The organism is Enterococcus sp. VV15 (genome assembly GCF_005236045.1).
Lineage (GTDB): Bacteria > Bacillota > Bacilli > Lactobacillales > Enterococcaceae > Enterococcus_B > Enterococcus_B durans.
This window is the reverse complement of the sequence record NZ_QPTY01000009.1, coordinates 1-57,671: the sequence shown is the minus strand read 5'-3', so window position 1 is coordinate 57,671 and position 57,671 is coordinate 1. Positions and strand designations below refer to the sequence as shown.

The following is a 57,671-nucleotide window of genomic DNA, read 5'->3' as shown; positions in this document are numbered from 1 at the left end:
ATGTGGATTTAGACGATGAAGGCAAGGGAACTTTGGACCGTTCAAAGAAAAAGTCATTTGATTGGTACAAAGAAGTTATCGCCTCAAATGGGGAAAAGCTGTAGAAGGAGCATGGGACAAAAGTAAGAAACACTTTTGTCTCATTCTTTAAAAACGAATAAACGGTGGGAGCAGAAGCAACTCCTTCTTAAATAAGCCGAAATTCACAAAAAAATTGAAAAGCAATTTTCGTTAATTTCTTCTTATTTCTCGGAGCTAAACACTTCTGTTCCAGCCTCGATTCGTTCTGATACGTAAAATGGAAGTTCCAAAAACTACTCTCTTTGTTTAAAACAAGTTTGCTTTATTCAAAAAAGTAGATAATCAAATGATGTGAGTAAAAAGAGGCCGAGATAAAAGTCGTTTAGGTTTGAGAAATTGGAGAGAAAAACGAGTAATACGCTTTTTGTATTGATCATTTTTCTCGAAATTTCCGAAAAAACTGGCTTTTGGCCACCGTTTATTCGGATTTAGAGTCTGTGGCAAAACTGATTTTTAGTTTTGTCCCACACTTTTTTTTATTTTTCATCCTTTACTATTGCTAAGGTAAAACCATGCTTTTCATAACCTTGATAAACGGTATTCAAAGAGCTGATCTTCGGCACTAAGTCAAAAAATTTCAAAACAAAAGAGCTGTTTCGAAATTTTCATCCTTACTGCTCAGATCAAAACGCTCTTTTCATAACCTTGATTCTCTTTTATATTCTTTTTTTATTTTATCTATGCTATTCTTTTAGTAACAGTAAAACGAAAGGTGACGCCATGAAAAGAACCCGTATATTATATTTAGAAGTTGCAGATAAGATTAAAGAGGATATTTTTTCAGGGAAATATCCAGTTGGCACGATGCTGCCTACTGAAAATGAGCTAGAGGAATTGTTTCAAGTGAGCAAAATAACTGTTCGTAAGGCAATTGAATTACTAGCGACAGACGAGTATGTTGAAAAGAAGAGTGGTAGAGGAACTACGGTCCTAAGTAATCGTCCGTATAATCGATTATCAAAAGCAGCAAGTTTTACGCAAATTCTCGAAAATTCACAATATGAAGTTCGAAAAGAAACGCTAGAATTAAAAAAAGTTGATTTAAAAAAAGATGATCCATTGTATGGTTACTTTGGCTCGTATGCTACCCGATTTAAGCGCTTATATTATTTGAATGATGAGCCCTATATTTACTTTATCCATTATTTGCCGAGTGAGATGATCAGAGTGAGACGCAAGGAATTTGATGAAGAATCCCTTTATCGATTGCTGACTCAAAAAGGAGAATACATCGATGTATTTTCAGATGATTTTTCTGCTATTTTTCTCAGCGAGAAAGAGCAAGAAATCTTAAAGACATCTGCACAAATTGGCATAAAGAGAATTCGTCGATCATCCAATCAACAAGGAGAAATCCTTGAATATTCAGAAGCAATCTATCATACAGATTTACATCCGTATCATATTGACTATGAAACATAATATCTGGCAATAAATACTTTGCTTAATAAGTGGACAGATCTGAGTAGTATTTCTTATCTCTCAGGAAAGTTCACTTGTTAGGCAGGGATATTTATTTCACTATAAGAAAATAATCTGGATAAACATCTAAGTGAAGGACTAGCTGGGTGGCCCATTTTGCAGGTGATGGGGCAGGAAGGCTATAGTCTAGTATCAACTTCTTTTTTTAAACATTATGAAAAACGTTTACATTTGAAGGCAGTTATGCTACTATCAATGCGTAAACATTATAATGTTATATAAGGAGAGAACGCACATGGATAAATTTGTAGGGATCATCGAGCGAAGAATCATGCCGATTGCCAATCGTATCGGCACTCAGCGACACATGACAGCAATTAGAAAAGGGATTATTGCCACTATGCCGCTAACGATCGTCGGTTCGTTTTTCACTATTCTACTGAACATACCCATCGAATCAGTGGCATCAGCCATTGAACCGTATCGTGAAATATTGGATATTCCTTTTCGTTATACAGTAGGAATCCTTGCATTGTATGCTACATTTGGCATTGCATCATCATTAGCCAAAAGTTATAAACTGGATTCTTTGACTGCAGGTATTTTAGCTTTGATGTCCTTTCTGATTGTAGCAGCACCACCGCTTCGAGTAGTCGAAGATTTGGAAGGGATTACTGCTGGCCGTTATATCAATATTGCGAATTTAGGTTCTGGATCATTATTTGGCGCTATCGTTACAGCAATTGTTTCTGTTGAAATCTATCGTTTTTTTATTGAGAAAAAAATTACAATCAAAATGCCTGATGGTGTACCACCAGAAGTGACGAATTCTTTTGTAGCATTGATTCCAGGTGCAGTTATCTTGATTTTTTTCTGGGTAGTGCGTCATATGTTGGGATTTGATTTAAACGGATTCCTAAGCCAATTATTGATGCCTCTAAAAGGTGTACTAGCTGGTAATAGCTTGTTTGGCGGCTTGTTGACTGTCTTTTTGATTTGTTTCTTTTGGGTTCTTGGGATTCACGGTCCTGCAATCATGGGACCAGTCATTCGACCATTTTGGGATATCTCGATTGCCGAAAATATCGATGCATTCAATGCTGGAACAAATGCCCAGAACATGCCCAATATTTTTACAGAGCAGTTCTTGCAATGGTTTGTCTGGATCGGAGGAGCTGGGACAACGCTAGCTTTAGTTGTACTATTTATGTTTTCTAAATCAAAATATCTGAAAAGTTTAGGGCGATTATCTATTTTACCTGGCCTTTTCAATATCAATGAGCCAATGATTTTTGGTGCACCGATTGTCATGAATCCTGTCTTAGGTATTCCTTTTATTGTTACTCCATTAGTGACAACCACCTTGTCTTATGTATTGACGGTAAGTGGAGTCGTACCGATGATGGTGGCACGATTACCTTTTGCGATGCCTGCACCGATTGCCGCATGGATGAGTACCAATTGGAGTGTGGCAGCAGGAGTTCTTGTTGTCGTGAATTTCTTGATCACTCTGGCAATTTATTATCCATTTTTCAAAGTGTTTGAAAAACAACAGTTGGCTCGTGAAGCAGAAGAACTAGCTAAGGAAGAAGCGGCTAAAATGATGGACGGCATCACACAGTAGCAAGCATAGTAAGTAAAGAAGAGGGGGAGAAAAATGAAGCGTTCATTAGGCGTGTCCCTTTATCCAGATCATAGTGATTTGGATGAGGACAAAGAATATTTAAAATTAGCACAAAAATATGGGTTTACGCGCATTTTTATGAGTATGTTAGAGGTAACAGAGGACCCTGAAATCGTAAAAGAAAAATTTCGTCAGCTGATTACTTTTGCTAAAAGTTCGGGATTTGAAACGATTTTAGATGTCGCACCGAATATTTTTGAACAGCTGGATATTTCTTACGACGATCTTGGCTTTTTCCATGAAACAGGTGCAGACGGAATCCGTTTAGATTTAGGTTTCGATGGCAAAAAAGAAGCATTGCTTACGTACAACCCCTATCAATTAGCAATCGAGTTGAATATGAGTAATGATGTGGCCTATCTGGAAAATATTTTAAGTCATCAAGCAAACCGGCCATTTTTATATGGATGTCATAACTTCTATCCCCAAGAAGGAACGGGATTACCCTATGCCTTTTTTCAATCTTGTAGTGAACGATTTAAGAAGTATGGAATTCGAACAGCGGCCTTTATTTCGTCACAGGTGGGAAAGATCGGACCATGGGATATCAATGATGGGTTACCGACATTGGAAATGCACCGACATTTAGCGGTAGAAACGGCGGCGAAGCATCTGTTTGCTACCAATTTGATCGATGATGTGATCATTGGGAATGCCTATGCTTCAGAAAAAGAATTACAAGCTTTAGGAAATCTGGATCGTTACCAAACAACGTTTACGGTCGAATTTGTATCTGAATTAAATGAAGTTGAGCGAGCAATCATGTTGAATGAACAGCATGTTAGACGAGGAGATATTACGGAACAAGTGATTCGTTCGACAGAAGTGCGCAAAAAATATGGTGGACAAAGCAATCCTGCCCATGATACAACCTTTGAATTTCAACGAGGAGACGTTGTTATCGGAAACGATAGCTTTGGCAAATATAAGAATGAATTGCAAATTGTTTTAGAACCACATAGTGATTCTAGAAAAAACAAAGTCGGTTCGATCATTCCGGAAGAAAAAATCTTACTTGATTCTATTCATCCGTGGTCAAAATTTAAATTTATAGAAAAGTAGGCGCGATGATGTTTGATTTAGTAATCAGAAAAGCTCATACAGTAACAGGAAAAATAATGGATATTGGAATTGAAGATGGGAAAATCAAAAAAATTGCTCCGATCATTCGTGAAAAAGGAAGAAGAGAAGAAGTCTTAGCTCCTGATCAGTATTTATCTGCAGGTTGGATCGATGATCATGTGCATTGTTATGAAGAAATGACACTTTACTATGATTATCCTGATCAAATTGGGATAATGAAGGGTGTGACAACAGTCATTGATGCAGGAACTACTGGTGCTGAAAATATCAGTCGATTTTATGAACATGCCCAACAAGCAAAAACCAATGTCTACGCACTATTGAATATTTCAAAATGGGGAATCATCAAACAAGACGAACTAGCGGATCTGACAAAGATCCAAAGTGACTTAGTGAAAGAAAAATTAACAGAACTACCTGATTTTATTGTAGGTATCAAAGCACGAATGAGTAAAACAGTTGTGGGAGAAAATGGGATCATCCCACTTCATATGGCAAAAAAAATCCAACAAGAAAATCAAAATTTGCCCTTGATGGTCCATATTGGTTCTGCTCCACCACATTTATCTGAAATTTTAGATGGACTGGACCGCGGAGATGTCTTGACGCATTGCTTTAACGGAAAAGCAAATGGGATCATGGATCAACAGACGAAAGAAATCAAGCCTTTTGTTAAAAAAGCAATAGAAAAGGGAATCATTTTTGATATTGGTCATGGGACAGATAGTTTTAATTTTGAGGTAGCTGAAAAAGCGTATGAACAAGGAGTCAAGGCAGATTCGATCAGCACTGACATCTATATCAAAAATCGTAAAAATGGTCCTGTTTATGATTTAGCAACGACAATGGAAAAGCTGCACTTGATTGGGTATACATGGCCTGAAATAATCGAAAAAGTGACGATTGCCCCTGCTGAAAATTTTCAGTTAAGAAAAAAAGGGAAGATCGAAGAAGGTTTTGATGCTGATTTCACAATATTCGAATGGCGACACCAAAAGAAAACAGTGACTGATTCAAACGGCAATCAACGAACGATAACGGAACAAATCAGACCAGTGTACACGATTATTGGAGGAAAGAAATATGAGTGTGAGTAATGAAAAATTCAATCTAAAAGAAGTCATCAACGCTTCAGGAAGAATGACAGTGCTGGGTGTGTCGAAAGTTTCAGAAGCTGTTCTTGAGGCCCAACGTTTTGGTGGTACACATTTTTTTGAAATGGCTGACCTTAGTGAAAAAACGGGAGGTTACTTAGCTCAACTCTTAGGCGTAGACGATGTCCAAATCGTCTCTTCTGCCTCAGCCGGCATTGCGCAATCCATTGCCGCAGTCATTGGGCAAGGTAGTTTGACTCATATATATCATCCTTATTCAGATACCATCAAGAAAAAAGAAATCATCTTGCCAAAAGGACACAATGTTGATTATGGTACTTCTGTGGAGTTGATGGTGAAACAAGGTGGTGGAAAAGTCGTTGAAGCAGGCTATGCAAATATGTGTACACCTGAACACCTCGAAATGATGATCACAGAACAAACAGTGGCAATCTTGTATATCAAGAGCCATCACACCGTACAAAAGAGTATGCTGACCATTTCGGAAGCAATCGAGGTGGCAAAGAAGAACGATTTGCCTTTGATCGTTGATGCTGCAGCGGAAGAAGATTTATTGAAATATACACAATTAGGCGCAGATCTAGTTATTTATTCAGGCGCAAAAGCAATCGAAGGACCTAGTGCTGGTATGGTCATTGGAAAAAATCCTTATGTGTCGTGGGTACGTATGCAATCAAAAGGGATTGGACGTTCGATGAAAATCGGGAAAGAAAACATCCTTGGTTTTACTCAAGCAGTCGAGGATTATTTGCAAAATGGGAGTGAATCAGGGGAATCAATGAAAAAACGATTGCAACCATTTATAGAAGAATTGAACAAGATCGAACATCTTGACGCAAAAATCGTGCAAGACCCAGCTGGAAGAGAAATCTATCGTGCAAGTGTGAAGACCACAGGGAAACCTGCAAAAACAGTTATCAGTGAGTTAAAAGAACAAAATCCAGCAATCTATACCCGAGAATATCAAGCAAATAATGGCATCATTGAATTTGATATCCGTTCGGTTGATCAAACAGAGATGAAAAAAATCATTCAACGGCTAAAGGAAATAGTGAAGGAGAGAGCATAAATGACACGAACACCCAATTATTTAAAAGATCAGATTTGCTTGAATGTCTTGGCAAATTCGCTCCAAAATGCAAAAGAATGCTACGAAGCAGCAGAAGGACACATTTTGTTAGGGGTGCTTTCAAAAAATTATCCGAATGATGAAGCAGCAATCAAAGAAATGAAGCAATATCAAGAAGCTATCAATAATGCTTTATCAATTGGTTTGGGGGCAGGAGACCCGAATCAAAGTCAGATGGTCACTCGATTAGCCAAAGTCTTGCAACCGCAACATGTCAATCAAGTGTTTACAGGTGTAGGGGCAACACGAGCTGTCTTAGGACAGTCGGAGACAGTAGTCAATGGACTAGTTTCTCCGACAGGAAAAGAAGGATATGTCAATATTGCCACAGGACCATTAAGTTCACAAGGAACAGCGGGGGTGGTAACGATCGAAACGGCGATTCGCCTCTTGCAAGACATGGGAGGAACATCGATCAAATATTTCCCTATGAAGGGATTAGAACATCAGAAAGAATATGAAGCAGTAGCCCAATCCTGTGCGCTTTATGATTTTGCTTTAGAACCAACTGGTGGCATCGATTTAGAGAATTTTGAAGAAATTGTTCAAATCGCAGTTGATGCAGGAGTAAAAAAAATCATTCCTCATATCTATAGTTCCATCATTGATCCGACTACTGGAAACACAAGACCTGAGGATGTTCGCAGATTATTGGAGATCACAAAAAAAATCGTAGAGTAAGGTGAAAAAATGAAAATTGGTGCATTTGGTGAAGTGATGCTGCGATTGACACCACCTGAATATTTGATGCTAGAGCAAACACATACACTTCGAATGTCTTATACAGGGACCGGCGTGAATCTTGTAGGAAATTTGGCGCATTTTGGCATTGAAAGTTATTTGCTGTCTGCATTACCTGCTAATCGGCTAGGTGACGCGGCGTTAGCCAGTTTAAAAGGATTAGGTGTCCATACCACATACATTATTCAAAAAGAACAGCATATCGGGACCTATTTTGCAGAAATGGGGTATGGCATTCGACCAACTGAGGTGACGTATCAAAATCGGAAGCACAGTTCTTTTGGACTAGCCGAAAAAAAGGATTATCAACTAGATGGATTTATTGAAACAGTTGATCTTGTGCATATCTGCGGTATCGGTTTAAGTTTGACTGATCTCTCAGCACAAACAGCAATTGCTTTGGCAAAAAAAGCAGATGAACAAGGGAAAAAAGTTTGTTTTGATTTTAATTTCCGTCCTAGTTTAAATCAAGAAAAAAATAAAAAAGCAGTGCTGAAACAACGGTATGAAGAGATTCTTCCCTACTGTACACTTTTACTAGGCTCGATTCGTGATTTGACGGAGTTGATGGAATGGCAGTCTGAATTTTCTGAGGTAGAAACGCCAAACGAATATATCCGTTCTTTCTTAGATTACTATGGGATTGAATGGTTTGCAGGAACCAAACGGACGGTGAGCGGGGGAAACAAACAATTAAGTGGTTATTTGATTACTTCACAAGAATCTGTAGAGACAGAATTGTATGATCTTTTTGTGCTAGATCGAATTGGTGCAGGCGATGCATTCGCAGCAGGGATTTTATTGGGGTATGCAGAAAAATGGACACTTTCACGAACTGTAGAGTTTGCCTTGGCAAATGCACGACTTGCACATGCTATCCAAGGTGATGTTCCTTTAACTACCAGAAAGCAAGTCCAACAATTGCTAGATGCACCAGATGTGGATCTGATCAGATAAAAGAAACAGTCGACGAACACAGACATCCATCAAGAGGGGCTATTCTGCCTTGTTCTGATGGATGTTTTTTGAATAATGGTAATGAATTATTTTTAATTATATAGATATTTTATTGTTCAGAAAAGTTGTCAAATTACTATTTTTCAGGATATATACTGAATAAAAAAATTTTTTCTACAAAAAGTTGGTGGAAAAACAGAACAGTTTTTTGTGATTTTTTGGATTCGCTTGACTACTGTTCAAGTGATCAGTATCATAAATGACAGATAGAAACAGCTAAATAAAAAAGGCGCCTCCATTTCTAGTGGCAGCTAGAAACAGAGGCCTTGAAAAGTCATACACAGTGACCAGTCAAGTTTGCCATAGTCAATGGAAACCATCGACTTCGTTTATTGTATCGAATCTTAGAGGAGAAATCTAGCCTTTTGGAGAGAAAAAATAAACAAAATGAATGCGTTTTATTTACTGTGTCAAAAAAGGATTGGGCAACGCGTGTCCAATTCTTTTTTTATCCAATAAATACACCTGAGGATAAGAGTATCTAGCAAGGATTAAATGGCGGCCAGAAGATAGATACGTTGATGCAGTTCATCTGGTTGTGTGTATGGATCTTTTCAGGATAATGAATGACCTCGTGTAAGTGGCATTCAGCCAATCATTATTTGGTTGTTTTCTATCGTTAATCAAAAAGAAAAATGCTCATGTATGCTAGGCGTTAAGGGGAAAACGACCAAACGTTCATAATTGCTTACCAAGGAAATAAAATAAAAAAAAGCAAGGGTTACCATCTTTTGTATGGTGGAAAGCCTTGCTTTTTTATTGCATGTTTATACATAAAAAGCTGTTTTATTTACGTAAGGTCTACTATAATAAGAAAAAAGTTACCTAAAGTAATTATTTTTGAGCGATAAAGGAGTGATAGAATGGATCGAGAACGATCAGAGGCTTATTTGGGTGCTTGTATGATTGCGAAACGAACGACCGAATTTTTGCCGACACCACCAAATGGATTGCAGCGAAGGCATATTTATATTTTGAAAACTTGTTATCATTTGAAAGAAACAAACGGTACTGTGAAAATCAGTGATATCGCTAAAGCAATCAAAGGAACTCTACCGAGTGTGACAAAAAATGTCGCAACCCTAGAAGAACTAGGGTATATGAAAAAACAAACAAATAAAAAAGATAGGCGCATCATCAATGTTGATTTAACCAATAAAGGCTTGGCTCTTTATCGTAAGGATGTTTCTGGATTCCATGAGCAAAATGCAGAAATTTTACAAGAAATTTCTATTGAAGATATGGATACGACGATTCGAACAATCAAACGAATCTATGAGTTGATGAACGATAGCATGGGTTATCAGAAAGGAGAGATGGAATGTATCGAACATTAGGAAAATCATTAAGACAATATAAAAAACCGGCTGTATTTACGATGATCTTCATGGTTTTGGAGGTATCTATGGAAGTCATGCTCCCTTTTTTGATGGCAAAGATACTTGATCGCGGGTTTGAAACAAAAGATATCAGTTACATTGTCAAGATAGGTCTGCTTATGTGCTTGGTTGCTAGTCTATCGATGTTATTTGGCGTATTGGGAGGGAAATTCTCCTCAGATGCTTCTGCTGGATTTGCAGGGAATTTGCGGGAAGATATTTATAAAAATATCCAAAGCTTTTCTTTTCAGAATATTGATCGGTTTTCAACCTCAAGCTTGATTACTCGTTTGACGACTGACATCATGAATATCCAAAATGCTTTTCAAATGGTTCTGAAAACAATTATTCGTGCCCCATTTACAATTGTTTTTGCCTATGGGATGGCTTCCTATACCAATACCAAATTAGCATTAGACATTTTAATCATCATCCCAGTAGTTGCGGTTATTTTGATTGGGATTGTTTATAAAGTCCATCCTTATTTTCTTCAGGTGTTTAAAAAATATGATCATTTGAATCAGACTGTTCAAGAAGATATCAATGGTGTTCGTGTCGTTAAATCATATGTCCGTGAAGAAAAAGAGATCGACAAGTTCAAACATGCTTCGGATGAGATCAAAAAGATTTTTATGAAAGCAGAGAAGATTATTGCACTGAATAGTCCAATCATGCAGATTGCCATTTACAGTACATTGCTTGTTGTCTATTGGTTCGGAGCTAAGTATGTTGTTGGAGATATGATGTCTGCTGGTGAGTTAACGAGTTTTATCATGTATATGATGCAGATCTTGAATAGTTTGATGATGATTTCGATGATTTTTGTCATGATCGTTATTTCCGAAGCTTCCGTTGAGCGTGTTTCAGAAGTGTTGACAGAAAAAAGCACATTAACTAGCCCAGAAAATGCACTGAAAGAACTTGAAAATGGAGCAATCGAATTTAAAGACGTCCAATTTAGTTATAATCCACAAGCAGAAGAACCCAACTTAAGCCAGATCAACTTACAAATTGCTTCAGGTGAGACGATTGGTATATTGGGGGGACAGGAAGTGGGAAAACTTCCTTGATCCAACTAATCCCACGCTTATATGATGCTTCTGCTGGAGAAGTATTAGTGGGTGGTAAAAATGTAAAGGAATATGATCTAGTGACCCTAAGAGATCAGATCTCAATGGTTCTTTAAAAGAATACATTGTTTTCAGGCACGATCATTGAAAATCTTCGCTGGGGCAATGAGCATACGAGTTTAGAAGAAGTAAGGCATGCCGCTAAATTAGCACAAGCGGATGGGTTTATCAATAAGTTTCCAGATGGCTATGAAACGGTCTTGGATCAAGGTGGGACCAATGTTTCAGGTGGTCAAAAACAACGGTTGACGATTGCGAGAGCTTTACTGAAAAATCCTAAGGTATTGATTCTGGATGATTCAACAAGTGCTGTAGATACGAAAACAGATCGTATGATACGCCAGTCTTTGATGGAAGAAATCCCCAACATTACGAAAATCATCGTGGCACGAAGAATCTCTTCGATCCAAGATGCAGATCGAATCGTCGTTTTAGATGAAGGAAAGATCAATGGGATCGGCACGCATGAAGAATTATTAGCGACGAACCAAATCTACCAAGAAGTGTATGAATCACAAGTGAAGGGAGGGCGAATCAGTGAGGAATAATCAATTACAAACAAGTCCAGTCAAATTGTTGAAATGAATTTTTTCCTATGCACTGAAATATCGTCTTCGTTTGATCGTTGTGTTCTTTAGTATCGTGATCAGTGCGGCAACGAATGCTATTGGGATCAGTTTTACAAAACAATTGATCGATCGGTTTATTGAACCATTGTCAAAACAAGAAAATCCAGATTTTGGTCCACTATTAAAAATCATTACTTTAATGGGCATCATGTATTTTACAGGGGCAATGTTTACCTACGTGTATAATCGAACGATGGTTACCGTGTCACAAGGGATCTTAAAAGATATTCGTGATGAGATGTTTACCCATATGGAAAAATTACCTGTTCGCTATTATGATTCGCATCCAACTGGTGATATCTGAGTCATTACACAAATGATATCGATACATTGAGACAGATGATCAGTCAATCGATTCCGCAAACAATCTCTGCACTGGTAACAGTGACCGCTATTATCATTGCCATGCTGATCATCAATATCCCAATGACGATTTTTGTATTAATCATGGTTTCTTTGATGGTTTTTATCATTCGGACTTTAGGAAGTAAGAGTAGCAAGTATTTTTCCTTACAACAAGGATCTTTAGGCGCTGTAAATGGTTATGTGGAAGAAATGATCGAAGGACAAAAAGTAGTCAAAGTTTTTAATCATGAACCGCAAGCAATCCAAGGGTTTGTTACATTGAACAATGAGTTAAAGCTGAATTCGACTAAGGCTAATACGTATGCCAATATTTTGATGCCCATCATGGGAAATATTGGAAACTTCACGTACCTTCTAACAGCTGTGATTGGAGCTATTTTTTCAATCACTGGCGTTACAGCATTAACACTAGGAAGTATTGCTTCATTTGTTCAATTCACGAAAAGTATCACGATGCCTATTTCACAGATCTCGCAACAATTCAATGCGATTATTTTATCTTTAGCAGGCGCACAACGGATTTTCGATTTATTGGATGAACAGCCAGAAGAAGATGATGGAACGATCGAGTTGGTCAACATTGAGAAAGATTCTGATGGACGAATCCACGAATCCGCAACTCGAACTGGGGTTTGGGCTTGGAAAGACGTACAACAAGGTACGATACATTATACTGAACTAAAAGGGGATGTTCGTTTCGATCAGGTGACTTTTGGTTACAATGCGAATAAAGTGATTCTCCATGATATCCAATTGTTTGCAAAGCCTGGACAGAAGATTGCTTTTGTTGGGGCGACTGGTGCGGGTAAAACGACGATCACGAACTTGATCAATCGGTTTTATGATATCCAAAAAGGAACGATTACCTATGATGGTATCAATGTCGAACAGATCAAAAAGTCATCTCTTCGTCGCTCATTAGGAATCGTTTTACAAGACACACACTTATTTACTGGAACGATCAAAGAAAATATCCGTTTCGGAAAACTTGATGCAACGGATGAAGAAATCTACGAGGCTGCTCAGTTAGTCAATGCAGATCATTTTATTCGTCAATTACCTAATGGCTACGATACAGAGTTGAGCGATGACGGAAGTTCTCTTTCTCAGGGACAACGACAATTACTTTTCATTGCTCGAGCAGCTATAGCTGATCCGCCAGTACTCATCCTTGATGAAGCAACATCTAGTATCGACACTCGCACGGAAACGATCGTCCAAAAAGGAATGGATTCCTTGATGAAAGATCGGACTGTTTTTGTCATTGCGCACCGTCTATCTACGGTACGAAATTCGGATGCGATCATGGTATTGGATCAAGGAAGAATCATTGAGCGAGGAACACATGATGAGTTGATTGCCCAACAAGGAGAATACTATCAATTATACACGGGGTCATTCAAACATAGTTGATCGTTAGAACGATAACAAAAAATAGGTTTCAAGAAAGAAGCCGAATTACTTGAAAATCGTTGGATTTTTGAGTGATTCGGCTTTTTTGGTAAAAAATTGAGCGATACTAACTCTACAGGTGACTCATTATTTTGGAAAAAGTAATAGTGTGTATAAAAAGGAGATTTTGTAAAAAAGGCAGCGAAACATTTTCTATTAGTGAAACATAACATCTGAAAAAAATAAGGAATCAACTATTTCGCAAAAATGAAAGAAAACATTAGAATGAGAAATGTTATTGACGCATGAAGTGAAAGCATAGTTTTCTCTAGAAGAAAGTCGTTTCATATTTTTTACATAGTTATTTATTTGTATTTAATCATAAAAACGAGTCGGAAAGCATGCCACCCTAAAACACTATATCTAGTGTTTTTCGTTCTATATACCATTAAAAAAGCACAAAATCTAGTCTTTTATTTTAAAAAAACAAGAGTAGAATAAAGATATACTTTTAAGTTAGGAAGTGTTTTTTTTTGAAACTGACAGTTTTTTGCGGCTCCCGTTTTGGCAATAAAGAAAGTTACAAATTTATTGCTCAAATGTTAGGAAAATATATGGCACAAGAAAATATTGAATTGGTTTATGGCGGCTCGGACTCCGGCATTATGGGTGTATTTAGCCAAACCGTTCTAGAAAATAATGGAAAAGTCACGGGGATCTATCCTACCGGACTTTTCGAATTAGAAACTCCTAAGGAAGAAGTTACAACGTTCATTCCGACAGATTCAATCGATGAACGGAAAGTATTGCTCTTTGAAAAAGGCGATGCTGTACTGATTTTTCCTGGGGGATTAGGCACTTTGGAAGAGTTCTCACAACTCCTTTCTTGGATAGCTATCGGTCTCACGCCAGATAAACCAATCGGGATTTTGGATATCGGTGGCTACTATAGCGGATTGCAAATATTGCTAGAGACATTTGCCAAAGAAGGCTTTATGGATGCAAAATGGTTAAATCGAATCTTTTTTTCAAATAATCCCTTAAAGTTAGTGGATCTATTACGAGAAGAAACAACTGGATTATCAACATTATTGAAGGAGGCAAAATAATGAGTCGAATCTATTTAGCAGGCCCATTTTTTTCAGAGAAACAAATCGAACGTGTAAGTAAAATCGAAAAGGCATTGGAAGAAAATAAAACGGTGAGCAGCTTTTATTCGCCACGACACCATCAAGAAAGCAATTATGAATTATTTACAGCAGGCTGGGCTCAAGAAGTATATGAAAAAGATATGGAAGAGTTAACTGCGGCTGACTTTGTCGTTGCTATTTTAGACTATGAACACCAATCAACTGATCCAGGGACAGCTTACGAACTAGGGGCTGCAACGATGATGGACAAACCAATGATCGTCTTTCAGGAAGAAACAGTTCCAACGAATTTGATGATCACGCAGAGCTTGCACACTTATTTGAAATCAGTAGATGAAATTCGCAACTATGATTTTGAAAAATTACCTGTAACAGCATATGTTGGCGAATACTTATAGAAAAGGAAGGATTGTATGTCAGTGATATTGATATCAGGAACAATTGGCGCAGGAAAAAGCAGTTTAACAGATATGCTTGCAAAAGAAATTGATTCAAAACCATTTTATGAAAGTGTAGAGGATAACGAAGTTTTACCGCTTTTTTATTCTAATCCGGAACAATACGCGTTTCTATTACAAATCTTTTTTTTGAATAAGCGATTTCTAGCCATGAAGAAGGCATTAGTGAATGATGACAATGTATTGGATCGTTCAATTTATGAAGATAGTTTACTCTTCCATTTGAATGCTGATTTAGGACGTGTAACAGATATCGAAGTCCAACAATACGACCATTTACTAGATACTATGTTGAATGAACTAGATGATGTGGCACCGAAAAAAAGACCAGATTTGATGGTCCATATCAAAGTATCATTAGATACGATGTTGGAACGGATCAAAAAACGTGGTCGTACGTATGAACAACTTGAAAGTGATGAAACGCTATATGGATATTATGAATCATTGAATCAGCGATATGATCAATGGTACGAAGATTTTGATGTATGTCCTAAGATCCAGATTGATGGAGATCGGTTTGATTTTGTAGAAAAACCGGAACATGCCCAAGAAGTGATCAAACAAATCCAACAAAAATTAGCTGAATTAGAAGGAGAGGCTTCTGGCAGTTACTTTACAGAAAACAATCATGCGAAAGGGCAAGGGCTTGGATTGTAAAGAGAGTATCCTTTAAAGCAATAGTGAAAAAGCCAAAGTACAGAAATTAAAAATGAGGGTAGGATAAAAGTAACACAAACTTTTATCCTACCCTCATTTTTAATTAATTATAGAAATCTCCGATGAAGCTTTCTTTTGTATAAGTTTCAAATGATTTAAATGAATCTTTGATTAATTTATGACAATGGTCACAAATACTTAGGCTTCCTTGATCGCTAAATTCAGTATGAATATTCTTGCTACTTGTACATGTACAGTAGTCGTGACTATCAAATGTACTCATTGTTTTCTCCTTTATTTCAAACTGCTTACTCAATATAACAGAAAAATATGAAATATCCATAAGAATTAAGCAAAATTAAAAAAATGTTCCACGAATCAACAGAAGAATACAAAAAATGAGGTCGGGACAAAAGTGTTTCTTACTTTTGTCCCAACATCTTTTTTTGAAATTTTCGAAAAAACTGACTTTTGGACGCCGTTTATTCGAGAGTTTGTAGCAAAACTGATTTTTTGATTTGTCCAACATTTGCTAAACAGATAAATTTATTTCGGAGTTGGCTCATTTTTGTATGGACAACTCGTGTAGCCTATGCAAAACGATTAGAGGCTATAGATATTTCCATCCTCGTCTTCTATGCGATAATTTCCGATTTTAGTGAATTGAATCGACACGTCTTTTCCTTTTTCTTTTCCTGTGATCGTATAATTATCTGATTTAGTTTTTATCTTGATATCGGTTAAAGTGATTGCTTTTTTTGTAGTATTGGAAGTATCCGTTTCATCTTCAACATACGTGCGTACCCAAGTCATCTTATTATCTGTGAAGGTGAGTTGACCACTGATTAGATCCATATCTTTGCGTACCTTCAAGGAATACTGGCTATTTGTAATGTCTGACTTATCTGCCATCAGAATAGATGAGTCAGTGGTTTGTTCGGATGATTGATCTGCCCCACCAAACAAACTACAGCCTGATAGAGTAGAACTTGCAAAAAGCAAAACAATCATTACGATTAATTTCTTCAAAATACTGCCCCCATTTTATAGTTATCAAAATTATACCATTAGACAGGAAAACATGAAACGGATGAGCGTGAAAATCCGTAGTTTCAGTGAGTCAACTTTTTAAACAAGAAGGAAAAAATTATTTTTTCGAATTGGTTCTTCAAGAAAAACGTCCTGTACTTTGCTAAGTATAGGGTTATTTAAAAAAATGTCAATTGGTCTAATCCTTTTTGGAAAACGTTTCATAAATAGGCTTGTAAGTTGAGAAAACGTTTGCTATATTGATGAGGAAGTAACGAGTGATGAGATTCACAAAAGTTATTGTAACTCTATAAAAGAAGGTGCGACTATGACAAATTATCAATTTCCTGCTCACTTTTGGTGGGGGTCAGCAGCAAGTGGTCCTCAAACGGAAGGCCGTGTATCTGGTGATGGCAAAGGAGAAAATATCTTTGATTATTGGTACAGTAAAGAACCAGAAAAATTTTTCGATCAAGTAGGACCGGGAAAAGCATCACAAGTTTATACAAAATACAAAGAAGATGTCCAATTAATGAAGCAGACAGGCCACAATTCATTTCGGACATCTATTCAGTGGAGTCGTTTGATTCCTGAAGGGATCGGCGAAGTCAATCCAAAAGCAGTTGAATTTTATAATAGCTATTTCGATGAATTGATCGAAAATGGCATCGAACCTTTTGTCAATTTATATCATTTCGATATGCCGATGGCACTCCAAGAAAAGGGTGGTTGGCTCAATCGGGAAACAGTGAAAGCATATGAACGTTACGCAAAAATCTGTTTTGAATTATTTGGAACAAAAGTCAAGAAATGGTTCACACATAATGAACCGATCGTACCTGTAGAAGCTGGCTATCTTTACCGCTGGCATTATCCGGAAGAGTCAGACATGAAACAAGCTGTTCAAGTAGGCTATCACGAAGCATTAGCATCTGCTTTAGCAGTTAAAGCGTATCATGAAATGGAACTAGAAGGTCAAATCGGTATCATTTTGAATTTGACACCAAGTTACCCTAGAGATGAAAAAAATCCAGAAGACGTGAAAGCAGCTGCAATCGCTGATGCCTTTTTCAATCGTTCTTTTCTAGATCCGGCGGTCAAAGGAGAATTTCCACAGGAATTAGTAGCAATCGTCAAAGAACTAGGGATCATGCCTGCAATCAATGAGGGCGACTTGACGATCATCAAAGAAAATACGATCGACTTGTTAGGGATCAATTACTACCAGCCTCGAAGAGTAAAGGCAAAAGAAACACCGATTGATCAAGAAAACGGTCCAATGCCAGAAGACTATTTTGATAATTATCAGATGCCTGGGCGTAAAATGAATCCTTATCGAGGATGGGAAATCTATGAAAAAGGCATCTATGATATTTTGGTCAATGTTCGTGAGAACTATGGCAATATCGACTGCTTTATTTCTGAAAATGGGATGGGTGTCGAAAATGAAGCTCGTTTCATCAAAGAAGACGGGATGATCCATGACGACTATCGAATCGAATTTGTTCAAGAACACTTGAAATATGTGCATCAGGCGATTCAAGAAGGTAGTAATTGTTTAGGCTATCATATGTGGACATGTATGGATAATTGGTCTTGGACGAATGCCTATAAAAACCGGTATGGGTTCATTTCTGTCGATTTATCAAACGATGGAAAACGGACGATCAAGAAATCCGGCTATTGGTTTAAAGAGTTATCTGATAAAAATGAAATGATTTTATAGCAATAAAGAGGAGATCGAGACAAAAGTCGTGTAGGTTTGAGAAATTGGAGAAAAAAACGAGCAATACGTTTTTTGTATTGCTCGTTTTTTTTTGGAAATTTCCGAAAAACCTGACTTTTGGACACCGTTTATTGGGAATTAGAGTCTGTAGCAAACCTGATTTTTACCTTTGTCCTATATTCTTTTTTAGTACAGACGGTAAAAAGGTGTCTGTTGTAATCATGTATAAGTTTGCAATAAGCGAATCTGTCATGGATATTTTCCTCAATAAAAGCATCAAACAAATGGAAGAGAAAAAAGTGGTTCGAATTAGGAGAAATAGGTACGTGCATCCTTTTTTTAGACGATAAAAAATAATTCTAGTTTTTTAAAGCTTTTTTTTATTTTTTCCTCTATAAGACCCTTTTTTTGTATATAATAGTATAGGTAAAATTAAATAGGAGTGAAGGAAGGCATGAGAAAAAAGAGACCTTTTCTTCTCTTTTGGTTACTTGGTTTTTTCCTACTGCTTATTTTGTCTGCTGCGGCTTCAGGAAAAATGACAGCTGATATTTCTCAAAAAAATACAGAAAAAATAGTTGCAAGTAAAGAATCAGTAGATAAATTTAAAAAAGAATTTTCGACGTATTGGTGGGAAGATTATAAATTAGTAGCCAACTACGATAAGGGAGAATTAGAGATCTATTTGCCAAAAGATAAGGAAAATAATCAGTTCATCAATATAGATGATGTGCTGAGTGCGATTTCATTTAGACAATATCAATTCAAGGACAAACACTTGACGGTGTTATTACTAACCAACAAAGGGGAACGCTTGGCCCGATTAAAAAATGGCAAAGTCAAAACCAGTTATTCGGATAAAATCAATGTAGATGTAGTCGATAAACGACTAAAAGAATGGATCAAAACAAACGAGCAAGTGAAAAAAATTTCAGAGTCTACCACTACGTCAGATTCTCCGACAGCACCTCCTTCGACTAGTGGGGAAACAGGCGTAAATGCGGTCAATAATCAAAGTGAGTTAAATCAAAATAATCAATAGAATTATCTAAAAAGAGTAGAAAAACAAATCAGTTGTTTCTATTCTTTTTTAGTTGTTGAGACAAAACGGCCAATCAGATGGGCATGTTTTTAGCTAATTTCTAAAAAAAGCTTAAAATAATTTTTTTTTTAGAGAATTTTCATTTTTGAAGAGCAGAATATACGAAAATGAATAGAGAGAAGTGATATGTGTGACACGTTTGAAAAAATTGTGCCAAAATCGTCTGATGATTGTTCTGATCGCCAGTTTTTTCTTTTGGTTAAAAACAATTTTTGCCTATTGTATTGATTTTTCATTGGGAGTAGAAGGAAGTATCCAATACTTTATTTTATGGATCAATCCGATTGCAACGACACTGCTTTTTTTTGGCTTATCTTTATATATAAAGAAGCTAAAACCAGCGTTGTTTGTCCTTTTGATCATTGATATTTTAAATACATTAGTTCTATATTTGAATATTATCTTTTACCGTGAATTCACTGATTTCATTACGGTGAAATCTGTATTAGGATTTTCAAAAGTATCACAAGGTCTTTCAGAAAGCTCTTTTTCTTTGATGGAACCCCATGATATTTTATATTGGGTGGATATTCTCATTTTTATCGGTCTACTTGGTTGGTTGGTCGTGAAAAAAGTTCCACTCAAGAGTCCGGCTGTGCCCAAACCAGTTGCGCTAGCCCTCACTTGTCTATCCGCTTTGATATTTTCTGGTAATTTAGCGCTCAGTGAAGCGAATCGCCCTCAGTTATTACAACGAACGTTCGATCGTTCTTACATCGTGAAATATTTAGGGATCGATGCTTATACGATTTTCGATGGCATCAAAACAGGAATGACGAGTAGCGTGCGCGCGCATGCAAGCAGTAATGGAATCGATGAAGTACTAGATTATACGAAACAACACTATGCTGAACCAAATCCCGATACATTTGGCATTGCCAAAGGAAAGAATATCATTGTATTACATTTAGAAAGTTTTCAGCAATTTTTGATCAATATGAAGGTGGATGGTCAAGAAGTCACTCCGTTCTTAAATAGTATTTTTCAAAATCAATCAACGATCAGTTTTGACAATTTCTTCCATGAAGTGGGTCAAGGGAAAACAAGTGATGCAGAAAATATGTTAGAAACTGGTACTTTTGGATTGCCTCAGGGTTCATTGTTTACAGAGCTTGGCTCAGATAATGTCTTCCAAGCAGCGCCCGCGATCCTTGGACAAAGCCAAGGATATACAAGTGCTGTCTTCCATGGGAATGTTGCTAGCTTCTGGAATCGGGATCACGTGTACAAAAACCTTGGGTACGAGAATTTCTTTGATCGTTCTTATTTCAAAGATTCAGACGAAACTCTTGGGTATGGCATTTTGGATAAAGATTTATTTAGTGAATCGACCCAATATTTGGAACATTTACAACAACCTTTCTATGCCAAATTCTTATCTGTCACGAACCATACTCCTTATTATACAGATGATAAGAATTTTGACTTTCCGTCATTGAATACAGGGAATAGTACGGTAGATAATTATGTACGAACTGCTCATTATCTTGATCAATCATTAGAACAGTTCTTTACGTATTTGAAAAAATCTGGTATTTATCAAAATTCGATGTTTGTGATCTACGGGGATCATTTTGGAATCTCTAACACAGACAATGCAGATCTCGCAACAGCGTTAGGGAAAGATGCTAAGACTTGGAATGAATTTGACGATGCTCAAATGCAAAGAGTGCCATTGATGATCCATATTCCAGGATATACGCAAGGAAAAGTGAATCACGAGTATGGTGGAGAGATCGATGTATTACCGACTCTGTTGCATCTAGTAGGTATCGATGATAAGAATTATATCCATTTTGGAACAGACCTATTGTCTGCCAAACACGATCAAGTAGTTGCATTTAGAAATGGAAACTTTGTTACGCCGGATTATACCGTCTTAGGTGGAAAAACCTATAATAATCAAACAGGTGAAGTTATCGATGAGAAAACAGCAGGAATCGAGGAAGAGATCAAACAAGATCAAGATAAAGTGAAAAAAGCGTTAAGTCTCTCCGATAAATTGAATCAGGAAAATCTTCTAAGATTCTATGTCCCAGAAGGATTTGAAACGATCGATCCTAAAAAATATGATTATAAAGATGAAGCACAAAAAAATGAAGCAATCGAAAAACAAAAAGGAAATAGTTCAACGAGTGTCTATTCAAAAAATGGCAATAAAACAACGACGAACCTTTATCCGATAGAACCAGTAACAAGCAAATGATCACACTAAAAAACTTCTAAAGAGACTGGATGCTCCATTTCTTTAGAAGTTTTTTTTATAATTCATGAATTTTTTATTTTTTGCGTATTTGATTAATGAATGAAACAAATTTTTAGTATTGAATGTTCTTGCTTCATCTTGTTCTTGGATAAGGGAAGAGCCAATACAAAAATCTGGATGTATTCAAACGATGGAGGAGGAATTTTATGTACGATGGGAAATTGATCAAACAACTTAGGGTGAACAGAAAACTGACACAATCACAATTAGCACAAGGAATCTGTTCTAAAACGTCTTTAGTAGGGATTGAAAGCAATTCAGTAAAAAAAATATCCTTTTTGACACTGAAAGCATTTTTAGAACGATTAAATATTTCTTTGGCTGAGTACGAATGGTTACGTAATCAAATGGATGAACCAAAGAAAATCAAGAAAAGTCGTCATCTTTTAAACAAAGTCCAAGAAGATAACTTCGATCCTTATAAGGAAATTGCAAATAATCGCAAACAATTCAAAAAAACGACGGATCTCTATTATCTGGTATTGAATCTACAGATGTTTTGGGAAACAGAAGGGGAGTTGCAATTAGAGTTTTTAAAATATGAATGTCGGACAATAGAAGAGTATTTTATGCAAATGAGAGAATATGGACTCTTCGAATTGGGTATATTAGCTGAATTTCCTTACATATTCAGTGATTCATTCATTGATAACCATTATTTAAAAATCAAGAAAAGAATGCGGCTGTTGTCAGATTCAAAACTATCAGATCAATATTTGTTTACTTTTTTAAAAAACTTAACCATTTACTATATTGATAAAAAACGTTTCAAAAAAGCCCGTAGTATCAATGAAGATATGTATCGCAGTTTAGCTCACAAAGAAAAGTCAACAATTATTTATGAGATGTTGATGCTTGAGTATTACCGGCGGATGATTGCTGCAGCTTTAGGTGAACCAATCATAGAAGGAACAAACATGCTCTTTTCTGTGATCGAATACACGTTGGGAAAGAAAGAACGCGTAGCGCTTGAAGAAAAATTAGCAGCCGTTGAACACCAGAAGAGCGAGGGAAGATAAAGAAACTTAGTACAAAAAAGCATGACGATAACTAGCTAGAGAGTTCTAAATGATAAACACAATTAGGACTCTCTGACTGAGTTATTCAGTGAAGATTTTGGTACCAACTTTAACGTAATCAGGCAGAAGTCGCCCATCCTCTATAGGTGGGTGATGAATGCCGTTCGGTATGAGGGTTACCGTTGGTAACTCGAAGACCGACAACTAAGATGTATTACCTTTTTATTTTGTCCTATGTTACAATCAGTCTATACAAGAAATGAGTTGATATAACATGGAATTAGATACAAATAACCATTCAGTATTTCTTCTTTATTACCACCTTGTTTTAGTAACGAAATATCGTAGACAAGTAATTGATAATGAAATCTCTAACTACGCTAAAGCGACTTTTGAAAGAATCTCAGAATCGTATCATATCACTCTAGTTGAGTGGAATCATGATAAAGACCACGTGCATATTATGTTCAAAGCTCAACCAAAAACAGAGTTGACAAAATTTATCAATGCCTATAAAAGTGCCAGCTCACGTTTGATAAAGCGTGATTATCCAAGAGTCAAAACATTTCTTTGGAAAGAAATGTTCTGGTCTAAAAGTTTTTGTCTTTTGACCATTGGTGATGCGCCAATTGATGTGATTAAGAAATATATTCAAAATCAAGGAAACAATCATAAATAGAGAGTAGGTGAGCCTTATGGAACGACTAAAAGCATACAAATTCAGAATCTATCCAACAGAAGAACAAGAAATCTTCTTTGTTAAGTCTTTTGGCTGTGTCCGTAAGGTCTACAATCTAATGCTTGATGACCGAATGAAAGCTTATGAAGAAATTAGGAAAGATTCCTCTAAAGAAATGAGTTTTCCAACGCCTGCAAAATACAAGCAAGATTTTCCGTTCTTGAAAGAAGTGGATAGTCTTGCTTTAGCGAATGCACAACTCAACCTAGATAAAGCATACAAGAACTTCTTTCGCGATAAATCCGTCGGATTTCCTCGTTTCAAAAGCAAGAAAAATCCAGTTCAAAGTTATACAACCAACAATCAAAATGGAACAATCGCTTTGATTGATAATAAATTCGTCAAAATTCCTAAGTTGAAGTCGTTAGTTAAAATTACGCTCCATAGACAACCTAAAGGCCTGATCAAATCCGCTACAATATCACGTCGTTCTAGCGGTAAATATTATATTTCTTTGTTATGCAAACAAGAAGTTAGTGAATTACCTCGATCTAATTCTGATGTTGGTATTGACCTAGGTATTACAGACTTTGCAATTCTTTCTGACGGTCAAAAATTTGATAATAATAAATTCACGTCCAAAATGGAAAAGAAACTCAAACGTGAACAACGTAAATTGTCAAGGCGTGCCTTATTAGCTAAACAAAAAGGTATCAATCTGTTTGAAGCTAAAAATTATCAAAAACAAAAACGTAAAGTAGCACGATTGCATGAAAAAGTAATGAATCAACGTGCTGATTTTCTGAATAAGTTGAGTACAAAAATTATCAAAAATCACGATATTATCTGCATTGAAGACTTAAACACAAAAGGTATGTTGCGTAATCATAAACTAGCAAAAAGTATTTCGGATGTTTCTTGGTCTAGTTTTGTGACTAAATTACAATACAAAGCTGACTGGTACGGTCGTAAAATCATCAAAGTGAATAAGTGGTTTCCTTTTGCGTATCAAATAAGGGAAAGAACCGGTTGATTTCATTGGTTGCTGAATCACGGGAATCAGAAGCATGAATAATATTTTCTGTTCCTGGTAAAGCATAATCACCACGGATCGTTCCTGGAACGGCATCAACAGCTTTTGTTGCACCAACCATCTTGCGGACGATGTCGATTACATCGTCACCAGCTAAGACTAGATAGACAACTGGCCCCGAAGTCATGTAGTCGATCAATTCAGAAAAAAAACTACGTCCAGATAAATGTTGGTAATGCTCTTTTGCTAATTCTTCTGTCATAGTAGCAAATTTCATTTCGGTGATTGCTAAACCCTTTTCCTCAAATCGTTGGATGATTCGGCCGATTAAATGACGTCTTACACCATCCGGTTTAATAATGACAAGCGTTCGTTCCATCTTAATCACTCCTGTTCAATTGTTATAGTCTTATTATACTTGTGTCTATAAAAAGGTACAAATATTAGTGAAGTCTAGAATAGGTAACTGACAATAAAAAAGCTAACGGTCGTTATTTAAAGATTTTCAAAAAAATAAGTTTGACATTCCTTCTATATGTTGTTATATTTACGGAGGAAAACTAAATAAGATTTGTTAGGTGAGGCTCCTATACAAACATAGGCTACTGCCCAAAAACGTCGAGAGACGCCAATGGGTAGAACAGGAATTGTCGAGACAAGGCTTTTCATAAGGTAGCTAAAAGCAAGAAGTTGCTTTTTACGTTGTACAGTGTCAAAACTCAACGATGAGATCAAAGAAGCTTTTTTCGTGTGCTTTTTCGACCTTTCGCTGGATTTTGGCGAAAGGTCTTTTTGCTTTTTTTACATTAGTCTTCCAAATTATGCGTAAAAGGGGTGATTTTGTTGGGAAATTGAAGCTGAAAATAGAAAAAAATATATTGGAAAGTAAACACATAAAGGAGATGAGAACAAATGGATGACAGTCCTGCGAAAAAACAAGAGCGAGAGAAACTGCTGGCTGAGACTATTATCTATCTGTTTTCAGCCCCTTTAGGAACAGCTTTTTCTTTCTCTCTCCAGTAAAATAACTGATCGGTAAAAAAGCTACCAGTACGTACTTTTTGGCTGACAAAAAGGAGAAGAATGAGATGGAAAAAAAGAAAGATACACAAAAAATCTATGCTGCATTTGCAGGTAAAACCAGAGAAGAATTACTACAATTTTTTCATTCAACAGATCATGGGATGGAAGAAGAACAAGTTGAACAAGCAAGAGAACAGTATGGTGAAAACTCAATTTCTTATGGAAAGAAAACACCGTTTATTGTAGAAGTTTTGAAAGCATATATCACGCCTTTTACATTAGTTTTGATTGCTTTAGGTGTTATTTCATTTATCACAGAATATGTCTTAGCCGCACCTGGCGACAAGGATCTTTTTGGTGTTGCAATCATTTTTACAATGGTCATCGTCAGTGGAACAATGACATTGATCCAGTCTGTTCGTTCGAATCAGGCAGCTGAAAAATTAAAATCATTAGTAAAAGTGACCGCTGCAGTCAAACGAAATGGCAAATATACTGAAATCTCGATGGAAGAAATCGTCTGTGGTGACCTAATGCGCTTATCAGCGGGGGATATGATCCCAGCAGACATGCGGTTATTATCCGCAAAAGATTTATTTATTTCTCAAGCGGCTTTGACAGGTGAAAGCTATCCAGTGGAAAAACAAGCACATGCTTATGAAGATGCGACGCTTAGCGAAACGAGCTACGATAATCTTGCATTCATGGGAAGTAATGTCATCAGCGGAAGTGCTGAGGGCATCATCATTTCTGTAGGAAATCAAACGTTGTTTGGACATGTTGCTCAGACCCTCTCTGAAAAACCGATCAAATCAAGTTTCGAGATAGGGATCCATAAGACATCGATGTTGTTGATCAAATTTATGGCGTTGATGGCACCAACGGTTATCGTTATCAACGGTTTTACTAAGGGGGACTGGTTAGAAGCCTTTCTATTTGGCCTATCGGTTGCCGTAGGATTGACGCCAGAAATGTTACCGATGATCGTCACTACTAACCTTGTCAAAGGTGCAAGTGTGATGGCGAACAAAGGAACAGTCATCAAAAATCTGAATGCGATCCAAAACTTTGGTGCAATTGATGTGTTATGTACAGATAAAACAGGAACGTTGACACAAGATAAAATCATTTTGGAATACCACATGGATTGTGAAGGAAAAGAAGATGACCGTGTGTTACGACATGCTTATTTGAATAGTTATTATCAAACGGGACTAAAAAATCTACTTGATGTCGCGATCATTGAAGAAGCAAAAGAAACATTGGCAACGGATAGCATCAATTATCGAAAAGTGGATGAGATTCCATTTGATTTTGAACGTCGCCGGATGAGTGTGGTAGTGGAAGATGTTGCGGGAAAAACGCAGATGATCACAAAAGGTGCAATTGAAGAAATGCTTAGCATCTCTAGCTACATTGATCTTGGTGGTATTGTTAGTCCGTTAACGAAAGAGTTAAGAGAATCTGTCTTAGCAAAAGTAAAAGATCTAAACGAAGACGGTCTTCGGGTCATTGGAGTCGCACAAAAGACGAACCCAAGTGTAGTGGGAGAATTTTCTGTCAAAGATGAATCCGAAATGGTCTTGATCGGGTACCTTGCTTTTCTTGATCCACCAAAAGAAACAACAAAACAAGCACTAAAAGCATTGAAAGATCATGGGGTGGCCGTAAAAGTTTTGACTGGTGACAATGAGTTGGTTACCCGTTCTGTTTGTCGACAAGTTGGATTAGAAATCAATGAACTGATTACTGGAGAAAAAATTTCAGAGATGAATGATCGTGAATTGGCACAAGTAGCTGAAGATCATGAAGTCTTCGTCAAATTAAATCCACAACAAAAAGCACGATTGACTACAGCTTTGCGACAAAATGGGCACACGGTAGGATTTTTGGGTGATGGAATCAATGATGCACCTGCGATGAAAGTAGCTGATATCGGTATTTCAGTGGATACAGCGGTGGATATTGCCAAAGAATCAGCAGACGTGATCCTTTTGGAAAAAGACTTGACGATTTTAGAAAAAGGTCTTTTGTCAGGTCGAGAAACTTTTGGGAATATCATGAAATATATCAAAACAACAGCAAGTTCGAATTTTGGTAACATGTTTTCTGTATTGATCGCTAGTACGTTTTTACCGTTTCTACCAATGTTACCGTTACAAATCTTGTTCTTGAATTTGATTTATGATGTTTCTTGTATTTCTCTTCCTTGGGATCAAATGGATAAGGAATATTTAACTGAACCTAAGAAATGGAAAGCATCTAGTATTGGAAAATTCATGGTCTATTTTGGTCCAACTAGCTCGATCTTTGATATCACCACATACTTATTGATGTATTTTGTGATTTGTCCAGCTGTTGTTGGGGGGAACTTCCACTCATTGGATGCGAAACAACAAGTCGTATTTATTGCATTGTTCCATGCCGGATGGTTTGTCGAATCCTTGTGGACACAAACGTTGGTACTGCATGCACTACGTACACCGAAGATTCCATTTCTACAAAGTAACGCAACATTTGCGATGTTCATCATTACCACTTTGGGAATAGTCGTAGGGTCCATTTTACCATTCACAGGCTTTGGTGCAGAATTAGGTTTGTTGCCTTTACCAGGAACGTATTGGATCTGGTTGATTGTGACGGTACTAGCTTACTTAGCTTTAGTCACGATGGTCAAAAAAGTCTATATCAAAAAATTTGGTGAATTGTTATAAAATGAATTGATCTTACAAATCAAGACAATATAGAAGAAAGAGAGTCCATCTTGGGTTTCCATCAAGCAGGAGAATGTGGGACAAAAGTAAGAGACACTTTTGTCTCGACCTCTTTCTGTGTTGAATCGAAAGGACAGTTTTGACACTGGTTATCCGATCTAACTGCTGTATAGTGATTTTGTCAGCATATTGACTAGGATAATTTTCATGAAATTTGCACTCATTTCTATACTTTCAACTGGTACTCATGCTAAACTAAAGGTATTGTTTTTTGAAAGGATTAGTGAAAGTATGAAAGGCGCAATATTTGATTTAGATGGTCTATTAGTCGACACTGAAAAAACTTATCGTGATGGGTGGCTATGGGGCTTTGAGCAATATGGAATAGAAATACCAAAAGAAATCGTAGATTCCTGGAGCGGTAAAAATTGGAAGCAGAGCTTTGATATTTTAGTTGAAGCTGCCGGCAGTCTAGAGAAAGTGCAAGAAGTTCGAGCAATACGGGAGGAATACTTTTACCAAAAACTACGTGATGGAGAAATCGCACTCAAACCTTACGCAAAAGAAATTTTGACTGAGTTAAAAAAACGCCAACTCAAATTAGGTTTAGCGACTACGACTGTTACAAAAAGAGCCACAGATATCTTAGAACAATTTGATCTGTCGCACTATTTCGATACGTTGACCTTTGGTGATGAGGTAGCGGAAAATAAGCCTTCACCGATCCCTTATTTGACGGCTCTAGAAAAGACAGGATTGCTTGCACATGAAGCCTTTGCGATAGAAGATTCGCTAGTGGGAGCTACTTCAGCTTCACGTGCTGGGCTAGGAGTTGTTTTGATTCCAGATGCTAGTTTTGATCGAAACTACTCCGCCAAAGAAAAAGCTGGATTAACATTATTGGTTGAAGGAAAAGATTTACGTATCGTTGTTGAAATGCTCGATAAAAAAACAATAAATTAAGTGAGATATAAATTTTTTTATTTTTATGCTTGACTTTTAAATTTTGTTAAGGTAAATTATGTCCAACAACAAAATAACTTTTCGTTGATGAGGAAAGTAAACTTGAAAGACTTCTCAGAGAGACTCTGTCCGGTGCAAAGAGTCAAGTTCGCAAAGTTGAAAAATGGCCTCGGAGAATAATCTGTCGATAGGTAGGCAGGTTCGGTTCACGTTCATCCGTTAAAATGAACACCAATCTCTTCAAATGAAGATGTTGGGCAGAGGGAAGGAAACTTCCGAATAAAGGTGGTACCACGATTGATCGTCCTTTTACTAACACAAACTGTGTTGGTAAAAGGATTTTTTTTTTAATATTTTTTGCGATGAGATAGTAAGTACAACTGGAAATCTTTTAACAGAGAGCTTCGACAGCTGAGAAGAAGCAAAGAGGAACAGTTAGAAAATGGCTATTGAGCATTTCACCCCGAGCAAAAATTGTAAGGCGGTGACGGTTGCGACCGATATCTTGCTAGAGTATGTATGTACTTGAAAAGGAGTTGAATGTGAGTTCAACTCGAAGATGAGGTGGTAACACGCAAAAGGCGTCCTCAAGAAAGTGATAGAGATCATTTTCTTGAGGATGCCTTTTTTAGTATAAGAAAAGGAGGAAATAAGATGATTGAATTACAAAATATAAGTGTCCGTTTTCACCAAAAAGATAAAGTGATCCAAGCTGTAGAAGATGTCGACTTGTTTATTGAAAAAGGGGACGTATACGGGATCGTTGGTTATTCCGGTGCAGGAAAGAGTACGTTGGTCCGAGTGATGAATCTGTTACAAAAACCTACAGAAGGAAAAGTCATTATCAATCAAACTGATTTAGGAAATCTTTCGGCAAAAGAGCTAAGAAAAGAACGAAAATCGATTGGGATGATTTTTCAACATTTCAATTTGATGGAGAACCGCACGATTTTTGACAACGTTGATTTTTCACTGAAGTATACGGGAAAGTCAAAACAGGAACGTCGTCAAAAAGTGAGCGAACTTCTAGAGTTAGTTGGATTAGAAGAAAAAACATCTGCCTACCCGAATCAACTATCGGGAGGGCAAAAACAGCGTGTAGCGATTGCTCGCGCATTAGCAAATGAACCGAAAGTTTTATTATGTGATGAAGCCACGAGCGCACTTGATCCAAAAACGACACATCAAATCTTAGCCTTGCTAAAGGAACTTAACCATAAGCTGGGATTGACGATCGTCTTGATCACGCATGAAATGCAAGTAGTCAAGGAAGTATGCAATAAGGTGGCAGTGATGGAAGATGGGAGAATCATAGAAAAAGGTAGCAGTGTCCAGATATTCAGCCATCCACAAGAAGCGTTGACAAAAGATTTTATTCGTACAGCTACGCATTTAGATAAAGCACTTGAAACAATTATTGGACATCGAGCTTTTGCAGAACAGATCATGAATAAATGGTTGGTTGAATTGAGCTATGTGGGGAATCAGACGAATGAACCATTGATTGCACAGCTCTACAGCAAATACCAAGTGACTGCTAATATCCTCTATGGAAATGTTGAATTGTTGCAAGAAACACCCCTTGGAAGTTTGATCGTGACACTCGCAGGTGAAACGAATCAACGGCAAAAGGCACTGGACTATTTGATACGTTTGGGTGTTCGAGTCAATGTGCTACAGAAGAATGAAGAAAATGAACAAATCAAAATTGCAGAAGGGGGAATTTGACATGAGCAGTTTAGTTGAAAAATATCTACCGAATGTTTACTTGATTCCAGATGAATTCATTGAAGCGACAAAACAGACCCTGTATATGTCTTTTTGGACAGCGTTGATCGGTGGTATTTTAGGAATTATTTTAGGAATCACGTTAGTGGTAACTAGACCCAAAGGACTGTTAGAAAATCGTTTATTCTTTGAGATTTTGGATAAAGTGATCAATGTTATCCGTTCGATCCCGTTTATTATTTTGTTGTCTTTACTAGCAGTGACTACCAGGTTTCTAGTAGGTACAACGATCGGTGCAAAAGCAGCACTCGTTCCTTTGATTTTTGGAGTCGTTCCTTTTTTTGCCCGCCAGATCGAAAATGCCTTACTAGAAGTTGACCCAGGAGTTATTGAAGCAGCAGAAGCAATGGGAACGAGTCCTATTGGAATTATTCTTCGTGTTTATTTATTAGAAGGCCTGCCTGGAATCGTGCGAGTATCTGCTTTGACGATTATCAATGTGATTGGATTAACTGCAATGGCAGGTGCTGTCGGAGCAGGAGGACTAGGAAATTTAGCTATTTCTAGAGGATATAATCGGTTCCAAACAGATGTAACGATCGTAGCGACATTATTGATATTAGCACTTGTTTTTTTAAGTCAATTCATCAGTAATCTAATTATAAAAAAAATAGCACATTAAGTTGGAGGAAAAAAATGAAAAAAATTATTCGATTTGCCACAATTGCCATTGTTGCCCTGATTTGGTTAGCAGGATGTTCCCAAGGAAAAGCAGCTACCAAAGATACAGCAAAAGAAACTACCGTAAAACTAGGGATCGTCGGTGAGGATACGGATGTATGGGATGATGTAAAAGCACGTCTTAAGAAAGAAAATATCAATTTGGAATATGTAAAATTTACCGACTACAATCAACCAAATGCTGCACTAGCAGATGGATCGATCGATTTGAATTCATTTCAGCATCAGTTCTTTTTGGATAACTATAACAAAGAGCATGGAACAGATTTGGTTTCGATCGGGAACACGGTAAATGCACCATTAGGTATCTATTCAAACAAGATAAAAGACGTTAAAAAAGTCAAAGATGGTGCGAAAGTAGCTATCCCGAATGATGTCACTAACGGAGGTCGGGCATTATTACTTTTACAAACAGCAGGACTGATCAAAGTAGATAAATCAAAAGGTCAAACGCCGACAGTCTCAGACATTACTGAAAATAAAAAACAATTGGATATCTCAGAATTAGATGCTTCACAAACGGCGCGATCATTGAACGATGTGGATATTTCTGTTATCAATAGCGGTGTGGCAGTAGATGCAGGATTTACCCCTACAAAGGATGCGATTTTCATAGAACCAGTAGACGACAGTGCACGTCCATACGTGAATATCATTGTTGCTAGAAAGAAAGACGAAAAGAACAAGACCTATCAAAAAGTAGTAGATGCATACCAAACGAAAGATACAGTGAAAGTGATTGAAAAAACATCAAAAGGGTCAAGTATACCAGCATGGGACACATTTGGACGTAAATAACAAAACAAATTAGAGGAGGAATTACTTATGACAACATCAACGATCACAACAAACCAATTGCAGGAAGCTATCCAAAAGAGATTATCTGATTACCAAGAACTAGCACTAGATATCCATAATCATCCGGAAGTGAGCAACTATGAATTCTATTCTTCAAGCGCATTGGTCCATCAATTGGAAAAAGAAGGATTTGACGTAAAGACTGACGTGGCAGGACATCGCACTGGCTTCGACGCTCGTTTTGTTTCTGGCAAACCAGGTCCAGTGATTGCTTTCCTAGCTGAGTTTGATGCTCTACCAGGTATTGGTCATGCGTGTGGGCATAATTTGTTTGGCACATATTCAGTGTTAGCAGCAAGTATCATCCGTGAAAGAATTGCAGAAATCGGTGGAGAAATCCGTGTATATGGTACTCCTGGCGAAGAAGGAGGAGAAAATGGCTCAGCAAAAGGCAGTTTTGTTCATGAGGGATTTTTCGAAGATGTAGATGCAGCATTATGTGTGCATCCTGCATATCGCTATGGAAAAACAACAGAGTCATTAGCGAATGATCCAGTGGATATCAAATTTTATGGTGTAGCCTCCCACGCAGCAGCGGCTCCAGAAAAAGGAACCAATGCATTAGAAGCACTGATCCAAGTATTTAACGGCATCAATGCATTACGTCTTCAATTGCCAAAAGATGTCAATATCCACGGTATCATCACAGATGGTGGCGTAGCGGCAAATGTTATCCCAGAATATGCTGCAGGAAGATTTTATTTGAGAGCAAGCAATCGACCAACATTAGATGAAGTATACAGAAAAGTAGAAAATATCGTTAAAGGGGCAGCATTGAGTACAGGAGCAACTTATGAATTTGGCCTATTCCAAAATGCAGTTGATGATGTGATCGTTACACCTTCATTTGATGAATTGTTCTTCCAACATACTGCAGAAGCTGGAGTTCCTGAGGAAGAAATTGAACGGAAACTACGTACAAGCTTGGGTTCTTCAGATGTAGGTAATGTCAGCCAAGTGATTCCTACCATCCAACCAACTGTGTCGATTTCAGATGATTATATCGCTGGCCATTCGGAAGAATTCAAAGCAGCGGCTAAGAGTGAAAAAGGATTGGCTTCGATTGCGATCGCGGCTGAATGTTTAGCAGCGACAGCGTTGGATCTTTTTGAAAACCCAGAATTGTTAGCACAGATCAAAGAAGAACATCAACAAATCGTAGCAAAGAAAAAGGACGAGGGCTCTACGTTCTAAGTAATTCGTTGGAACGTTATTTTCAGAAAAATAAGAAAATTATTCCATTTAGGTTGACAAACAAAGAAGAAGAAGGTAAACTTCATGAAAGTCAACTTTTCACATAGTAGCATTTGAGTGTTTAGTCCAGAAAGTCGGTGGTTGCTGTGAACCGATCAAGCCTTGATGACGAAGTACATGAAAAGGATTCAATAATTGAATAGCTAATCAAAGTGAAAAACAGATCTGTTTTTAATTAAGGTGGTACCGCGGAGTCATTCGTCCTTAGTTGAAAACAGGTCTTTTTGTTTTAAATGAAGGAGGAAGCACAGATGAATTGTGGCGGGGTCATTCGATATTTACTCTTTTTTAGGTCTTAGATTAACTTAAAAAAGGAGAATTATCATGGAGAGAAAAGTAAAACCAAGTTTTAAAGAAGCAGTTTTAGTGTTAACAGTGATTGTATTAAGTATTGCGATTGGGGTAGTTGGGCTAAAATTATCACCCAATATCACAATTTTGGCAGCGATCGGCATGGTCATGCTTTACGCTGTTGTGAAGAGATACCCAACAGAATGGCTTCATGAAGGAATCATCAACGGGATAAAACCAGGGATCATTCCGATTTTTATCTTCATATTAGTTGGTTCACTGATTGCGGTATGGATACAAGCAGGGATCATCCCAACATTGATGGTCATTGGCTTCAAACTAATTAGTGTTCAATGGTTCGTTCCATCTGTATTTGTTGTTTGTGCAATCGTTGGTAGTGCGGTCGGTAGTGCCTTTACCGTTATGTCTACGATCGGGATCGCCTTTTTCGGCATCGGTACAACATTAGGACTGAACCCAGCTTTAGTAGTAGGTGCCATCGTGTCAGGGGCTGTTTTTGGCGATAAAATGTCACCTCTATCTGAATCAACTAATTTAGCAGCGGCAATCGTTGATGCGGATCTATTCAAACATATCAAGCATATGATGTGGTCAACAGTTCCTGCATTCATTGTTTCCTTCATCTTGTTTGCGATTTTAGGTCATACAAGTAAAGGGGCAAGTTTATCAGCAATCCAAGAAGTCACAACGACACTAGAAGCCAACTTTACCATCTCCGTCTGGTCATTGATACCGTTATTTCTTATGTTGTTATGTGCATGGAAAAAAATTCCCGCCATTTTGACCATCTTATTGAATATTGCTGTTGCAGTAGGTATGATTTTCATCCAAGACCCACAGACATCACTGAATGGATTGGCAACTGTTATCGAGTCAGGATTTGTAGCAAAAACAGGAAATCAACAAATTGATACGTTACTTAGTCGAGGTGGGATCGAAAGTATGATGCCAACGGTTTCTCTGATTATTTTAACTTTGTCGCTAGGTGGTTTGCTTATTGAGTTTGGGTTGATCTCAACCGTTATGGATGTCGTTTCTAAAAAAATGACGAATACGCCAAAATTGATTTTTACTACTTTAATGACAAGTATCGGTGTGAACCTGTTTATTGGAGAGCAATTTTTATCAGTGATTTTGCCTGGCAATGCCTTTAAAGAAACATACCAAAAAGCTGGATTTGATCCGACCGTACTAGGAAGGACATTGGAAGATGGCGGTACAGTTATCAATTACCTTGTTCCTTGGGGAATCGCCGGCAGCTTTGTAGCTAGTACTTTTGGGGTTCCAACGTTGACATACTTGCCATTTGTCTTCTTTAGTCTATTGTCTCCAGTGTTCTCAATGGTCAGTGCTTTTACTGGATTAGGTGTAGAAAAAATCAGTAAAGAACCTGTTGAAGCACAACAAGAAAACGCCCAATTTGAGTAAAGAAAAGTAGAGTCGAACGCTCCTGTTCTAGTTAGTAAAAAGTCGTATCACTTTGAAAATCGGGAACCCTTTTTCAAGATGATACGGCTTTTTTAGTGTCATAGTTTCAAAACAAGCGGATATCCATAAAAGTTGAAGCGCTCGAACATTCTATTTTATCTTCTCATCATAATAAAAAGAGCGTAGGACAAAAGTAAGAAACACTTTTGTCTCATTCTCTAAAAACGAATAAACGGTGGGAGCAGAAGCAACTCCTTCTTAAATAAGCCGAAATTCACAAAAAATTGAAAAGCAATTTTCGTGAATTTCTTCTTATTTCTCGGAGTTAAACACTTCTGTCCCAGCCTCTTCATGTAACTCATTCAATTGTTTTTTAGCCTTTTTGCATGGCGAAGGAGTCATTTTTTTTACGATAACTAAAGAAAATGATCAAGTAAAGCAATGCAGTCAATACAGTAACCCCGATAGAATTTGTTAACAAGATACCTATCAAGATCAATCCTAAGATGACCAAAGCGAGTAAGTTCATATATTTTGCAAACAAGGTACCTCGTTTTAAAGAGAGGATAAAAGCTGCGGCACTGATCATGATCCATATCACTAGTACTGTATAGGAGAGGGAACCGGCAAGATAACCAAACAATTCATCCCCTACAAAATAAGAAAGTACAACGCCAAGATATAAGATACTTGCACAAAAAAGTACAGAACGTTGAGGGACATGGTGTCGATTCAAAACAGCAAGTTTATTGGCTGGACCTTTTTTATCCTTCAATCGAAAATACAATAGACGGGAAGAAGCATAGACACCGGAGTTGATTGACGAAAAGAGTGCGAGTACAATCACAAAATTGACGATATCCGGTGCAAAAGGAATATTCATTTTTTCAAATACCATCACAAATGGGCTAACTGTTGTTCCTGCCAAATTATTCCAAGGGAAAATAATCAATAGTAAAAATAATGGAATAATATAGAATGAAACGATTCTTCCCATTACCCCACGAATTGCTTTGGGAATAGCTTTTTTAGGGTCATCAGCTTCACTAACCGTGATAGCGATCAGTTCTGATCCACCATATGAATAGATCACTACGAGTAAAGAGTTAATGACTCCTTTCATACCATGTGGAGCAAATCCGCCATGGTTCGTGATATTTTGTAAAGTAGGAAAAATACCATGTCCCAACATTTGCTGACCCACTAGATAGATACCGAAAATGATCAGCAAGATGATCACGCTGATTTTAGCAAAGGCTAACCAATATTCTGTTTCGGCGAATAATCGGACAGAATACAAGTTGATCAACGTAGTTAAAACAGCTAAGATCAAAACAAACGCCCAAGTAGGGATATGAGGAAACCATAATTGCAAGAAAGAGGCTGCAGCAACTGCTTCCGCGATGATATTGATCGTCCACATGGAATAGTAGACCCAATCCACAAAATCAGCAGAATGCGAACCTAAGAAAGGACGGACAAGGCCTGAAAGACCATGTTGAGTATCGCCACCATCTAGAACCAGTTTCCCTAAACCATTCATAACGATGAATAAGACACATCCACCAATCAAAAAGGCAATCAAGACAGAAGGGCCGGCAATACCGATTGCTTCACCACTTCCCTTAAATAAACCAGCACCGATAGCACCACCTAATGCAAGCATTGTGATATGTCTGGAGCTAAGTTGTTTTTTTAGTTTGGTGTTTTTAGTTTTTTCCATAAAGAACTCCTTTTCTAGTAATATCAAACTGAAATGGTTGTTTTTTAATAATTAAATAATCAGCTACTTTGAAAATAACTTGTTTTATCATAGCAAATTATCTGATAATTTCAACTATTCTGTAAATTTTTTCGGTTACTTTAATGAAAACATCATAAATTTGCCATAATGATTTGTCCTAGTGAGTGTGATTGTTCGCTTTTATTTTGCGAAAGCAAGCGTTTTATTCGCTTTTTTGATCGTTAAGGCGATATGATAGCAAAAAGTAGTATTCTTCTATATTGAGATTTGAAAGCGAGGGGATTGAGATGACTGCATTACCTATTTTATTGATTCCAAAAAATCGATCGTTGTACTTTTTTCCATCTATTGATTCACTCGACGTAATAACAGCAAAAGAGTTATTTGTCCCAACATTTTTTTCTTCCTTCCAAAAAAAGTTGACGACCTATGAACTGATCATTTTTTTAGATTATGGCTTTGAACTTGAGATGGCGCAACTGATTCGTCCCTATACAAATGCGAAGATCGTGCTTTTTTTCTGGAATCATTTCAAAGAAGAGCATTTCAATTTATTAAGAGCAGCAGAGCAAGAACCGGCAATCAATGAGATCTATCATTTTGATTTTCTAGAAGCACGAGAGATTGGATTGAAGCATAACAGTTCTTTTTATTCTAAATATATGGCTATGCCAAAAGTCGATATCACGTCTGACCTATTTTTTGGTGCGACGAACCATGGACGTAAAAAACGTGCAGAAGAGTATAGGCACGAGTTTGAAAAACGTGGAATAAAACCAAATTATTTTATTCTTCCACTGAAAGGAAACGAACAAGCCGGTTATCTTTCTTATACAGAATACCTAGAACGAACGGCTCATTCCCGGGGTATTTTAGAACTTGTACGTGAAGGACAACGGGGAGTAACATTGCGAACTTTTGAATCACTTTATTTTGAAAAAAAATTAGTGACGGATAACGAAGCGGTGAAGCATTATCACTTTTACGATCCTCAAAATATTTTTCTTCTTCAAGAAAGAGCATTAGACGAATTGCCTGATTTTTTAGCTACACCTTATCACCCAGTTGATACAGCGCTTCTTGAATTTTTTGATGCACAAGCATGGGCTCAACGTTTTTTACAGCAAGATCAGGAGATATACCGACAGTATGAGTACCGTGAAGTAAAATAGAGGAAACCAACAAACAAGAAAAATGAAGTGAATGTGGGACAAATCTAAAAAACAGGTTTGCTACAGACGCTCGAATAAACGGTGTCCAAAAGTCAGGCTTTTCGGAAATGTCAAAAAAGAGGGTGGGACAAAAGTAAGAAACACTTCTGTCCCATTCTTTAAAAACGGATAAACGGTGGGAGCAGAAGCAACTCCTAAAAAATAAGCAAAAATCCACAAAAATTGAGAAGCAATTCCTGTGGATTTCGGTTTATTTTCGGTTGTAAACATTTCTGTCCCAATCGCTTTTTGTCGTTCTATTTTTATTTTGCAGCAAGTAGTCCTTCTTTTGAGTGGATCAGTTGAGTCAGAAATGCACAATAAGGTGTTGAAATGTCATATTTTTGTCCTTTTTTCCATACTGCACCATTGATATAGTCGATTTCTGTTAATCGATGATTTTTGATCAGGTCTTGGTACATGGATGGATAATGCAATCCGATATTGTCAGGATCATAGGTTGCTTGGATATGTTGATTTACTTCTTCTTGATCGAGTTCAATACCTTCTTTTTCTGCAACTGCCGCAAATTCAGCAACGATGGTACGTACCATATCGTTTGTTGGTTGCTGTTCGCCTAAACCAGCGATGTTGCAGTCTAAAATAGTACATAAACCATTTAGAGTACCATTGACACAAGCTTTTCGCCAAATCGAATACCGGACATTGCTGCTATAAGTTGGATTTAATTTGGCATCTTTGAATACCGCAACAACTTCTTTTGCAAATGCTTCTCCTTCGGGTTCAAGATTTTCCAATTCGATCTCACCGTCCCCCAACAAAGTAACATGACCAGGTCCGTCTAATCCTGCTGTCCACATGGTGATCCCAAATAAGATATTCTTTTTCGGTACATATTTTTCTAAGACATCTTCGTGACCAAGACCATTCAAAAGACAAAGGATATGAGTCTGTTCTGTGATGATCGAGTTGATTGCTTGAAACATACCATCTAGCTGATTCGCCTTTGTTAGCGCAATGATCAAATCTGCTTGAATGTTACTTTTTATTACTTCTTCTGGGGAATAGATCGGGATTGCTTCAACGATTTCTTTTCCATTAAAATTTGCAATCAAACCATTGTTTCTGATTGCTTCGATGTGGACAGGCCAGCAATCGATCAAAATCACTTCATTCCCGCTTTGATGAAGCATCAATCCCAAGCGACTACCCATTGCGCCAGCACCGGCTATAGCAATTTTCATATAAAAAGTCTCTCCTTTTTTTACAATACCTCTTTAGTATATATAAAAAAGTAAAAAAAGAGCATTGTTTTGTTTGAAAAAAAGGAGAAGCCGTGTCTTACTAGAGGAGAGAAGAACAATTCAGGAGGAATGACCATGGATATAGTAGCTGCAATTGATTCCTTTAAAGGGAGTGCAACATCTCTCGAACTAAACCAAGCTGTGTTGGATGCATGGCAATCGACAGAAGGTAAAAAAGTCAATTTGCCTATAGCTGACGGAGGCGAAGGTACAGCAGAGGTGATTCAACATGCACTAGGTGGTACTTGGTGTCAGTTGGAAGGAATCGATCTGCTTTTTAGGAAAAAAATCTGTCGTTATCTGCTGACGAGTTATAAAGGTAAAAAGATAGCAGTCATTGAGTCTACGGAAGTGATTGGGATCGACTTGCTGACACAACCAACCGACCAAACAATTCGTTTAGCATCTAGCTTTGGCTTAGGTGAATTAGTAAAAGATGCCCAGAACCAAGATGTAGATCAAATCATCGTGACTTTGGGTGGAAGTGGCTGTTCAGATGGCGGTTTAGGGTTGCTTCAATCGTTAGGCGCACGACTTGAAGGGGTCACAGAGGGGAATCCATTGCTTTCGACTAAAAAGATCGATCTTCGAAATCTACAAGAAGATTTTGGAGAAGTCGAACTATTGATAGCTGCTGATGTGACAAGCCCTTACACTGGTGCACAAGGGGCAGCCCGCTTATTTGGAAAGCAAAAAGGAGGCTCTCCCGAAACGTTGGCATTTTTAGATGGACAAGCTGTACATCTAGCAAAACAACTGGCAACAGATTATGGCATCGATCTAGATCGTTTGTCCGGAAGCGGTGCAGCTGGTGGTATTGGAGGGGCATTACTATTGCTAGGTGCTAAAATGGTTTCTGGATTTGCCGTTGTTTCGCAACTGATCGGTCTGGAAGAACAAATCAAGAAATCGGATCTTGTGATCACTGGCGAAGGGCGTATCGATCAGCAAACGATTCATGGTAAAGTTCCTTATGGTGTCGCTCGGTTAGCAAAAAAGTATGGAAAAACGATCATTGCCTTATGTGGAAGTCGTGAGAAAGACTTAGGAGAATTAGCAAGATTTTTACCTAGTGTATTCAGTATCCAACTTGGGCCCATCTCTTTAGAAGAAGCAATGGGACACGAGGAGACGCTAACCAAAGTCAGTATCTTATCTGAGAATCTTAATAGATTAGTAGAAAATGAATGACCTTAGTTGACAGATAGAAAAACAATATGTTAACCTAAGGGCAAATAAAGCGAAGTGAGGGATCCGCGCATTGAGAATTTAAGTCAATTATTGAAGCTGCATCAAGACTGTCTCCATCATATCATGGGGAGAGTGTGCAGATTTTCAGAATTGGCTAGTTCACAATGGTGGGGTCTCTTTTTTGTTCCCGTTCTTTAGTGACCAGTTCTGAAAATAGGACTGGTCTTTTTTTAGGGGGAATGAATATGTCTAAAATAGAAATTAAACAATTAACCTTTGGCTATGACAATCAAACGACATTATTATTCGATCATGCAACACTAAATTTTGATACAACTTGGAAGTTAGGATTGATTGGTAGAAATGGTCGTGGAAAAACAACTTTATTAACTATTCTGCAAAACAAACTGGCTTTTCAAGGACAGATAAAGCATCAACAAGAATTTCTTTATTTTCCACAAAAAGTAACAGAAAAAGAGCGTTTGACTTACTACGTTCTTGTTGATATCGCTGATTTTGAGCTTTGGGAGATTGAAAGAGAACTGAATTTGATGGAGACAGACGTGGAAATCCTATGGCGCCCCTTCGATACTCTATCTGGTGGTGAAAAAACGAAAGTCTTGCTGGCTCTTTTGTTCATTGACGATCAGCATTTTCCATTAATTGATGAACCAACGAATCATTTAGACGTAGTGGGAAGAAAGCAAGTCGCCAATTACTTGAAAAAGAAGAATCAAGGATTTATTGTCGTCAGTCATGACCGAGGATTTATCGATGAAGTGGTCGATCATGTGTTGGCGATCGAAAAAAGTCAATTGGAATTGTATCAAGGAAACTATTCTGTTTATGAAGAACAAAAACGGTTAAAAGATGCGTTTGAAATCGGCCAAAATGAAAAAATCAAAAAAGAAGTGAGTCGTTTAAAGAAAACTGCTGCTGAAAAAGCAGAATGGGCACGGTCTCGTGAAGGAGATAAAACGAAAAAAAGTGTTGGATTTATTGATACAGAGAACCGACGAGTCAATCGTGGCGCAATTGGTGCTGATGCGGCTCGTACGATGAAGCGCTCGAAAGCAATCGTGAATCGAATGGAAACGCAAATCGATGAAAAAGAAAAATTATTGAAAGATATTGAATACATTGATCCATTAACGATAAATGTGACCAAAACGCATCATAAGCGCTTATTGGAAGTGGAGGATCTCCAATTAGGTTATGACGAGATGCTTTTCGCTCCGGTTCGCTTTTCTATTGAGCAAAACCAATGTGTGGCATTGACTGGACCAAATGGTATTGGAAAGTCATCGATCATACAGTACCTTCTTGGAGATTTTACTGGGAGAGTAGTTGGGGAAGCCAAGCAGCCGCAACAGCTAACGATTAGTTATGTTCGACAAAATTATGAAGATAACAAAGGGACCCTAAGCGAATTCGCCGAAAAAAATCAAGTGGATTATCAAGCTTTTTTGATTAATTTACGCAAACTGGGAATGGAAAGAGAAGTCTTTCATAATAAAATCGAGCAAATGAGTATGGGGCAACGAAAAAAAGTTGAACTTGCAAAATCACTGTCCCAAGATGCCGAACTGTACATTTGGGATGAACCGCTAAATTATTTGGATGTCTTTAACCAAGAACAGTTAGAACAATTGATTTTAGAAAACAAACCACCTATGCTGATCGTCGATCACGATCAAACATTTCTCAAAAAAATAGCAAGTCAGGTTGTCTTGTTGACGCCAGCGAGATGAATCCAAGAAGAGAAACTTGTTTGACGAGTGATTTATGATACAATCGAAACAGAATTAGCGAAGGGAAGTTATTTGATGTTATATGTGACCAGACATGGAGAAACAACTTGGAATGCACAAGGGTTAGTCTGTGGCAGAGCAGATGTGCCTCTAACCGATAAAGGAAAAAGACAAGCAGAGTTATTAGCTGAAAAAGTTACACAACTAGATATACCAGTGACAAAAATCATCCATTCTCCTTTACAACGTGCCAAGCGAACAGCTCAAGCTGTGGCTGACAGACTAGAATTATCGATGGAAGAAGATGATCGTCTGATCGAAATGGACTTTGGAAAGTATGATGGTGTACCGAGCAAAGACGCAGCTTTTCAGGAAGTACGTCAGGAGTTTGCTGTACGTTTCCCAAATGGGGAATCCGTGCTAGATGTCTATGCTCGTGTGGTTCCTTTGTTAAAAGAGTGTTTAGAAGATGAAGAGAACGTCTACTTGCTTGTTTGTCATAATGCATTGATGCGGGTGATCAATGCGTATTTCAATCCGATGCCAAACCATACTTTTTTTGATTTTTATGTGGATAATACTGAGCTAGTGACGTTCAAAAAAACGATTGATTAAATAAAGCAACTAGTTTCTAACGTTGAAAGTCAGCTGGGAAAATAGTGGATGTGCGTAATTAAATGAAAGAAATTCTCTTTGATCAGTAATGGGAAAATGAGAACTTTTCTTGATATAATTGCTTTGGAAAATTTTTTATTTGATAGGAGGAAGACGGACATTAGATGTCCGTTTTTTATTTTATTTTCTGATCAAAATCACATCAAAAAAACCTTTTCAGAAATAAAATTAATATATTTTTATAAAAATATTGAAATTTCATTTCATTAGAGTTATACTCTGTTCATAGAAATGAAGGCGGATACACAAATGGGGGAGAAAAATGTTTGGATTTTCGATTTTTATGAATGAACCTTTGACTGAAGAAAAGAAAGCATATATCAAACAAATGGCAGACAGTGGATTTCAAGGGATCTTCACGTCTATGCATATTCCCGAAGATGATCCCATGGCCTATAAGAAGCGTTTGATGGCACTGGGAGAATGTGCAAAAAAACATCAGCTTGATTTAATGGTTGATATTTCAGGAGATGCTTTAAGTCGTGCAGGTTTTTCTTTTGAAGATTTGAAACCGCTAAAACAGATTGGTGTAACCGGTTTACGAATGGACTATCACATTTCGAATCAACAAATCGCTGACTGGTCTCATCAGATCAAAATCAGTTTGAATGCCAGTACGATAACACCTCAAGATGTCCAGGAATTAGAAGAAGCTAAAGCCGATTTTACTCAGCTTGAGGCATGGCACAATTATTATCCACGTCCTGAGACAGGGCTTGACTATCAGTGGTATGTGAAGAAAAACCGCTGGCTAAAAGAACAGAGCTTCACGATCCAAGGATTTGTTCCAGGCGATAAAGATTTACGTGGGCCAGTCTATCAAGGATTGCCAACACTTGAAAAACATCGGAATATCCATCCTTTAGCAGCAGCCATTGAGTTAGCCGCTTGTCAAACAGATCTGGTTTATATCGGTGATGGTGGTTTGTCAGAAGAAGTGCGCGAGCAGTTTTTGATTTATCAGCAAGAACAAAGCATTTTATTGCATGTAGATGTAATTGATCATGAGTTTTATGAATACATTTTAGGAAATCATACTAATCGCCAAGATGATGCAAGAGATGTTCTCAGAAGTGCTGATGCACGTTTTAGAGAAATCCCGTACATTCCAGCTCGTGATACGAATGAACGAAAAAAAGGATCGGTCACTTTAGATAATGAGAAATACTGTCGATATATGGGTGAAATCCAGATCACGAAACGAGACCTACCTGCAGATGAAAAAGTCAATCGGGTAGCGCAAGTCATTGAAGAAGAATTACCGTTACTTGAGCAAATACATGCAGGAGTAAATTTTAAACTAATCCAAAAAGAAAAGAAGGCAAATTAGATGAATACAATCAATTTAGAAAATTTAACAACTGAACGTAGAAATGAACAAACATTTGGACTTGATGAAATGAGTATCACGCAAGCTGTCAATTTGATGAACCAAGAAGATCAAAAAGTAGCACAAGCAGTATCAAAGGAGTTATGCAATATCGAACCAGTGATCGAACAAACAATCGAATCATTCAAAAAAGGCGGTCGCTTGATTTACATGGGTGCTGGTACAAGTGGAAGATTAGGGGTCTTAGATGCAGCAGAATGTGTTCCGACATTTGGCGTAGAGCCTGAGATGGTCGTTGGGCTGATCGCTGGTGGAGAAGCAGCAATGACAGTGGCTGTTGAAGGAGCAGAAGATTCTCTTGAGTTAGGAAGAGAAGATTTGATCAACTTACATCTGACAGAAAACGATATGGTGGTAGGTATCGCTGCAAGTGGACGGACACCTTATGTTATTGGCGGTCTTGATTATGCACGCTCGATTGGTGCCAAAACAGCGACGATTTCGTGCAACAAAGATGCAGAAATCAGTAAGCACGCAGATTTTCCGATTGAAGTGGACGCTGGGCCAGAATTTTTGACCGGTTCTACTCGTTTGAAGTCAGGAACAGCTCAAAAATTGATTTTAAATATGATCTCAACAATCAGCATGATCGGTATTGGTAAAGTATTCAATAATTTGATGGTCGATGTTAAACCAACCAACGAAAAATTAGTAGAACGATCAAAACGAATCATTATGCAAGCAACAGACGTTGACTATGAAACGGCAGAGAAGTATTTTAATGAAGCAGAACAAAATGTCAAATTAGCCATCGTTATGATTTTAACAGACAGTGACAAGAAAACAGCACAAGAAAAATTGGTTGACGCAAATGGGTTTGTAAAAGGTACCTTATAAGGGGGAAAAACACATGGCAAAAGAGGAATTGACTTTAGAAGAATTAGCTTCACGGATTTATGCTGGAGTAGGTGGAATGAACAATGTGGAAAGCATTGTTCATTGTATGACTCGTGTACGCATGAAGATCATCGACGATGCATCAGTCGATGTTGATGAATTGAAAGCGATACCTGGCGTTCTAGGTGTAGTAGAAGACGAGCAGTTGCAAGTCATTATCGGTCCTGGAAAAGTCAATAAAGTCGCTCAAGTAATGGTTGATCAAGCCGGAGTGAAATTAGGTGAAAAAATTTCTTCTGGTACACCTAAATCTACTAGCACGGATGCATCTGGAAAAGCATTAGTGAATGAACGCGCTCAAGCAATGAAGGCAGCCCAAAAATCAAAACAGAAACCTTCTAAAATAAAATCAATCTTGAAAGATATCTCTAATATTTTTGTACCAATGATTCCTGCATTCGTAGGAACAGGGATTGTTGCAGGGATTGCAGCAGTCTTAGCTAACTTAGTGACAGCTGGTACGTTAGATGCTGCGACATGGCAACAATACATCGACATCATGAATATTCTGAAAAACGGAATGTTTAGTTATCTAGTTATCTACACGGGTATCAATGCGGCCCAAGTATTTGGCGCAACACCAACGCTTGGTGGTGTAATCGGTGCGGTTGTTATGCTTACTGGGATGAACCCAGAAGCACCTCTTAAAAACTTATTTACAGGTGATCCGTTGGCAGCAGGTCAAGGGGGAATCCTAGGAGTTATCTTTGCAGTATGGTTATTGTCGATCGTAGAAAAGAAATTGCATAAAGTAGTTCCTGACTCAGTCGATATCATCGTCACACCAACACTGTCATTGATCGTGATCGGATTAGTAGAAATTTTCTTGATCATGCCACTAGCTGGATTTATTTCAGACGGTATGGTAGGCGGTATCAACTGGGTGCTAGGTGTCGGGGGTGCCTTTTCAGGTTTCGTATTAGGAACACTTTTCTTACCAATGGTTATGTTTGGATTGCATCAAATTTTAACGCCTATCCATGTACAAATGATTGATGAAACCGGTAAAACACTTTTATTACCTATTTTAGCAATGGCTGGTGCAGGACAAGTCGGTGCAGCATTGGCTTTATGGGTTCGCTGCAAAAAAGACAAAGAATTAACTGAAATGATCAAAGGGGCATTACCTGTTGGAATTTTAGGGATTGGTGAACCATTGATCTATGGGGTAACATTACCATTAGGCCGACCATTTATCACTGCCTGTATTGGTGGAGGTATCGGTGGTGCTGTGATCGGAATGATCGGAAATGTCGGTGCCATTGCGATCGGACCTTCTGGAGCTGCATTGATTCCATTGATTTCTGATGGAAAATGGTATGGGTATGTCTTAGGGTTATTAGCTGCTTATGCAGGTGGATTTTTAGCAACTTTCTTCTTTGGCATCCCTAAAGAACAATTGGAAAAAGAAGCTCTTGCAGAAGAAACGATCATCAATGAACATGTTGCACCAACTGTCGGTGCAACGAACATGGGTGCAAGTGAAATCACATTGACAGCAGTTGCGGATGGAACTGTTGAACCTCTTGAAAATGCAAGTGATCCTGTGTTTTCACAAAAAATGATGGGGGAAGGCTACTTCGTTGAACCTGTAAATGGACAAATCTATTCTCCTGTCACAGGGAAGGTCAGCTCAGTTTTCCCAACAAAACACGCGATCGGCATTACGACAGCAAATGGCTTGGAGATCTTGCTCCATATGGGAATCAATACAGTTGATCTCGGTGGCAAACCTTTTGATCTAAAAGTTGTAGAAGGACAGCAAGTGACTTCAGATACATTAGTTGCGGATGTGGATTTGGCAGCAATTAAATCAGCTGGAAAAGAAACATCGATGATGGTACTTGTTACAAATATGGATCGTGTTGCAAATTTTGTTCTTGAAAAAACGGGTAAAGCAAAAGCAAAAACACAAGTGATGGATGTCGAAACAAAGGCATAGAAAACAAAAAGTAAACTACCGCCCTTGATTGTCAGAATAAATTTCTAACAATCAAGGGCGGTAGTTTTTACGATTATTCACTCTATTGTTAAGAGGACTACTTTGCGTTATATGCAGAAAAAGTTTTAGCTAATATAGCATATACATTTGCCACATCTGTAGGAGTACCTCGTAATTCATAGTCGGCAAGAAATGGGAAGCCGAATTTTCTTGCGTACTGTTTGGCGGTCAAGCAGTACTGGTTGTTAAAGTTTTTGTTACCACTTCCAACGACACCAAGACAAAGTGTGTGGTTTTCTTCATATTCAAGATATTCACGCAACGTTTCAGTCAAGATCTCAGTGTCTCCGTTGTCCAGGCCGTTCCCGCCATCTAAATAGGTAGGAACAAAAGTAAAGAAAGGTTCGCTTTCTTTTTCAAAGGGACTGTTTTCATGGATTTCTTTTAATGAAATCCCCGGCATCTCAGGATTATCTGCGTGTTGATTTTCAGCATATTCCGCTATATGTTTAGCAAATGCACGTGTATTTCCAGAGATGGATAGATACAAAATTTTCATGCCATTTCCTCCAATCATTCCTGTATAGTATAGCATCTTTTTGGTACTTTTTGTGAAAGGGTTTTGAGTCGATGAATGTTCAAATTCCTTGTATAATTAGAAAAGAATCGTTACAATTATTTTTCTATTAGAATTTTTATAAATAAAGTAAATTAGACGAAGTTTTGCTATACTTTTGCTAAAAGCGCTTTAATTTTGGAGGATGTTTAAATGGATACAGAGCGACAGAACAAAGGAATTGGATTGGTTCCATTAGCGGCCTTAGTAATTGGGTCAGCGATCGGAGGTGGCGTATTTGGTATCATGACGGACATCTCAGGATCGGCTGGAGGTCCCGCTATTTTCAGTTGGGTACTTGTGGGTATGGCGATGATGATGCTCTCGTTATCAATTAATAATATCAATAAAAAGCGTCCAGAACTAAAGGGTGGAATCTTCAGCTATGCAGAAGCAGGTTTTGGTCGTTTCGCAGGTTTTATCAGTGGCTGGGGTTATTGGCTGACGTGTTGGCTAGGCAATGTGGCTTTTGCTACACTATTGATGAGCGCGCTAGGCTACTTTTTTCCTGTCTTTGACGGCGGGCAAAATGTTGCATCGATTATTATGAGTACGATCCTTCTTTGGGGGTATGCGTGGCTAGTCAATCGAGGAGTCGAAAATGCCAGTTATGTAAATGCTATTGTCACAATCTGCAAACTTGTTCCATTGTTCTTGTTTATTGTTGTTGCCATCAGCACGTTTTCAATCCAACAGTTTATAGATAATTTTTCGAGCGAGATCATTTTGAATGCCAATGGGCAACCAATTCCTTTTTCAAGTCAGGTATTGAGCTGTATCATGGTGATGTTGTGGGTGTTTGTTGGGATTGAAGGGGCCTCAGTCGTGGGTTCCCGTGCTAAAAAGAAATCAGATGTCGGAAAAGCAACGATTCTGGGGATTTTCGGATTGATCATTGTATATGTCCTTGTTTCAATGCTTCCGTATGGCACGATGTCGATGCAAGAATTACAAGGAATCGATACACAGCCAGCAATGGGGTATGTCTTTGAAATGATGGTAGGAAAATGGGGAGCTGTTCTGATCAATGGAGGCTTGATCATTTCGTTAGTCGGAGTTTGGCTGTCTTGGACGATCTTACCGATTGAAACCATGCGAAACATGGCGGATGATGGATTATTGCCAAAACGTTGGGGAAAAGTGAACAAAAAAGGCGCACCGACATACGCGATCATTTTAACGACTATCTGTACGAATATTTTCTTGCTCTCTTTATTATTTACAGACAGCGCGTATAATTTTGCGTATACGCTAGGTACAGCCGCAATCTTCTTTACTTGGTTATTCTTAGGGTTATATCAAATGAAACTCTCTTATCAAAGAAAAGAATGGGTTCAATTTCTGGTAGGCTGTTTAGCTACGGCGTTTCAGGTCTGGGCCATGCTTGTTGTAGCATTCAATGAAGTGATGTTGGTCTTAGTTTTATTCTTGCCAGGTATCGTTTTTTACCTGAGGGCGAGAAAAGAACAGAATGAACCGATACCACATCTCCATTTGGACAGGATTTTATTGATCGTCGTCACAATGATTGGTTTAATCGCTTCTGTCTTGTTTGCGACAGGGATATTACATGTTTAAAAAATAAAAGAAAAAATCCAAACAATCTAGAATGTAGGATAAATCTAAAAATTGGGTTTGCTACAGAAGCTCGAATAAACGGCGTCCAAAAGTCAGGTTTTTCGGAAATTTAAAGAAAAGCGAGCAATACAAACAGCGTATTGTTCGTTTTTCTTTTCAATTTCTCAAACATAAACGACTTTTGTCTCAACCTCCTCAGCATGTTTGGATTTTTTGTGTATCAAACGTCAGTGATGTATCGACTAACGTTTAAGTAGTTGGAACATAGCTTCTCTTTTATCCTGTGTACGCCCGATCAACGTATGCTTGCTTCGAAGGGATCAATGGCCACTTGTCAACTTTATTCCTATAATGCTGATCAATAATAACCCCACAAAGAACCAGGTTTGCGGAGTTAATTTGTCATGGAACAACCCAACTCCTACGATGACTGAACCAAGCGCACCGATACCTGTCCAAATGGGGTAAGACAAACTCATAGGTAAAGTCTTGATTGCTTTTGATAGGAAATAAAAACTAGCAATCATACCGAGAACTGTATAAAGAGAATAATTTAATTTAGAGAAGCCCTCACTCCACTTCATCATCGTTGACCAAAAAACTTCCAAGAGACCCGCAAAAATCAATTCGATCCATGCCATAAGTCATTCCTCCTTCTACAAAAAAAGAGGAGAAACATTCCTTCAAAGACCTAATGGAATGCTTTTCCTCTTTTATACTACCCGGTGGCAGTTGTGTATTTATTTTTGTAGCTATAGTATACCACATTTTTGTTTTTTGATTACTATAAGTAAAAAAACAGACAGGATAAGCATAGAAAATTGTTTGGAAAGAGTCATTATAGGAAAATAAGAAATTTAGAATAACCAATAAAAAAAGCAGATTTCAATGGAATTGACTGAATTTTCACAAAAATAAGTGGATTTTGACTATATTTTCATTGCTTTTTGATTTATAATAAAAAAACATCTTGTAATCTTGGGGGAGGAAAACATATGGAGAACTATCTTAGTCTTTTAGGAGTATTGATCGTGATTGTCGGTTTTGCCCTTAAATTAGACTCAATCTTGATCGTAATGGTGGCGCTAGTTGTAACGGCGCTGACAGGAGGTCTAGGAATAGGTGGCATGCTTGAAACATTAGGGACAAGTTTTGTCAACAATCGAGGAATGGCGATTTTTATTATTATCATGCTTGCTACAGGAACACTAGAAAGAAATGGTCTGAAAGAATCAGCCGCTTCTTTAATCAAACGTTTCAGAAAAGTATCGGCAGGAATGATCATCGACATCTACGGTGTATTTCGAATGATTTTTGCCGCATTCAATGTCAGCTTTGGTGGGGTGGCAGGTTTTGTTCGACCAATCATCATGCCGATGGCTTTAGGGACAGTTGAATCAAAAGGATTAGAAATCGATCCAAGACACGAAGAAGAATTAAAAGGGATGTCTTCTGCAATGGAAAATATTTGCTGGTTCTTTGGTCAAGTACTGTTTGTAGGGGGAGCAGGTGCATTGCTTGTTCAATCTACATTGAAAGATCTAGGTTATGAAGTCACATTAGGACAATTAGCTTTAGTTGAAATACCAGTAGCGATCGTTGCATTAGTGGTTGCGAGTGGTTACTTCTATCTAAAAGAGAAAAAAATAGCGAAGAAATATTATTCAGGAAAGGGGCAATAAAATGAGCTTTTTTACAAGTTCTGAAATTTTATTGGGAGATAAATTATTAGAAGTATTATATATTATCATGGGTCTAGTCCTTATTTATACAGGAATCAGAAATATCAACGATAAAAGCAACCCACATCGTTATGGTTCCGCATTTTTCTGGATAATTTTAGGTGTAGTCATTGCCGGTGGACGTTGGATACCTGCACTTGTCAATGGGATCTTGATCTTTGCTATGACGATTCCAGCAATTGCGCAAAAAGTAAGTAAAGGTGAAAGTCGTTTACCTTCAAAGCAATATATGGAAAAAATGTCAGATAAATTAGGGATGAAAATCTTTATTCCTGCATTGAGTATCGGTGTGTTTGCGATTTTATTTGCCTTATTCACCAAACTTGGAGCGTTAGTCGGTGTCGGTGTCGGTGTGTTTGCAGCTATGCTCATCTTGATGTTTTTCTCAAGAGACAATCGTCCAACAACTTTCTTAGATGATGCAGCAGACATGTTAGGAACAGTAGGACCATTAAGTATGCTGCCAATGTTGTTAGCTTCTTTAGGTGCTGTCTTCACTAGCGCTGGTGTTGGTACTGTGATTTCTAATGCTGTAGGTACGATCGTCCCAGAAGGAAATGTAGATGTTGGAATCATCATCTATGCATTAGGGATGGTTATCTTTACGATCATCATGGGAAATGCTTTTGCAGCAATTACGGTAATGACAGTCGGAATCGGAGCACCATTTGTATTCAGTCAAGGAGCAAATCCAGCATTGATCGGAATGGTTGCTTTAACATGTGGGTTCTGTGGCACATTATTGACACCGATGGCTGCGAACTTCAACATCGTGCCAGTCGCAATGTTAGAAATGAAAGATAAATATGGCGTAATCAAGAATCAATTGTTTGTGGCTATCTTTATGTTAGTTTTCCAAATCGTGTATATGATTGTATTTAAATAGCATAAACTTTATAATAAGTAGTAGTCCATTAACAATAACGGAGGAATGTAAGATGAAAGTATTAGTAACAGGTTTTGATCCATTTGGTGGAGATAAAGTCAACCCAGCTTATGAAGCAGTGAAAAAAATGCCTGATGAAATCGCAGGCGCGAAAATCATTAAAGTTGAAGTACCGACTGTTTTTGCTAAAAGCGGCCAAGTGGTAGAAGAAGCAATCAAAAAACATCAACCAGAAATCGTTATTTGTGTCGGGCAAGCGGGAGGTCGTTCAGCTGTTTCTTTTGAACGTGTTGCGATCAACTTAGCAGAAGCTAGGATCGAAGACAATGAAGGAAACCAACCATTTGATACAGCATTGGAGCCAGACGGACCAGCAGCTTATTTCACTTTATTGCCAATCAAAGCGATGACGAAAAACGTTCATGATCATGGACTTCCAGCTTATATTTCTTATACAGCAGGAACCTTTGTCTGCAATGATATCATGTATCGTCTCCTTCATTTAATCAATACAAAATTTCCAACGATCCGCGGGGGATTCGTTCATGTGCCATTTTCACCAGATCAAGTGATTGATCGCCCAGTCGGCACACCGTCGATGTCACTAGATGATATTGCTGCTTCACTTACGTATGCTGTGGAAGCCGCTGTTACAAATAAAGAGGATATTTCTGGTAACGCAGGAACTACTCATTAATAAAGAGAAGATAACATCGGCTGGTAGATAAACGATATCTATCAGTCGATTGTTTTTTTGAGAGGAAACAATAAGTAGTGAAAGAATGGCAACAAGTACTTCAAGAATGGTACCCTAGAGAAATCAATAAGACTTATCCCATCAAGATATCGAAACAATATACCAGTAATCAAAGATGGGAAATCTATGAAAAACTGACAAAAGACCAAAGAAAGTTAGTCGATCAGCATCGACGTTATCTGATCAATTCGCGCTTCATGGAAGAAAACTATTTGGCAGCGACAGATTGGGTGTTTGAAGATTTTAAGATCAATCCTTTTTTTCGAACCCAAAGAAGGCAGCAAAAATTGTATTGTGATTGTGGAAGAGAACTGAAAGTACAGTATGTCGTCAAATCACCGAAGACTGGAAAACAGCTGAAATTGGGGATCAATCATTTTGCTGAACATCTCCATGTAAGTCCACAGATTGCTACGTCTATCAACCAAGGAATGACCAAGGTCGATCTAGCATTAGACGAACTTTTATGGCTGAAACAGCAAAACATTGAGTTCCCAGAAGATTTATGGCAAGAATATTGCTTTATGCTCTACCAAAATCGTAAATTGAAGAATCCTTATCTTCCAGATGAAAAGCTAACTAAACGACTAGCAGACTTCCGTTTGGCTAAAATGCCTATTTATATTGCAGATCATCAAGCATTGAGCCATGAAATCAAACAGATCGAAAAACAAATTACAGGTAGTACAAAAACATTTCACGTGAAAAAAGAACTATTTGATGACTTCTCTGATGCATTGGAAAAAGATGTTGAAGCATTTCTCCATCAATATAAAATCTTTTTACAAAAGGATTGGGCATCTATTTCAATCGAAGGCGGAAAGAAACAATCTATTGCCTTTTTTGAGGCATTTATTACAGCTTTGCGAAAAACAAAGCAAATGGTAGGAAGGCAACAAAAGACCGAAATCGAGAGATTGGCTCATGATCAACGCTTTATCCAGCCAGCAATCTATTTGTTTATCTGGGAACAGTATATACGCTATGGTTTTTCAGAAGGTTTTTTTGATAGTATTCCACGAGTGATGCGTAATGGTTTTTTGAAGGTATTACGAAAAGAGAAAAAACAAAAATCCCATGAGTTACAGAAAGGAACAGTACCAGGGCCCAAAATCGTGTCCAAAAAAAAGTGGGAGGAACTAGCACAATCGGTAAAGGAAAAAGGAACAATGCCAGTTTTGAAGCACCTAGAGCGAGAAGGCTACCAGTTATCAGATGAGCAACAAGAAGCATTACACTACTATCGAAGAATCGAACGCGTGGCTCGGCCTGATAAGGCCGAAATAAGACGATTGCTAAAAGAGTTACTATAAAAGAACAGTATGACATTGCAAAAAATCAGAATTTCAAATTGGAAACAATGAATTGCGAAGATTCCCATTTGAGTATCTCAAAAAGGGAAAGTGTGAGCAACAAATCAAAAAAATGCGGTAACCAAGGCTAGAAAAATTTCTAAGCCATGGTTTACCGCATTTTTTAGGAATATCTTTTCTCAAGAGGAAGTATTAAGCGTGTTGAGAGTAATAGTCCTCTTCCATTTTTTGCATCCGTTCACGTTCCTTTTGGTTATACCAAGGAGAAACTGTGAAAGCAAGTACATCATTCAATAAGTATACAGAACTATTGACGAACATTGCTAGACTTGCAGAACCATGGGTAAAAGAGATATACCATAGAACCATTTGAGCTAATCCAGAAGCCAACCACCAATAGTATTGATTGTTGTAACGTAAGAAGCTAATGACACCAGCAGATAAACTGATTGAAAAAGCAATTGCATCCACCCATGGGCGCGGATCATCTGTGTATGTGCCAATCAAGAAACCAGAAACGAAATAAACGATGATGGTAGCGATGATTGCAATGAACCAAATTTTTCCTGTAAATTTTCGGATTTTTGATGCCATGTTATGATTCCATTCTTTACTTAGTAATACTGGGATGTCTAAAGTAATCATATAGGCTATCTGTTCGCCGATGCTTAAGTAATTTTTGGCGGAAAACCCGACAATAATAAAGCAAATAGCAGATAATATACCTAAAATACCATTAACAGATTTGGCTGCATTGATCGATAAAATACACAATACACCAAGATTTGTTCCAATAAAGGCAACAATAGATAGCCAAGTGATTGGGTTGTTGACTAGTGTCATGATTTGACAACCAAGACTAAAAAAGAATAAATAATAATTTTGTTGTGGCCAGCCCTTTAGCTGATGTGCTAAAAAACGAAAATATGATTTCATCTATATAAAACTCCTTTAAACACTAAATGTAGTGTTTTTTAATTTTTGAAACACAACTTATTGTATTCTTTTCTAAAAAAAAATCTAGTCTTTCAATTAAAAATAATCTGTGTTATGATAACAATTGCTTGTTTTCTTGAGAATATCAAGAACTTTACATTTATAGAATGAAAAGACGAGGTCGGGACAGAAGTAGTTGCTTCTGCTTCCGCCGTTTTTTTGTTTTCTGAGAACAAAACGAGTAAAATAAAAGAATAACCAGTGAAAAGGAGAAGTAGTATGAAGTTTTCTGTTATTCATCATGTAGCAATAATTGTATCGGATTATCAAAAATCACGTGATTTTTATGTTAATAAATTAGGTTTTGCTATTATTCGGGAAAATTATCGGCCGGAACGCAATGATCATAAATTGGATTTGAAACTTGGCGAAGCAGAACTGGAAATTTTTGGGATGGCCGATGCGCCAAAACGCCCCAACTATCCAGAAGCATGTGGATTGAGGCATTTAGCTTTTAAAGTAGAGAACATCGAACAGACAATCAAGGAACTCAATGAAAAAGGGATCGAAACCGAACCCATAAGAGAGGATACGTTTACTGGAAAGAAAATGACTTTTTTCTTTGATCCAGATGGCTTGCCATTAGAATTACATGAGTGATGTAACAAAAATGTCACTTTTTTTTTAACTCATTCGATTTTTCTTTCGAAAAAATCCTGTTATCCTGAAAAAAAAGAAACAGGAGATAAGTGATGAAAAAAGTGATTTTTAGTTTAGCTATTATTGTAATTATCAGCATCACAGCGTCTTTAGGATTGTTGGATGCGACATTTAGCTATGATGATATCAGTGAACAGGATTATCGTATCTCATTGAAAAAGGCGACAACGATTTTTAAGGAGGAAGCACATCAAGAAAAAGTAGATGCTATCCAATTTATTACCAAAAAAAATGTAAAAAATCAAACAAATAACACCTTTGAATATCTATTCATCTATCAGGATCAAGTTGTAGTGATCGACCCAACAACGGGTAAAACAGAGATAAATCCAGTAGAAAAAAACGAAAAAAGGTCCTACATTACCTTTGATATAGATGCAGTTTCTAGTGTTAAAACACCGCAAGCCGCGATGAAAGAAGCATTGAAGCAATGCGGGAAAAAAAGAGCAAAGGCAAAAGACTGGCAGCTTTTGATCAAAAATAGCAAGCTCTATTATGAAGTTGATTTGTTGGATAATGAACGAACACACCGGTTGTTGATTAGAGCGTAAAGAGAAGTGTTATCACTTCTCTTTTTTTTGATATGAGAGTAAGCTATTTATGTAAAGGAATGAAAGGAAGTCGTTCAATTATGGAAAAATTGAAATGTCCAAATTGTGGAAAGAAATTTGCCTATGAAGAAGTCAATAATGTTGTCGAACATCAAGATAAAGAGATGCCTGTTGTTTGCCCGTATTGCCGTACAGAAGCTGCACGAATCGTTACACATGGTTATTTTGTGACACAAAAAATTGAAGATTATTTAAAATAACAACTTTGCTCTTTATTTTTCAGTATGATAAAATGAAAAAAAGGAGAGAAATAGATGATACGTTTTGCAAAAAAAGAAGATGCACACGAAATCGCACCTCTGATATTAGTTATTTTGAATGATATGGAACTGCCATTTTTACAAAAATATGGGACTGCGAAGACCCTCGAAATCCTAGAGGAAGCAATCACTGATCCTACTTATCGTTATAGTTATACGAGAGGGATCGTCGAAGAATTAGATGGGAAAGTAGCTGGAGTTGCCTATGGGTACACAGATGCAGATGAACCATTTATTGACAAGCCGCTAGAAAAAATCCTCAAAAAATATGGGATCGAAGAGACAGAGCAGCTATTTATCGATCAAGAAACATTTCCGAATGAATGGTACTTAGACTCAATCTCTGTCTCTGAGGAATTTAGAGGACATGGAATTGGTTCTAAATTACTTTCTGCTTTACCAAAATTAGCAGAAAAAGAAAAAAGAAAAGTGATTGGTCTGAGTGTTGATGAACAAAATCCCAAGGCAAAAAAATTATATGAGCGTCACGGGTTTAATGTAGTCGGTCAACGGATAATTAGCGGACATCTATATGATCATATGCAGAAAACGCTTGATTAAAGCGTTTTTTTTTATATAAATATAGTTATTTTTTAATTATCTAATGGAGAATGGAACAATTATCATATAATAAGTTTTTGAGCGGAAAAATACAGTTTCCGATCTTTTTTTTATGTAAATATATTGAAAAAAGCTGTTGCATTTTTTATTTTATTTATTATAAATCCCTATTTTATAGCCGTTAACATCATATTTTAATAGTTAAAGAATTTATGAAAATCACTTCAAATGTTTTAGATAAAGTCCATATAATTGTGTAAAAGATAAAAGGCCATGTAACAGCCCTTTTACGGTACAATGTTTTTAACCACAA

Annotated in this window: 48 protein-coding genes, 3 pseudogenes, 1 riboswitch and 2 other annotated features (1 of these 54 running past the window's edge); of the genes and pseudogenes, 43 read left to right on the top strand and 8 right to left on the bottom strand. The window is 37.5% G+C overall.

Translation table 11 applies throughout. The features are described from left to right. The 14 genes and pseudogenes from DVW83_RS05225 to DVW83_RS05160 all read left to right on the top strand — a co-directional run. A protein-coding gene (locus DVW83_RS05225) for a glycoside hydrolase family 1 protein (RefSeq protein ID WP_137239098.1) crosses the window boundary here: on the top strand, positions 1-104 show its 3' end. It extends 1,339 nt beyond the left edge of the window; only the last 104 of its 1,443 coding nucleotides appear in the window; the start codon falls outside the window, past its left edge; its stop codon occupies positions 102-104. A gap of 697 nt (positions 105-801) precedes the next feature. Further along, the gene (locus tag DVW83_RS05220; protein WP_104661871.1) at positions 802-1,503 is read left to right on the top strand and encodes a GntR family transcriptional regulator; all 702 of its coding nucleotides are present in this window, start codon (positions 802-804) and stop codon (positions 1,501-1,503) included. 295 nt (positions 1,504-1,798) lie between these two features. Continuing rightward, the gene (locus DVW83_RS05215; RefSeq protein WP_104661870.1) at positions 1,799-3,127 is read left to right on the top strand and encodes a PTS sugar transporter subunit IIC; all 1,329 of its coding nucleotides are present in this window, start codon (positions 1,799-1,801) and stop codon (positions 3,125-3,127) included. Between the two features lie 33 nt (positions 3,128-3,160). After that, a complete protein-coding gene (locus DVW83_RS05210; protein ID WP_104661869.1) occupies positions 3,161-4,249 on the top strand; it encodes a DUF871 domain-containing protein in 1,089 nt (362 codons plus the stop codon). A gap of 8 nt (positions 4,250-4,257) precedes the next feature. Continuing rightward, complete coding sequence (locus DVW83_RS05205) at positions 4,258-5,367, top strand: amidohydrolase/deacetylase family metallohydrolase (RefSeq protein WP_104661868.1); 1,110 nt, start codon at positions 4,258-4,260, stop codon at positions 5,365-5,367. Next, the gene (locus DVW83_RS05200) at positions 5,354-6,454 is read left to right on the top strand and encodes a DgaE family pyridoxal phosphate-dependent ammonia lyase (protein WP_137239096.1); all 1,101 of its coding nucleotides are present in this window, start codon (positions 5,354-5,356) and stop codon (positions 6,452-6,454) included. Before DVW83_RS05205 ends, DVW83_RS05200 begins: the two co-directional genes overlap by 14 nt. Continuing rightward, positions 6,455-7,195, top strand: coding sequence for a 2-dehydro-3-deoxy-phosphogluconate aldolase (dagF, locus tag DVW83_RS05195; RefSeq protein ID WP_104661866.1), 741 nt, complete (start codon positions 6,455-6,457; stop codon positions 7,193-7,195). It abuts the gene before it with no gap. 9 nt (positions 7,196-7,204) lie between these two features. After that, positions 7,205-8,212 (top strand): sugar kinase, encoded by a 1,008-nt coding sequence (locus DVW83_RS05190; RefSeq protein WP_104661865.1) that lies wholly within the window; start codon positions 7,205-7,207, stop codon positions 8,210-8,212. 923 nt (positions 8,213-9,135) lie between these two features. Then, positions 9,136-9,609 carry a MarR family winged helix-turn-helix transcriptional regulator gene (locus tag DVW83_RS05185; RefSeq protein ID WP_104661864.1) on the top strand — a complete coding sequence of 158 codons (474 nt, stop codon included), beginning with the start codon at positions 9,136-9,138 and terminating at the stop codon, positions 9,607-9,609. Continuing rightward, positions 9,594-11,329, top strand: a pseudogene (locus DVW83_RS05180) (ABC transporter ATP-binding protein). Before DVW83_RS05185 ends, DVW83_RS05180 begins: the two are co-directional and overlap by 16 nt. Positions 11,330-11,366: 37 nt before the next feature. Then, positions 11,367-13,189: pseudogene (locus DVW83_RS05175) on the top strand (ABC transporter ATP-binding protein). A 512-nt stretch (positions 13,190-13,701) separates the two neighbouring features. Continuing rightward, positions 13,702-14,277, top strand: coding sequence for an LOG family protein (locus tag DVW83_RS05170; protein WP_104661863.1), 576 nt, complete (start codon positions 13,702-13,704; stop codon positions 14,275-14,277). Then, complete coding sequence (locus DVW83_RS05165) at positions 14,277-14,717, top strand: nucleoside 2-deoxyribosyltransferase (protein ID WP_104661862.1); 441 nt, start codon at positions 14,277-14,279, stop codon at positions 14,715-14,717. The genes DVW83_RS05170 and DVW83_RS05165 overlap by 1 nt, the downstream gene beginning before the upstream one ends. Positions 14,718-14,732: 15 nt before the next feature. Continuing rightward, a complete protein-coding gene (locus tag DVW83_RS05160; RefSeq protein WP_123862331.1) occupies positions 14,733-15,437 on the top strand; it encodes a deoxynucleoside kinase in 705 nt (234 codons plus the stop codon). Between the two features lie 103 nt (positions 15,438-15,540). Here the strand turns inward: DVW83_RS05160 and DVW83_RS15430 are convergent, their stop codons facing one another. Both DVW83_RS15430 and DVW83_RS05150 read right to left on the bottom strand, forming a co-directional pair. Next, positions 15,541-15,720 (bottom strand): hypothetical protein, encoded by a 180-nt coding sequence (locus DVW83_RS15430; RefSeq protein ID WP_104660790.1) that lies wholly within the window; start codon positions 15,718-15,720, stop codon positions 15,541-15,543. A 320-nt stretch (positions 15,721-16,040) separates the two neighbouring features. Further along, a complete protein-coding gene (locus DVW83_RS05150) occupies positions 16,041-16,466 on the bottom strand; it encodes a hypothetical protein (protein ID WP_104660791.1) in 426 nt (141 codons plus the stop codon). 328 nt (positions 16,467-16,794) lie between these two features. On the opposite strand from DVW83_RS05150, the gene DVW83_RS05145 reads away from it, so the two are divergent. The 6 genes and pseudogenes from DVW83_RS05145 to DVW83_RS05120 all read left to right on the top strand — a co-directional run. Further along, positions 16,795-18,192: a glycoside hydrolase family 1 protein gene (locus DVW83_RS05145; RefSeq protein ID WP_104660792.1), complete on the top strand. Its 1,398-nt coding sequence runs from the start codon at positions 16,795-16,797 to the stop codon at positions 18,190-18,192. A 454-nt stretch (positions 18,193-18,646) separates the two neighbouring features. Next, positions 18,647-19,234, top strand: a complete 588-nt coding sequence (locus DVW83_RS05140; protein ID WP_104660794.1) for a hypothetical protein — start codon at positions 18,647-18,649, stop codon at positions 19,232-19,234. A gap of 190 nt (positions 19,235-19,424) precedes the next feature. Further along, entirely contained in the window at positions 19,425-21,500 is a 2,076-nt protein-coding gene (locus tag DVW83_RS05135; RefSeq protein ID WP_104660795.1) for an LTA synthase family protein, read from the top strand. A 206-nt stretch (positions 21,501-21,706) separates the two neighbouring features. Next, entirely contained in the window at positions 21,707-22,579 is an 873-nt protein-coding gene (locus tag DVW83_RS05130; RefSeq protein ID WP_104660796.1) for a helix-turn-helix domain-containing protein, read from the top strand. Positions 22,580-22,853: 274 nt separating this feature from the next. Then, on the top strand, positions 22,854-23,258 hold the full coding sequence (tnpA, locus tag DVW83_RS05125) for an IS200/IS605 family transposase (RefSeq protein WP_104660797.1): 405 nt from the start codon (positions 22,854-22,856) through the stop codon (positions 23,256-23,258). Positions 23,259-23,274: 16 nt separating this feature from the next. Then, a pseudogene (locus tag DVW83_RS05120) lies at positions 23,275-24,258 on the top strand (RNA-guided endonuclease TnpB family protein); the annotation flags it as partial. Here DVW83_RS05120 and ndk read toward each other — a convergent pair. Beyond that, positions 24,236-24,670 carry a nucleoside-diphosphate kinase gene (gene ndk, locus DVW83_RS05115; protein ID WP_104660799.1) on the bottom strand — a complete coding sequence of 145 codons (435 nt, stop codon included), beginning with the start codon at positions 24,668-24,670 and terminating at the stop codon, positions 24,236-24,238. The pseudogene DVW83_RS05120 and the gene ndk overlap by 23 nt on opposite strands. Before the next feature lie 184 nt (positions 24,671-24,854). Beyond that, positions 24,855-25,029: riboswitch (M-box (ykoK) riboswitch) on the top strand. A 323-nt stretch (positions 25,030-25,352) separates the two neighbouring features. On the opposite strand from ndk, the gene mgtA reads away from it, so the two are divergent. From mgtA to nhaC, 7 genes are all read left to right on the top strand, one after another. Continuing rightward, the gene (mgtA, locus tag DVW83_RS05110; protein ID WP_258078961.1) at positions 25,353-28,028 is read left to right on the top strand and encodes a magnesium-translocating P-type ATPase; all 2,676 of its coding nucleotides are present in this window, start codon (positions 25,353-25,355) and stop codon (positions 28,026-28,028) included. Positions 28,029-28,319: 291 nt separating this feature from the next. Continuing rightward, entirely contained in the window at positions 28,320-28,991 is a 672-nt protein-coding gene (locus DVW83_RS05105) for an HAD family hydrolase (protein ID WP_174784256.1), read from the top strand. A gap of 75 nt (positions 28,992-29,066) precedes the next feature. Further along, positions 29,067-29,303: a binding site (T-box leader), on the top strand. 41 nt (positions 29,304-29,344) lie between these two features. Then, positions 29,345-29,583 (top strand) — a binding site (T-box leader). A gap of 62 nt (positions 29,584-29,645) precedes the next feature. Next, positions 29,646-30,719, top strand: a complete 1,074-nt coding sequence (locus DVW83_RS05095) for a methionine ABC transporter ATP-binding protein (RefSeq protein WP_104660803.1) — start codon at positions 29,646-29,648, stop codon at positions 30,717-30,719. A gap of 1 nt (position 30,720) precedes the next feature. Beyond that, positions 30,721-31,401, top strand: coding sequence for a methionine ABC transporter permease (locus tag DVW83_RS05090; protein ID WP_081133967.1), 681 nt, complete (start codon positions 30,721-30,723; stop codon positions 31,399-31,401). A gap of 14 nt (positions 31,402-31,415) precedes the next feature. Further along, positions 31,416-32,258 carry a MetQ/NlpA family ABC transporter substrate-binding protein gene (locus DVW83_RS05085; protein WP_104660804.1) on the top strand — a complete coding sequence of 281 codons (843 nt, stop codon included), beginning with the start codon at positions 31,416-31,418 and terminating at the stop codon, positions 32,256-32,258. 27 nt (positions 32,259-32,285) lie between these two features. After that, complete coding sequence (locus DVW83_RS05080) at positions 32,286-33,512, top strand: M20 family metallopeptidase (protein WP_104660805.1); 1,227 nt, start codon at positions 32,286-32,288, stop codon at positions 33,510-33,512. A gap of 384 nt (positions 33,513-33,896) precedes the next feature. Continuing rightward, positions 33,897-35,312, top strand: a complete 1,416-nt coding sequence (gene nhaC / locus DVW83_RS05075; RefSeq protein WP_104660806.1) for a Na+/H+ antiporter NhaC — start codon at positions 33,897-33,899, stop codon at positions 35,310-35,312. 373 nt (positions 35,313-35,685) lie between these two features. Here the strand turns inward: nhaC and DVW83_RS05070 are convergent, their stop codons facing one another. Next, positions 35,686-37,035, bottom strand: coding sequence for an amino acid permease (locus DVW83_RS05070; RefSeq protein ID WP_104661784.1), 1,350 nt, complete (start codon positions 37,033-37,035; stop codon positions 35,686-35,688). Between the two features lie 308 nt (positions 37,036-37,343). Here DVW83_RS05070 and DVW83_RS05065 point away from each other — a divergent pair, with 308 nt between their 5' ends. Beyond that, positions 37,344-38,228 (top strand): oligosaccharide biosynthesis protein Alg14, encoded by an 885-nt coding sequence (locus DVW83_RS05065; protein WP_104661785.1) that lies wholly within the window; start codon positions 37,344-37,346, stop codon positions 38,226-38,228. A gap of 302 nt (positions 38,229-38,530) precedes the next feature. On the opposite strand, the gene DVW83_RS05060 is transcribed toward DVW83_RS05065, so the two are convergent. Further along, on the bottom strand, positions 38,531-39,472 hold the full coding sequence (locus DVW83_RS05060; protein WP_104661786.1) for a 2-dehydropantoate 2-reductase: 942 nt from the start codon (positions 39,470-39,472) through the stop codon (positions 38,531-38,533). Positions 39,473-39,607: 135 nt separating this feature from the next. Between DVW83_RS05060 and DVW83_RS05055 the strand changes: the two genes are divergently transcribed. The 6 genes from DVW83_RS05055 to DVW83_RS05030 all read left to right on the top strand — a co-directional run bounded on the left by DVW83_RS05055 (position 39,608) and on the right by DVW83_RS05030 (position 47,378). Continuing rightward, positions 39,608-40,723, top strand: a complete 1,116-nt coding sequence (locus DVW83_RS05055) for a glycerate kinase family protein (protein ID WP_137239094.1) — start codon at positions 39,608-39,610, stop codon at positions 40,721-40,723. Between the two features lie 245 nt (positions 40,724-40,968). Next, positions 40,969-42,474 carry an Lsa family ABC-F type ribosomal protection protein gene (locus tag DVW83_RS05050; protein WP_104661788.1) on the top strand — a complete coding sequence of 502 codons (1,506 nt, stop codon included), beginning with the start codon at positions 40,969-40,971 and terminating at the stop codon, positions 42,472-42,474. Positions 42,475-42,549: 75 nt separating this feature from the next. After that, positions 42,550-43,089, top strand: a complete 540-nt coding sequence (locus tag DVW83_RS05045; protein ID WP_104661792.1) for a histidine phosphatase family protein — start codon at positions 42,550-42,552, stop codon at positions 43,087-43,089. Positions 43,090-43,411: 322 nt separating this feature from the next. Beyond that, on the top strand, positions 43,412-44,479 hold the full coding sequence (locus tag DVW83_RS05040; RefSeq protein ID WP_104661789.1) for a DUF871 domain-containing protein: 1,068 nt from the start codon (positions 43,412-43,414) through the stop codon (positions 44,477-44,479). Further along, positions 44,480-45,376, top strand: a complete 897-nt coding sequence (gene murQ / locus DVW83_RS05035; RefSeq protein WP_104661790.1) for an N-acetylmuramic acid 6-phosphate etherase — start codon at positions 44,480-44,482, stop codon at positions 45,374-45,376. Positions 45,377-45,389: 13 nt separating this feature from the next. Continuing rightward, entirely contained in the window at positions 45,390-47,378 is a 1,989-nt protein-coding gene (locus DVW83_RS05030) for a glucose PTS transporter subunit IIA (RefSeq protein WP_104661791.1), read from the top strand. A gap of 97 nt (positions 47,379-47,475) precedes the next feature. On the opposite strand, the gene nrdI is transcribed toward DVW83_RS05030, so the two are convergent. Further along, the gene (gene nrdI / locus DVW83_RS05025) at positions 47,476-47,937 is read right to left on the bottom strand and encodes a class Ib ribonucleoside-diphosphate reductase assembly flavoprotein NrdI (protein WP_104662164.1); all 462 of its coding nucleotides are present in this window, start codon (positions 47,935-47,937) and stop codon (positions 47,476-47,478) included. Between the two features lie 210 nt (positions 47,938-48,147). Between nrdI and DVW83_RS05020 the strand changes: the two genes are divergently transcribed. After that, the gene (locus DVW83_RS05020; RefSeq protein WP_104662165.1) at positions 48,148-49,572 is read left to right on the top strand and encodes a basic amino acid/polyamine antiporter; all 1,425 of its coding nucleotides are present in this window, start codon (positions 48,148-48,150) and stop codon (positions 49,570-49,572) included. Between the two features lie 320 nt (positions 49,573-49,892). Here DVW83_RS05020 and DVW83_RS05015 read toward each other — a convergent pair whose 3' ends face one another. Next, positions 49,893-50,213, bottom strand: a complete 321-nt coding sequence (locus tag DVW83_RS05015) for a DMT family transporter (RefSeq protein ID WP_104661322.1) — start codon at positions 50,211-50,213, stop codon at positions 49,893-49,895. A 354-nt stretch (positions 50,214-50,567) separates the two neighbouring features. Here DVW83_RS05015 and DVW83_RS05010 point away from each other — a divergent pair, with 354 nt between their 5' ends. The 4 genes from DVW83_RS05010 to DVW83_RS04995 all read left to right on the top strand — a co-directional run bounded on the left by DVW83_RS05010 (position 50,568) and on the right by DVW83_RS04995 (position 54,270). Then, positions 50,568-51,254: a DUF969 domain-containing protein gene (locus DVW83_RS05010; RefSeq protein ID WP_005877274.1), complete on the top strand. Its 687-nt coding sequence runs from the start codon at positions 50,568-50,570 to the stop codon at positions 51,252-51,254. A gap of 1 nt (position 51,255) precedes the next feature. Then, entirely contained in the window at positions 51,256-52,200 is a 945-nt protein-coding gene (locus tag DVW83_RS05005) for a DUF979 domain-containing protein (protein WP_104661323.1), read from the top strand. Positions 52,201-52,252: 52 nt separating this feature from the next. Further along, on the top strand, positions 52,253-52,897 hold the full coding sequence (gene pcp, locus DVW83_RS05000; RefSeq protein WP_104661324.1) for a pyroglutamyl-peptidase I: 645 nt from the start codon (positions 52,253-52,255) through the stop codon (positions 52,895-52,897). Between the two features lie 77 nt (positions 52,898-52,974). Beyond that, on the top strand, positions 52,975-54,270 hold the full coding sequence (locus DVW83_RS04995) for a hypothetical protein (RefSeq protein ID WP_104661325.1): 1,296 nt from the start codon (positions 52,975-52,977) through the stop codon (positions 54,268-54,270). A gap of 192 nt (positions 54,271-54,462) precedes the next feature. Here DVW83_RS04995 and pnuC read toward each other — a convergent pair whose 3' ends face one another. After that, on the bottom strand, positions 54,463-55,206 hold the full coding sequence (gene pnuC / locus DVW83_RS04990; protein ID WP_104661326.1) for a nicotinamide riboside transporter PnuC: 744 nt from the start codon (positions 55,204-55,206) through the stop codon (positions 54,463-54,465). A 279-nt stretch (positions 55,207-55,485) separates the two neighbouring features. Between pnuC and gloA2 the strand changes: the two genes are divergently transcribed. The 4 genes from gloA2 (at position 55,486) to DVW83_RS04970 (ending at position 57,358) form a co-directional block, all read left to right on the top strand. Continuing rightward, positions 55,486-55,866 (top strand): SMU1112c/YaeR family gloxylase I-like metalloprotein, encoded by a 381-nt coding sequence (gloA2, locus tag DVW83_RS04985; protein WP_104661327.1) that lies wholly within the window; start codon positions 55,486-55,488, stop codon positions 55,864-55,866. Positions 55,867-55,958: 92 nt separating this feature from the next. After that, positions 55,959-56,477 (top strand): hypothetical protein, encoded by a 519-nt coding sequence (locus DVW83_RS04980; RefSeq protein WP_104661328.1) that lies wholly within the window; start codon positions 55,959-55,961, stop codon positions 56,475-56,477. 80 nt (positions 56,478-56,557) lie between these two features. After that, positions 56,558-56,737 (top strand): hypothetical protein, encoded by a 180-nt coding sequence (locus tag DVW83_RS04975; RefSeq protein WP_104661329.1) that lies wholly within the window; start codon positions 56,558-56,560, stop codon positions 56,735-56,737. A 54-nt stretch (positions 56,738-56,791) separates the two neighbouring features. Further along, the gene (locus DVW83_RS04970; protein WP_104661330.1) at positions 56,792-57,358 is read left to right on the top strand and encodes a GNAT family N-acetyltransferase; all 567 of its coding nucleotides are present in this window, start codon (positions 56,792-56,794) and stop codon (positions 57,356-57,358) included. Positions 57,359-57,671: the final 313 nt, after the last annotated feature.

What these genes read in the sequence shown, in the direction of transcription:
- DVW83_RS05220 (WP_104661871.1), top strand. Translation starts at nt 802, where the DNA reads ATGAAAAGAACCCGTATATTATATTTAGAAGTTGCAGATAAGATTAAA.
- DVW83_RS05215 (WP_104661870.1), top strand. Translation starts at nt 1,799, where the DNA reads ATGGATAAATTTGTAGGGATCATCGAGCGAAGAATCATGCCGATTGCC.
- DVW83_RS05210 (WP_104661869.1), top strand. Translation starts at nt 3,161, where the DNA reads ATGAAGCGTTCATTAGGCGTGTCCCTTTATCCAGATCATAGTGATTTG.
- DVW83_RS05205 (WP_104661868.1), top strand. Translation starts at nt 4,258, where the DNA reads ATGTTTGATTTAGTAATCAGAAAAGCTCATACAGTAACAGGAAAAATA.
- DVW83_RS05200 (WP_137239096.1), top strand. Translation starts at nt 5,354, where the DNA reads ATGAGTGTGAGTAATGAAAAATTCAATCTAAAAGAAGTCATCAACGCT.
- dagF (WP_104661866.1), top strand. Translation starts at nt 6,455, where the DNA reads ATGACACGAACACCCAATTATTTAAAAGATCAGATTTGCTTGAATGTC.
- DVW83_RS05190 (WP_104661865.1), top strand. Translation starts at nt 7,205, where the DNA reads ATGAAAATTGGTGCATTTGGTGAAGTGATGCTGCGATTGACACCACCT.
- DVW83_RS05185 (WP_104661864.1), top strand. Translation starts at nt 9,136, where the DNA reads ATGGATCGAGAACGATCAGAGGCTTATTTGGGTGCTTGTATGATTGCG.
- DVW83_RS05165 (WP_104661862.1), top strand. Translation starts at nt 14,277, where the DNA reads ATGAGTCGAATCTATTTAGCAGGCCCATTTTTTTCAGAGAAACAAATC.
- DVW83_RS05160 (WP_123862331.1), top strand. Translation starts at nt 14,733, where the DNA reads ATGTCAGTGATATTGATATCAGGAACAATTGGCGCAGGAAAAAGCAGT.
- DVW83_RS15430 (WP_104660790.1), bottom strand. Translation starts at nt 15,720, where the DNA reads ATGAGTACATTTGATAGTCACGACTACTGTACATGTACAAGTAGCAAG.
- DVW83_RS05145 (WP_104660792.1), top strand. Translation starts at nt 16,795, where the DNA reads ATGACAAATTATCAATTTCCTGCTCACTTTTGGTGGGGGTCAGCAGCA.
- DVW83_RS05140 (WP_104660794.1), top strand. Translation starts at nt 18,647, where the DNA reads ATGAGAAAAAAGAGACCTTTTCTTCTCTTTTGGTTACTTGGTTTTTTC.
- DVW83_RS05130 (WP_104660796.1), top strand. Translation starts at nt 21,707, where the DNA reads ATGTACGATGGGAAATTGATCAAACAACTTAGGGTGAACAGAAAACTG.
- tnpA (WP_104660797.1), top strand. Translation starts at nt 22,854, where the DNA reads ATGGAATTAGATACAAATAACCATTCAGTATTTCTTCTTTATTACCAC.
- ndk (WP_104660799.1), bottom strand. Translation starts at nt 24,670, where the DNA reads ATGGAACGAACGCTTGTCATTATTAAACCGGATGGTGTAAGACGTCAT.
- DVW83_RS05105 (WP_174784256.1), top strand. Translation starts at nt 28,320, where the DNA reads ATGAAAGGCGCAATATTTGATTTAGATGGTCTATTAGTCGACACTGAA.
- DVW83_RS05095 (WP_104660803.1), top strand. Translation starts at nt 29,646, where the DNA reads ATGATTGAATTACAAAATATAAGTGTCCGTTTTCACCAAAAAGATAAA.
- DVW83_RS05090 (WP_081133967.1), top strand. Translation starts at nt 30,721, where the DNA reads ATGAGCAGTTTAGTTGAAAAATATCTACCGAATGTTTACTTGATTCCA.
- DVW83_RS05085 (WP_104660804.1), top strand. Translation starts at nt 31,416, where the DNA reads ATGAAAAAAATTATTCGATTTGCCACAATTGCCATTGTTGCCCTGATT.
- DVW83_RS05080 (WP_104660805.1), top strand. Translation starts at nt 32,286, where the DNA reads ATGACAACATCAACGATCACAACAAACCAATTGCAGGAAGCTATCCAA.
- nhaC (WP_104660806.1), top strand. Translation starts at nt 33,897, where the DNA reads ATGGAGAGAAAAGTAAAACCAAGTTTTAAAGAAGCAGTTTTAGTGTTA.
- DVW83_RS05070 (WP_104661784.1), bottom strand. Translation starts at nt 37,035, where the DNA reads ATGGAAAAAACTAAAAACACCAAACTAAAAAAACAACTTAGCTCCAGA.
- DVW83_RS05065 (WP_104661785.1), top strand. Translation starts at nt 37,344, where the DNA reads ATGACTGCATTACCTATTTTATTGATTCCAAAAAATCGATCGTTGTAC.
- DVW83_RS05060 (WP_104661786.1), bottom strand. Translation starts at nt 39,472, where the DNA reads ATGAAAATTGCTATAGCCGGTGCTGGCGCAATGGGTAGTCGCTTGGGA.
- DVW83_RS05055 (WP_137239094.1), top strand. Translation starts at nt 39,608, where the DNA reads ATGGATATAGTAGCTGCAATTGATTCCTTTAAAGGGAGTGCAACATCT.
- DVW83_RS05050 (WP_104661788.1), top strand. Translation starts at nt 40,969, where the DNA reads ATGTCTAAAATAGAAATTAAACAATTAACCTTTGGCTATGACAATCAA.
- DVW83_RS05045 (WP_104661792.1), top strand. Translation starts at nt 42,550, where the DNA reads ATGTTATATGTGACCAGACATGGAGAAACAACTTGGAATGCACAAGGG.
- DVW83_RS05040 (WP_104661789.1), top strand. Translation starts at nt 43,412, where the DNA reads ATGTTTGGATTTTCGATTTTTATGAATGAACCTTTGACTGAAGAAAAG.
- murQ (WP_104661790.1), top strand. Translation starts at nt 44,480, where the DNA reads ATGAATACAATCAATTTAGAAAATTTAACAACTGAACGTAGAAATGAA.
- DVW83_RS05030 (WP_104661791.1), top strand. Translation starts at nt 45,390, where the DNA reads ATGGCAAAAGAGGAATTGACTTTAGAAGAATTAGCTTCACGGATTTAT.
- nrdI (WP_104662164.1), bottom strand. Translation starts at nt 47,937, where the DNA reads ATGAAAATTTTGTATCTATCCATCTCTGGAAATACACGTGCATTTGCT.
- DVW83_RS05020 (WP_104662165.1), top strand. Translation starts at nt 48,148, where the DNA reads ATGGATACAGAGCGACAGAACAAAGGAATTGGATTGGTTCCATTAGCG.
- DVW83_RS05015 (WP_104661322.1), bottom strand. Translation starts at nt 50,213, where the DNA reads ATGGCATGGATCGAATTGATTTTTGCGGGTCTCTTGGAAGTTTTTTGG.
- DVW83_RS05010 (WP_005877274.1), top strand. Translation starts at nt 50,568, where the DNA reads ATGGAGAACTATCTTAGTCTTTTAGGAGTATTGATCGTGATTGTCGGT.
- DVW83_RS05005 (WP_104661323.1), top strand. Translation starts at nt 51,256, where the DNA reads ATGAGCTTTTTTACAAGTTCTGAAATTTTATTGGGAGATAAATTATTA.
- pcp (WP_104661324.1), top strand. Translation starts at nt 52,253, where the DNA reads ATGAAAGTATTAGTAACAGGTTTTGATCCATTTGGTGGAGATAAAGTC.
- pnuC (WP_104661326.1), bottom strand. Translation starts at nt 55,206, where the DNA reads ATGAAATCATATTTTCGTTTTTTAGCACATCAGCTAAAGGGCTGGCCA.
- gloA2 (WP_104661327.1), top strand. Translation starts at nt 55,486, where the DNA reads ATGAAGTTTTCTGTTATTCATCATGTAGCAATAATTGTATCGGATTAT.
- DVW83_RS04980 (WP_104661328.1), top strand. Translation starts at nt 55,959, where the DNA reads ATGAAAAAAGTGATTTTTAGTTTAGCTATTATTGTAATTATCAGCATC.
- DVW83_RS04975 (WP_104661329.1), top strand. Translation starts at nt 56,558, where the DNA reads ATGGAAAAATTGAAATGTCCAAATTGTGGAAAGAAATTTGCCTATGAA.
- DVW83_RS04970 (WP_104661330.1), top strand. Translation starts at nt 56,792, where the DNA reads ATGATACGTTTTGCAAAAAAAGAAGATGCACACGAAATCGCACCTCTG.